The organism is Acidobacteriota bacterium (genome assembly GCA_020845575.1).
Taxonomy (GTDB): domain Bacteria; phylum Acidobacteriota; class Vicinamibacteria; order Vicinamibacterales; family Vicinamibacteraceae; genus Luteitalea.
Window position 1 is genome coordinate 56575 of record JADLFL010000040.1, and the last position, 57671, is coordinate 114245.

At 68.9% G+C, this 57671-nt stretch carries 49 protein-coding genes (2 of these 49 only partly in view); 25 read left to right on the forward strand and 24 right to left on the reverse strand.

Going from position 1 to position 57671, the window contains the following annotated elements; translation table 11 throughout:
* Positions 1–101: the 5' portion of an SDR family oxidoreductase gene (locus tag IT182_11395; protein MCC6163940.1), read on the reverse strand. Its footprint begins 652 nt before the window's first position; 101 of the gene's 753 nt are visible here — the first part of the coding sequence; it begins with the start codon at positions 99–101; its stop codon lies beyond the left edge, outside the window.
* A 106-nt stretch (positions 102–207) separates the two neighbouring features.
* Between IT182_11395 and IT182_11400 the strand changes: the two genes are divergently transcribed.
* From IT182_11400 to IT182_11420, 5 genes are read left to right on the forward strand one after another with little or no spacing between them, the layout of a single operon-like run.
* Positions 208–1005 carry an isoprenyl transferase gene (locus IT182_11400; GenBank protein MCC6163941.1) on the forward strand — a complete coding sequence of 266 codons (798 nt, stop codon included), beginning with the start codon at positions 208–210 and terminating at the stop codon, positions 1003–1005.
* Positions 1002–1802, forward strand: coding sequence for a phosphatidate cytidylyltransferase (locus IT182_11405; GenBank protein ID MCC6163942.1), 801 nt, complete (start codon positions 1002–1004; stop codon positions 1800–1802). The genes IT182_11400 and IT182_11405 overlap by 4 nt, the downstream gene beginning before the upstream one ends.
* The gene (locus IT182_11410) at positions 1799–2998 is read left to right on the forward strand and encodes a 1-deoxy-D-xylulose-5-phosphate reductoisomerase (GenBank protein MCC6163943.1); all 1200 of its coding nucleotides are present in this window, start codon (positions 1799–1801) and stop codon (positions 2996–2998) included. Before IT182_11405 ends, IT182_11410 begins: the two co-directional genes overlap by 4 nt.
* On the forward strand, positions 2995–4320 hold the full coding sequence (rseP, locus tag IT182_11415) for an RIP metalloprotease RseP (GenBank protein MCC6163944.1): 1326 nt from the start codon (positions 2995–2997) through the stop codon (positions 4318–4320). The genes IT182_11410 and rseP overlap by 4 nt, the downstream gene beginning before the upstream one ends.
* A gap of 20 nt (positions 4321–4340) precedes the next feature.
* A complete protein-coding gene (locus IT182_11420; protein MCC6163945.1) occupies positions 4341–5198 on the forward strand; it encodes a hypothetical protein in 858 nt (285 codons plus the stop codon).
* 21 nt (positions 5199–5219) lie between these two features.
* Here IT182_11420 and IT182_11425 read toward each other — a convergent pair whose 3' ends face one another.
* Positions 5220–6098: a VWA domain-containing protein gene (locus tag IT182_11425; GenBank protein ID MCC6163946.1), complete on the reverse strand. Its 879-nt coding sequence runs from the start codon at positions 6096–6098 to the stop codon at positions 5220–5222.
* 25 nt (positions 6099–6123) lie between these two features.
* Here IT182_11425 and IT182_11430 point away from each other — a divergent pair, with 25 nt between their 5' ends.
* Positions 6124–7062 (forward strand): hypothetical protein, encoded by a 939-nt coding sequence (locus IT182_11430; protein ID MCC6163947.1) that lies wholly within the window; start codon positions 6124–6126, stop codon positions 7060–7062.
* A gap of 13 nt (positions 7063–7075) precedes the next feature.
* Positions 7076–8587 (forward strand): amidohydrolase family protein, encoded by a 1512-nt coding sequence (locus IT182_11435; GenBank protein MCC6163948.1) that lies wholly within the window; start codon positions 7076–7078, stop codon positions 8585–8587.
* A gap of 15 nt (positions 8588–8602) precedes the next feature.
* Here the strand turns inward: IT182_11435 and IT182_11440 are convergent, their stop codons facing one another.
* The 4 genes from IT182_11440 to IT182_11455 all read right to left on the reverse strand — a co-directional run bounded on the left by IT182_11440 (position 8603) and on the right by IT182_11455 (position 13631).
* Positions 8603–10420, reverse strand: a complete 1818-nt coding sequence (locus IT182_11440; GenBank protein ID MCC6163949.1) for a TIGR03663 family protein — start codon at positions 10418–10420, stop codon at positions 8603–8605.
* Positions 10410–12491, reverse strand: coding sequence for a hypothetical protein (locus tag IT182_11445; protein ID MCC6163950.1), 2082 nt, complete (start codon positions 12489–12491; stop codon positions 10410–10412). The genes IT182_11440 and IT182_11445 overlap by 11 nt, the downstream gene beginning before the upstream one ends.
* A 4-nt stretch (positions 12492–12495) precedes the next feature.
* Positions 12496–12633 carry a hypothetical protein gene (locus IT182_11450; protein MCC6163951.1) on the reverse strand — a complete coding sequence of 46 codons (138 nt, stop codon included), beginning with the start codon at positions 12631–12633 and terminating at the stop codon, positions 12496–12498.
* Between the two features lie 98 nt (positions 12634–12731).
* Positions 12732–13631, reverse strand: coding sequence for a hypothetical protein (locus IT182_11455; GenBank protein MCC6163952.1), 900 nt, complete (start codon positions 13629–13631; stop codon positions 12732–12734).
* Between the two features lie 66 nt (positions 13632–13697).
* On the opposite strand from IT182_11455, the gene IT182_11460 reads away from it, so the two are divergent.
* The 3 genes from IT182_11460 to IT182_11470 are packed head-to-tail and all read left to right on the forward strand — an operon-like array spanning position 13698 to position 16920.
* Entirely contained in the window at positions 13698–15092 is a 1395-nt protein-coding gene (locus IT182_11460) for an FAD-dependent oxidoreductase (GenBank protein ID MCC6163953.1), read from the forward strand.
* Positions 15085–16569, forward strand: coding sequence for a glycosyltransferase family 2 protein (locus IT182_11465; protein ID MCC6163954.1), 1485 nt, complete (start codon positions 15085–15087; stop codon positions 16567–16569). Before IT182_11460 ends, IT182_11465 begins: the two co-directional genes overlap by 8 nt.
* Positions 16570–16602: 33 nt before the next feature.
* Positions 16603–16920 (forward strand): PqqD family protein, encoded by a 318-nt coding sequence (locus IT182_11470; GenBank protein MCC6163955.1) that lies wholly within the window; start codon positions 16603–16605, stop codon positions 16918–16920.
* A gap of 166 nt (positions 16921–17086) precedes the next feature.
* On the opposite strand, the gene IT182_11475 is transcribed toward IT182_11470, so the two are convergent.
* Complete coding sequence (locus tag IT182_11475; GenBank protein MCC6163956.1) at positions 17087–17503, reverse strand: SRPBCC domain-containing protein; 417 nt, start codon at positions 17501–17503, stop codon at positions 17087–17089.
* Between the two features lie 76 nt (positions 17504–17579).
* Between IT182_11475 and IT182_11480 the strand changes: the two genes are divergently transcribed.
* Complete coding sequence (locus IT182_11480) at positions 17580–18932, forward strand: dihydroorotase (protein ID MCC6163957.1); 1353 nt, start codon at positions 17580–17582, stop codon at positions 18930–18932.
* Here IT182_11480 and IT182_11485 read toward each other — a convergent pair.
* Entirely contained in the window at positions 18925–19113 is a 189-nt protein-coding gene (locus tag IT182_11485) for a hypothetical protein (GenBank protein MCC6163958.1), read from the reverse strand. The genes IT182_11480 and IT182_11485 overlap by 8 nt on opposite strands.
* Positions 19110–20603: a sodium/solute symporter gene (locus IT182_11490; GenBank protein MCC6163959.1), complete on the reverse strand. Its 1494-nt coding sequence runs from the start codon at positions 20601–20603 to the stop codon at positions 19110–19112. The genes IT182_11485 and IT182_11490 overlap by 4 nt, the downstream gene beginning before the upstream one ends.
* 144 nt (positions 20604–20747) lie before the next feature.
* Between IT182_11490 and IT182_11495 the strand changes: the two genes are divergently transcribed.
* On the forward strand, positions 20748–21014 hold the full coding sequence (locus IT182_11495; protein MCC6163960.1) for a type II toxin-antitoxin system prevent-host-death family antitoxin: 267 nt from the start codon (positions 20748–20750) through the stop codon (positions 21012–21014).
* A complete protein-coding gene (locus IT182_11500; GenBank protein MCC6163961.1) occupies positions 21008–21460 on the forward strand; it encodes a type II toxin-antitoxin system VapC family toxin in 453 nt (150 codons plus the stop codon). The genes IT182_11495 and IT182_11500 overlap by 7 nt, the downstream gene beginning before the upstream one ends.
* Positions 21461–21469: 9 nt before the next feature.
* Here IT182_11500 and IT182_11505 read toward each other — a convergent pair whose 3' ends face one another.
* Positions 21470–21715, reverse strand: coding sequence for a type II toxin-antitoxin system death-on-curing family toxin (locus IT182_11505; GenBank protein ID MCC6163962.1), 246 nt, complete (start codon positions 21713–21715; stop codon positions 21470–21472).
* A 43-nt stretch (positions 21716–21758) separates the two neighbouring features.
* Entirely contained in the window at positions 21759–23204 is a 1446-nt protein-coding gene (locus tag IT182_11510; protein ID MCC6163963.1) for an aldehyde dehydrogenase family protein, read from the reverse strand.
* On the opposite strand from IT182_11510, the gene IT182_11515 reads away from it, so the two are divergent.
* Complete coding sequence (locus IT182_11515; protein ID MCC6163964.1) at positions 23193–24068, forward strand: HAD-IIB family hydrolase; 876 nt, start codon at positions 23193–23195, stop codon at positions 24066–24068. The two genes, IT182_11510 and IT182_11515, sit on opposite strands and share 12 nt — an antisense overlap.
* A gap of 1 nt (position 24069) precedes the next feature.
* Here IT182_11515 and IT182_11520 read toward each other — a convergent pair whose 3' ends face one another.
* Positions 24070–25284, reverse strand: a complete 1215-nt coding sequence (locus tag IT182_11520) for a glycosyl transferase (protein MCC6163965.1) — start codon at positions 25282–25284, stop codon at positions 24070–24072.
* A gap of 94 nt (positions 25285–25378) precedes the next feature.
* Between IT182_11520 and IT182_11525 the strand changes: the two genes are divergently transcribed.
* Together IT182_11525 and IT182_11530 are read left to right on the forward strand one after the other, a co-directional pair.
* On the forward strand, positions 25379–26251 hold the full coding sequence (locus IT182_11525) for an SCO family protein (GenBank protein ID MCC6163966.1): 873 nt from the start codon (positions 25379–25381) through the stop codon (positions 26249–26251).
* A 139-nt stretch (positions 26252–26390) separates the two neighbouring features.
* Positions 26391–28367, forward strand: coding sequence for a von Willebrand factor type A domain-containing protein (locus IT182_11530; GenBank protein MCC6163967.1), 1977 nt, complete (start codon positions 26391–26393; stop codon positions 28365–28367).
* A gap of 163 nt (positions 28368–28530) precedes the next feature.
* On the opposite strand, the gene IT182_11535 is transcribed toward IT182_11530, so the two are convergent.
* Entirely contained in the window at positions 28531–30285 is a 1755-nt protein-coding gene (locus tag IT182_11535; protein ID MCC6163968.1) for a protein kinase, read from the reverse strand.
* A gap of 167 nt (positions 30286–30452) precedes the next feature.
* Here IT182_11535 and IT182_11540 point away from each other — a divergent pair, with 167 nt between their 5' ends.
* Positions 30453–31361: a TIM barrel protein gene (locus tag IT182_11540; protein ID MCC6163969.1), complete on the forward strand. Its 909-nt coding sequence runs from the start codon at positions 30453–30455 to the stop codon at positions 31359–31361.
* Complete coding sequence (locus IT182_11545; protein MCC6163970.1) at positions 31358–34078, forward strand: peptidase M14; 2721 nt, start codon at positions 31358–31360, stop codon at positions 34076–34078. The genes IT182_11540 and IT182_11545 overlap by 4 nt, the downstream gene beginning before the upstream one ends.
* A 186-nt stretch (positions 34079–34264) precedes the next feature.
* Here the strand turns inward: IT182_11545 and IT182_11550 are convergent, their stop codons facing one another.
* Entirely contained in the window at positions 34265–34786 is a 522-nt protein-coding gene (locus tag IT182_11550) for a GNAT family N-acetyltransferase (GenBank protein ID MCC6163971.1), read from the reverse strand.
* 46 nt (positions 34787–34832) lie between these two features.
* On the opposite strand from IT182_11550, the gene IT182_11555 reads away from it, so the two are divergent.
* Positions 34833–37616, forward strand: coding sequence for a peptidase (locus IT182_11555; GenBank protein ID MCC6163972.1), 2784 nt, complete (start codon positions 34833–34835; stop codon positions 37614–37616).
* Between the two features lie 165 nt (positions 37617–37781).
* Here the strand turns inward: IT182_11555 and IT182_11560 are convergent, their stop codons facing one another.
* Entirely contained in the window at positions 37782–39632 is a 1851-nt protein-coding gene (locus IT182_11560) for a diguanylate cyclase (GenBank protein ID MCC6163973.1), read from the reverse strand.
* A gap of 91 nt (positions 39633–39723) precedes the next feature.
* Here IT182_11560 and IT182_11565 point away from each other — a divergent pair, with 91 nt between their 5' ends.
* Positions 39724–40086, forward strand: coding sequence for a hypothetical protein (locus tag IT182_11565; protein MCC6163974.1), 363 nt, complete (start codon positions 39724–39726; stop codon positions 40084–40086).
* Between the two features lie 170 nt (positions 40087–40256).
* Entirely contained in the window at positions 40257–42506 is a 2250-nt protein-coding gene (locus IT182_11570) for a TonB-dependent receptor (GenBank protein ID MCC6163975.1), read from the forward strand.
* 119 nt (positions 42507–42625) lie between these two features.
* Here IT182_11570 and IT182_11575 read toward each other — a convergent pair whose 3' ends face one another.
* A complete protein-coding gene (locus IT182_11575; GenBank protein ID MCC6163976.1) occupies positions 42626–43189 on the reverse strand; it encodes a cob(I)yrinic acid a,c-diamide adenosyltransferase in 564 nt (187 codons plus the stop codon).
* Between the two features lie 109 nt (positions 43190–43298).
* On the opposite strand from IT182_11575, the gene IT182_11580 reads away from it, so the two are divergent.
* Entirely contained in the window at positions 43299–44153 is an 855-nt protein-coding gene (locus IT182_11580) for a tRNA glutamyl-Q(34) synthetase GluQRS (protein MCC6163977.1), read from the forward strand.
* A 41-nt stretch (positions 44154–44194) separates the two neighbouring features.
* Here IT182_11580 and IT182_11585 read toward each other — a convergent pair whose 3' ends face one another.
* Complete coding sequence (locus tag IT182_11585; protein MCC6163978.1) at positions 44195–45478, reverse strand: dipeptidase; 1284 nt, start codon at positions 45476–45478, stop codon at positions 44195–44197.
* A gap of 88 nt (positions 45479–45566) precedes the next feature.
* Entirely contained in the window at positions 45567–46853 is a 1287-nt protein-coding gene (locus IT182_11590) for an acetyl-CoA hydrolase/transferase family protein (protein ID MCC6163979.1), read from the reverse strand.
* 71 nt (positions 46854–46924) lie between these two features.
* Here IT182_11590 and IT182_11595 point away from each other — a divergent pair, with 71 nt between their 5' ends.
* A complete protein-coding gene (locus IT182_11595) occupies positions 46925–48214 on the forward strand; it encodes an amidohydrolase (GenBank protein ID MCC6163980.1) in 1290 nt (429 codons plus the stop codon).
* A gap of 154 nt (positions 48215–48368) precedes the next feature.
* Here IT182_11595 and IT182_11600 read toward each other — a convergent pair whose 3' ends face one another.
* From IT182_11600 to IT182_11610, 3 genes are all read right to left on the reverse strand, one after another.
* Positions 48369–48707 (reverse strand): cupredoxin family copper-binding protein, encoded by a 339-nt coding sequence (locus tag IT182_11600; GenBank protein MCC6163981.1) that lies wholly within the window; start codon positions 48705–48707, stop codon positions 48369–48371.
* Positions 48704–49222, reverse strand: coding sequence for a DUF4142 domain-containing protein (locus tag IT182_11605; GenBank protein ID MCC6163982.1), 519 nt, complete (start codon positions 49220–49222; stop codon positions 48704–48706). Before IT182_11605 ends, IT182_11600 begins: the two co-directional genes overlap by 4 nt.
* A 120-nt stretch (positions 49223–49342) precedes the next feature.
* Positions 49343–50086 (reverse strand): RNA polymerase sigma factor, encoded by a 744-nt coding sequence (locus tag IT182_11610; GenBank protein MCC6163983.1) that lies wholly within the window; start codon positions 50084–50086, stop codon positions 49343–49345.
* A gap of 217 nt (positions 50087–50303) precedes the next feature.
* On the opposite strand from IT182_11610, the gene IT182_11615 reads away from it, so the two are divergent.
* Positions 50304–53423, forward strand: coding sequence for a DUF115 domain-containing protein (locus tag IT182_11615; protein ID MCC6163984.1), 3120 nt, complete (start codon positions 50304–50306; stop codon positions 53421–53423).
* Here IT182_11615 and IT182_11620 read toward each other — a convergent pair.
* Positions 53365–55179, reverse strand: coding sequence for a hypothetical protein (locus IT182_11620; protein MCC6163985.1), 1815 nt, complete (start codon positions 55177–55179; stop codon positions 53365–53367). The genes IT182_11615 and IT182_11620 overlap by 59 nt on opposite strands.
* Positions 55180–55407: 228 nt before the next feature.
* On the opposite strand from IT182_11620, the gene IT182_11625 reads away from it, so the two are divergent.
* Positions 55408–55983 carry a class I SAM-dependent methyltransferase gene (locus tag IT182_11625; GenBank protein MCC6163986.1) on the forward strand — a complete coding sequence of 192 codons (576 nt, stop codon included), beginning with the start codon at positions 55408–55410 and terminating at the stop codon, positions 55981–55983.
* 96 nt (positions 55984–56079) lie between these two features.
* Here IT182_11625 and IT182_11630 read toward each other — a convergent pair whose 3' ends face one another.
* Both IT182_11630 and feoB read right to left on the reverse strand, forming a co-directional pair.
* Complete coding sequence (locus IT182_11630; GenBank protein MCC6163987.1) at positions 56080–56229, reverse strand: hypothetical protein; 150 nt, start codon at positions 56227–56229, stop codon at positions 56080–56082.
* Positions 56226–57671, reverse strand: the 3' portion of a protein-coding gene (feoB, locus tag IT182_11635) for a ferrous iron transport protein B (GenBank protein MCC6163988.1). Its footprint extends 597 nt past the window's final position; 1446 of the gene's 2043 nt are visible here — the last part of the coding sequence; the start codon falls outside the window, past its right edge; the stop codon is at positions 56226–56228. The genes IT182_11630 and feoB overlap by 4 nt, the downstream gene beginning before the upstream one ends.

Below are 57671 nucleotides of genomic sequence, written 5' to 3' on the forward strand. Positions count from 1 at the left end.
GCGGCCCCGGACCGCAGCAGGCGCTCCGCGATCGCGCGTCCGATGCCCTGAGCGCCGCCCGTGACCACGGCATGACGGGACGTGAGGTCGTACTGGTGCATGTGGGGATTATCTGTCGCACCGGTGGCCTGCCGCGCCGAAGCGCCGCAGGCGCGAAGGCGTGCCCGGTGCCCGGTGCCCGGCCGGAGTTAGAATGTCCCCCGGCCCATGGCGCTCGACCAACTGCTGAGCTGGCTGCCTCCAGACTCTCCGGATGCCGAACTGGCGCGGAGACTGGATGCCGACCGCCTGCCGAGGCACGTGGCCGTCATCATGGACGGCAACGGTCGCTGGGCCGGACAACGCCATCTCCCTCGCGTGGAAGGACACCGGGCCGGCACACGTGCCGTCAGGGAAGTGGTCGAGACATCGGCGCGCCTCGGCATCGGGTATGTCACGCTGTACGCGTTCTCCGTCGAGAACTGGAAGCGGCCCGCCTCCGAGGTCGCCACGCTGATGGCCCTGCTGAAGCGCTACCTCAGGGCCGAACTCGAGACGCTGCTTGCCAACAACATCCGCCTCAACATCATCGGCCGCACGCAGGAGCTCGCGCCCGACGTCCAGCACGAGCTGCACGTGGCGATGGAGCGCACCAGCCGTAACACGGGGACGGTGCTGACCATCGCCCTGAACTACGGCGGGCGCGCCGAGATCGTCGATGCCGTGCGCCGGGCGATCGCGGATGGCCTCGCGCCCGACGACATCGACGAGGCCCGCTTCGGCCGCCTGCTGTCCACGCACGACATCCCGGATCCCGACCTGCTGATCCGGACCTCCGGCGAGATGCGCGTGAGCAACTTCCTCCTCTGGCAGATCGCCTACAGCGAGATCTACGTCACCGAGACCTTCTGGCCCGACTTCCGGCGGACGCACCTGTTCGAAGCTCTGCTCGACTATCAGCGTCGCGAGCGACGCTACGGGGGGATCGCCGCCGCGCCGGTGGATCCCGTGGCTGCAGGCCGGTGACGCGCATCATCAGCGGGCTCGTCCTGCTGTCCCTCGTGGTCGGCGTGTTCTGGTTCCTCCCACCGTGGGGGACTGCCGCATTCGCCTTCGTCGCGCTCCTGCTGAGCCTGCGTGAGTACGCGACGCTCGTCGAACGCACTGGCCTCGACGTTGTCCCCGGCGTGTCGGCGGTCCTCAGCGTCGGCATGTTCCTGGTCCTCGTCTGTCACCTGCCGGCGTCCCACTGGATGCTCGGGAGTGCCGTCGCGACGGGTGGCGCGCTCGTGGCACGCGGCCGGGTCCCCGCGCAGGCGACGGCCGTTGCGGCGGCCATGCTGTTCCCCGTGGCCTATCTCGGGATGGGCATCGCCACGGTGCCGCTCGTGAGGGAGGCCTACGGCGCTCCGGCCCTGATGACGCTGTTCCTGACGCAGATCGGCAGCGATACGGCGCAGTACTACACCGGTCGCGCGTTCGGTCGCGTGCCCCTCGCTGCCGCGCTCAGTCCGAAGAAGACGCGCGAGGGCGCGCTCGGGGGACTCGTGGCCGGCGCTGTGGTCATGTTGGCGTTCGGGCGACTGTGGCTGCCGGGCATCGCGCCGTGGCACCTCGCGATCCTCGGCGTTGCCGTGGCGATCGTGGGCATTGCGGGCGATCTCTTCGAATCCATGCTCAAGCGCAGCGCCGACGTGAAAGACGCGTCGGACCTGATTCCGGGCCATGGCGGCATGCTGGATCGCATCGACTCGCTGCTGTTCACGATGCCGCTCTACTACATCGCCCTCCAGTGGCTCTGGCCCGCCGGGCCGGGCGCATGATCCGGCTCGCCATTCTCGGCAGCACGGGGTCCATCGGCGTCAGCGCCCTTGACGTGGTGGCCGCGCATCCCGGCCGGTTCGACGTTGTGGGTCTTGCCGCCGGCGGCAACATCGGCGCCATGCAGGCGCAGGTGGCCGCCGTTCGCCCGCGCGCCGTGGCGATGGCCACCGACCAGGCGCTCCGCGCCGTTGAGGACGCGCTGCCGGCAGACGTGCGGCAGGGCGTGGCGACGTGGGCGTCCGGCCGCGAAAGCCTGTCGGCGGTGGCCACGCACCCGGACGTCGACGTGGTGCTCTGCGCCTGTTCCGGCACCGAAGCGCTCGAAGCCGTGCTCGCCGCGATCGACGCGGGCAAGCGCATCGCGCTCGCCAACAAGGAAGTGCTCGTGATGGCGGGTGCCCTGGTGATGGCCCGGGCGCGGGCGCGCGGCGTGGACATCCTTCCGGTGGACAGCGAGCACAACGCCATCCACCAGTGCCTGGCCGGGCACTCGCAGTCGCACGTGCGCCGCCTGGTCCTGACGGCCTCCGGTGGCCCCTTCCGCACGCTGCCCGTCGAAGCGCTGTCGACCGTCACCGCCGCCGACGCGCTCAGCCACCCCACGTGGAAGATGGGCCGGAAGATCACCGTGGATTCGGCGACGATGATGAACAAGGGGTTGGAGGTGATCGAGGCGCGCTGGCTCTTCGACGTCCCGCCTGACCGCATCGACGTCGTGATCCACCCGCAGTCGGTGGTGCACTCGATGGTGGAGTTCGAGGACGGCTCGCTGCTCGCGCAGCTAGGCGTCACCGACATGAAGCTGCCGATCCAGTACGCCTTCACGTGGCCCGACAGGTGGGAGAGCCCCGTTCCGCGTCTCGACTGGCGGCAAGGGCTCGACCTGCGGTTCGAGGCACCAGATGCGGGCCGATTCCCGTGTCTGGACCTGGCTTACGCGGCCCTGCGTGCCGGCGGCGCCGCCCCCGTGGTATTGAACGCGGCCAACGAAATCGCCGTAGCGTCTTTTCTGGAGGGCTTCACACCCTTCACGGGCATCGCGTCGACGGTTGCCGAGGTGCTGGAGGAGGCGGCCGGTCGGGTGCTCGACAGTACGTCGCTCCCGGCCATCCGCGACGTGGACACATGGGCCCGGCGCGCGGCGGCGGCCAGGCTGGGCACTGTAGAATCGACAGGACGAGGCAAGACGGCGTGACAAATCTGTGGGCCTTTCTCTTCGTGCTCGGCGTGCTCGTGTTCGTGCACGAACTGGGACATTTCCTGCTCGCGCGCTGGAACGGCGTGCGCGTGCTCACGTTCTCGCTCGGGTTCGGCCCGAAGCTGCTGAAGTTCACCCGCGGCGGCACGGAGTACTGCATCAGCGCGATTCCGCTCGGCGGCTACGTGAAGATGGCCGGCGAGACGGTGGAGGACGAGCGCTCCGGCGCTTCCGACGAGTTCCTCTCGAAGACCAAGTGGCAGCGCTTCCAGGTCCTCATCGCCGGTCCGGCGATGAACCTGCTCCTGGCCGTGGGCCTGATGACGTTCGTCAACTGGAGCGGTGCCACCGAACCGGCGTTCGAGCAGCGCACGCCCGTTGTCGGTCGCGTGCTCCCCGGATCGGCCGCCGAGAAGGCCGGCATCCAGTCGGGCGACGTCATCGTGTCGTTTGCCGACAAGGCGGTGGAGACGTGGCAGGGCCTGCAGATGCGTGTGGTGCCGCGCGCCAACCGCGAGGTGCCCATTGTCGTGCGCCGCGGTGGGGAGTCGCACCAGTTCACCATCGTCCCAGAGGCGCAGACCAAGTACGAGATCGGGGATCTGGGGATCGGACCGGTCCTTCACCCGGAAGTCGCAGACGTCATCAAGGGCAGCGCTGCCGAGGCCGCCGGGTTGCTCGCCGGGGACGTGATCGTGTCGTTCAACGGCACCGACACGCAGGGGTACACGCTCGACCAGATGATCGGCGAGATCGGCAAGCTCGCCGGGCAGCAGGTACCGGTCCGGATTCTGCGCGGCGGATCCGCCCAGGAGTTGCTGGTGACTCCACGGGAGACGGACGGCGTCGGGCGCATCGGTGCGCATCTCCGTGCGTTCGAGACCGTGAGTATCCAGCCGGGGTTCGTGCAGGCCTTCGGCATGAGCCTGAAGCAGAACTGGGAGTGGACGGCGATGATCGGCGAGACGCTGGTCGGCCTGTTCACTGCCGAGACGTCGCCGCGCCAGCTGGTGGGGCCGCTCGGGATCGCCGAGGTCGCGGGCGGTGCCGCCTCCGTGGGCTGGGCCGCGTTGTTCGGTACGATGGCGATGATCAGTCTGAACCTCGGGCTGCTCAACCTGATGCCGATCCCGATCCTCGACGGCGGGCACATCACCATCCTGGCCATCGAGGGCCTCGCACGCCGTGACTTCAGCGTGCGCGTGAAGGAACGCATGCTGATGGCCGGCTTTGCCGCCCTCATGCTGCTGATGGTCACTGTCCTCTACAACGACCTGCGCCGCGTGGAGTGGCTCAGCCGTCTGTTGAGCGGCAGCTGATGGCCACGAAGGGAGACACCATGACGAAGATCGGACGCGCCGCGCGAGCGGCGATGCTGGGAGTGCTGTTGCCCGTGACCGCCTGGGCGCAGGCGACGCAAGCGGACATCGACGCCCTGCAGACGCAGGTTGGTACGGTTGCGCAGCGGATCGAGCAACTGCAGCAAACGGATCCCGCGAAGGCCGCCACGCTGGCGCGTGACCTCGACCTCGTGAAGGACGATGTGGCGTACCTGCGGGTGCGGCTGCGCCGCGAGAACAGCGTGCCGGGCGCCGAAGTGAGCGCCGTGCGCCAGCGCCTGGCGTCGCTCGAGCAGGAAGCGTCCGGGACGGCGCTGCGCGAAGCGGCTCCAGCGACGCGGTCGGGCGAGATCGCCGTCGGTCAGGAACTCGATGCACGACTGCAGATGCCGCTCAGCTCGCAGACGGCGGAAGTCGAGGACCGCTTCGAGGCCACCACGATGGTGGACCTGTATCAGGGCGACGCGCTGCTCGTGCCTGCCGGGTCGGTGCTGCGTGGCGTGGTGAGCGCGGTGGAGCGCGCCTCGCGCGTGGATCGCCGCGGCAGCCTGACCCTCACCTTCGATCAGATGACGGTCGGCGGACAGACCTACAGGATCCGCGCGTCGGTGACGCAGGCGATCGAGGGCAAGGGCATCAAGGGCGAGGTGGGCAAGATGACCGCCGGTGCGGCGGCCGGTGCGATCATCGGCGGCATCCTGGGTGGATTCCAGGGGGCCGCGCTCGGCATCGCGATTGGCGGTGGCGGCTCGCTCATCGCCCTTCCCGGCACGAACGTGAAGGTCGAGGCCGGCACGGTGCTGCGCGTCAGGTTCGACGCGCCCGTCGTGCTCGCCGGTTCGCCCGCGGTCCAGTAAGCCGGGCCCGACCCCTCACGCTCAGCTGCGCGGGGCCTGATAGGAGCGCCTGCCCCGGGCCGTCAGGCCCGGGCGGGTGAGCCGCACCTCTATCTTGTGGACCTTCCCGTCGGTCCGCGGCTCGAACCCGAGCAGGTACTGGCTGTGGAGTTCCTGCGCCACGCGCGTGAACGTGGGACCGAGGTCGTCGGTGTCGCGCAGTTCGAAGTAGCCCCCGCCCGTCTCGTCGGCCATCTTGCGCAGCGCACCGTCGGGCCGCGTCCTGATGCCCTGCATCATCGACTGCAGCCCGATTCCGTAAATCATCACTTCCTCGTCGCGCGCGCGGCGCAGCACCTCGCCCTGGCCGCCGCGGCTCGCCGTGTCGGCGCCGTCGGTGAACGCGAGGATCACCTTGCGTCCTTCGATGTCCTTCAGTTCGTCGAGGCTGAAGAGAATCGCGTCGAACAGGCGCGTCGGGTTGCCGAACTGCATGTCGCGGATCGACGCGATCAGCATGTCGCGGTCGTTGCTGAAGTCGCTGAGGAAGGCGATCTTGTCGTTGAAATAGCCGATGCGGGCCTTGTCTTCGGGCAGCAGCCGGATCACGAACTGTTCGGCCGCCTGCTTCAGCAACTCCAGCGTCATCGTCATGCTGCCGCTGGAGTCGAGCATGACGGCGACGGTCACCGGCTGGATCTGGTTGTCGAAGATGCCGATCGGCACCTTGACCTTCTCGTCGTAGATTTCGAAGTCCGACTGCTCGAGGCCCGGCACGAGGCGCTTGTTCGCGTCGGTGACGGTGACGTACACAGGCACGTTCTGCGCACCGATGCGGAACGTCGGCTGCTGCGCACCGAGCCGGCTGGCGACGCCGAGAGACAATGGGACCGAGAACAGCACATCGCGCCGGGTGAGCATGCGTACAAGCGTAGCAAAAGGATGCATGGCCGTTGTCACGGGAGTGTGGTTCGCGCTGGCCGCTCCGGCGGCAGGCCAGAGCGGTGGCGGCCCGTCGCCGCGCGCGTCCCTCCGGGTCGAACCGTTGCTGGGTCAGGCAGACCTCGCGCTCTGGCGTGTGCAGCCGGCGCAGGCTGAGGGGCTCGTGGACAGCCGCCTGCGCGTCGAGCAGGCTGGCCGTACGACCGAGATCCCGCTCGATGGGTCGATCACCGCGCGGAGAGCACGCGCGATCGGTGCGGTCCGTCTCCTGCCCTCGACAGGCCGGGTGCTCCTGCACCTCGATCCCCATCACGATGCGTCGGGGCTCCTCGTCGTGGACCTCGTCGCTGGCGCGGTGGTGGATGCCGTCACGGCGCGCGACCTGGTGCCGTCGCCGGACGGACGGTACTGGGCGTTCGAGGAGCACGCCGTGCGCAGCCAGGAGCAGTGGCCGCACACGGAAACGGTCTACGCCGTGTACGATGCCGCTGCGTCACCCGAAGCCAACGCCAGGCCCTGTCCGACAGCCGACGACAGGTGTCGTGGCGAAGTGCTCTTCCTGCCGGACAGGCTCGCATTGTGTCGGCAGGTGGCGGTGGCGCGAGGCGGATCGTGCCTCACGGCGGATCGGCCGCCGCGACACGCGCGCCGTTCGCCGTTCGTCTGGCTGTCGAGCAGGGAACTGGCGTGGGTGGACGTGGATCTGGTGGCGCAGGAGGCAACGCTCGTCCTCGCCACGATGCACCCGGGCGCGCCGGCCACGATACGCGCGGTGAGGCTGGAGCGCTCGCGCGTGATCGAGGACGTGGATGTGCCACCCGTACGTGAGGCGTGGACGATCGAAACCATCACGCGCGACGACGATGCGTCGCGCGTGTGGCTGCAGTTCAGGAATCCCCTGCCGCAGGCGCCAGGACGGCGTCTCGGCGTTCGCATCTTCTGAGAGGTTCGTCGCGATGGTTCGAGGATGGCTCACCCGGCACGCGTGGCTGCTCGTGGCAGTCACGGTGGTGTTCGGTTCGTCGGTGCTGGCGTTGTCGGCGCAGGTCAGGTCGGGCGGCAAGGATACGGCGGTTCACGCGCGCAAGCCGTCGCGGCTGCTGATTCGGAAGGCGATGGTGATCTACGGCAACGGCAAGCCGCCGTATGGGCCGATGGACATCCTCGTGCAGGACGGCGTGATCGCGCGCGTCGCGCCGAACCTCCCCGTGGAGGCCGACGCCGTGATCGATGCGACGGGCAAGTACGTGATGCCCGGTCTCGTCGACACGCACATGCACTGGCACGACGAGCGCGCCGGCATCCCGATGTCGATCCAGTACGAGCGCAACCTGTATCTCGCCAATGGCGTGACGCTCACGCGCGAGAACGGCGGCAACTTCGCCAAGAGCAAGCAGTGGCAGGCCGAGTCGGCCGCCGATCGGATCATCGCGCCGCGCATGCAGGTGTACTGGGTGGTGGCGCGTGGCGACGGCACGACCGAGTCCATCCGCGCCAACGTGCGCGAGGCGAAGGCGCGCGGCGCCGATGGTCTGAAGATCTTCGGCATGGATCGCGATCAGGTCGAAGCGACCATGTCGGAGGCCAAGGCGCAGGGACTCAAGACGACCACGCACATCGCCGTCGAAGAAGTCACGGCCGTCGATTTCGCGGAACTCGGCGTCGATTCGATCGAGCACTTCTACGGCGTCGCCGACGCCGCGATCGACGGCGTGCAGCACTTCCCGCCGGAGATGAACTACAGCGACGAGCTGTTGCGGTTCTCGAAGGCCGGCGAACTGTACGCGCAGGCCGACCCGAAGAAGCTCGAACAGGTGATCGACCTGATGGTGGCCAGGAAGGTGGCGTGGAGTCCGACGCTCTCGATCTACGAAGCGAGCCGCGACGTCATCAAGGCGCAGAACCTGCCCTGGTACAAGGAGTATCTCCACCCGGCGCTGCACGCGTTCTTCGAGCCGAATCTTGCCAACCACGGGTCGTACTTCACCGGCTGGACCAACACCATGGAGGTCCGCTGGAAGCAGCAGTACCGCATCTGGATGGACGCACTGCGCTCGTTCGGCACCAAGGGCGGCGTCATCACGACCGGAGACGATGCGGGGTTCATTCATTCGCTGTATGGCTTCGGTCTGGTGCGCGAGCTGGAACTGCACGAGGAGGCCGGCTTCCATCCGCTCGACGTCATCAAGCACGGCACCGTCAACGGCGCGACGCTGCTCGGCATGGGCGACAAGGTGGGACGGATTCGTCAGGGATTCCTTGCCGATCTCCTCGTCGTGAACGGCAATCCGCTCGAGAACCTGCGCGTGCTGAACCCTTACGGGATCGACGTGATGAAGGACGGACGCATGACGCGCGGCGGCGGGATCGAGTGGACGATCAAGAACGGCATCCCGTATCACGTCCCCACCCTCATGCAGGAAGTGAAGACCATCGTCGAGACTGACAAGAAGAAGCTGGGGAAGTGAACCGGCTGAACTCGGTCAGTCGAGGTGCCACTGGCGGGCGATGTCGCGTCTGACCCACAGCTCGTACGGCTGGCCGTATCGTCGTCCGAGGCTCTCGCGTCGCCACAGGAAGCGCCAGAGCGCGCCGGGATCGGGGCGCGACAGCCACGGCAGCCATGTGCCCCACGTGGTGAAGCGCACTTCGGTGGGCAGGTGCGTATCGGCGAGTGACGCATGCGTCCCCGCGGGCGACGTTCGCCGCGCCGGCACGAACACGAATGGCAATGTCTTGCGATCGCCGGCATCGACTGCCTGCACCGCCCCGTCGAGCGCCCGCAGGTACCACCGCGCGGGCCATGCTGCCGATTTCATCACGCCGATGCACGGCTGCCCCCGCGAGACCAGCGTCGGACAGTCGCGCGCGAGGCGCGCCATCAGCGCATGTGTCTCCGCGGCGTACTCCATCTGCACGAGTGGTTCGGCGGGATCGCTGCGCGTCCAGGTCGTTGCGCACACGGCACCCCAGACGGTGACGCTGCCAAGGGCCACGAGGCAGAGACGCCATCCGATGCGCAGACGTGGCCATGCCCCGGCAAGCGCCGGTGCGGCCAGCATCATCCACGGCAGTGCGACGTGGACCGACAGCCACGGGACCTTCTCACCGGCATAGGCATAGAGCAGCGTCTGGGTGAGAGCCAGCCATGTCCACCACGCCCCGGCCTCGTCATCGACGCGCACGCGTGCCCGCGCGGCCCACCAGAGCAGGACGACCAACAGCGGCAGCAGCGCGAGGTGCGCAGGATGTGCGTGGGTGATGCGGTACACGGTGTCGCGGACGGGCCATGCCGCGATGCCGATCGCCACGCCGGCGATCGAGGCGAGCGTCGCGTCACGCGCCACCGTCCGAGGTGCGGTCCACACCGATCGGCCGACGGCCAGCGCCGCGCCGGCCACGAGCAGTGGTTCGTAGAGCAGGAGCAGGGCGGCGTAGTAGTGGAAGGGACCACGCAGTCTCGGCTGCCTGTCGATCCCGATCCAGTGCGTCAGTCCGTCCACCGTCGCGGCGCGGATGGTCAGCCACGTGGCGTCCCAGCCCGACGCCGACGTCCTGTGTGCCCACCACGTCGTCACGAAGAGCGCCACGACGATCGCCACCATCGCTGCCGCGACCGTGACAATCGTGGCCCGGGCGGGTGTGGAGAGGGTAGGGCCGGCTCTCCGAGCCAGGCCGAGGTCAGGGGCCGATCGACCTTCCGTGCGATACACCGCTGCACGAACGACCGGCCATGCGGCAAGTGCGCCCACCAGGAACAGCGCGTTCAGCTTGGTGCACCAGGCTGCGGCCAACGCGATGCCGATGATCCACAGCGCGCGATCGACCTTCGCCGTCGACCAGTACCACCGGCCCCACGCCATGCTGGCCGTGGCCAGGAGGATGAGCGTGTCGTGTCCGTCGAAGCGCGAGTAGTACAGCCACGACGGCGATGCCACGACGAGGCCGCCGAGGACCATTGCCGAAGCGCGCCCGTGTTCGCGAGCGGTCAGTGCCACCAGGGCCAGTGCCGCGCCGATACCCGCCATCGCGGGAACGAGTCGCGCCACCCACAGGTCGCTCCCGAGCAGGCGCATGACACCCGCCTGGAGATGGTAGAGCAGCGGGCCGTGATAGACCGGCGAGGCGCGATACCAGCCTTCGAACGCCAGCATCTCGGAGAGCCACTGGTGGGTCATCTCGTCCTGATGCGGCAGGCGGACGCCGAGACCGGCGAGTCGCGTCACGGCGAGCGCGGCCAGCACCGCGAGCAGCAGGGGCCACGTGCGCGTCGCCGTCGCGCGTGTCGACTCAACGCACACGCCAGACCTCGGTGCCGTGACTGTCCACCACGCGATCGGCGACAGGCGCGAAGCGCGACGAATCGAGCCCGGGATGGTGCCGTCGCTCCGGGGCGCCGACGATGACGAGGGTGACGCCGGCCTCTCGCACCAGACGACCCACGTCTGCCGGATCGCCTGCGTAGAGACCCGCCAGCACACGACGTCGATGCTCGAGGACCGCCCTCCAGGCCGGTCCTCGGCGCCACAAGGCCTCGTGGCCGCCCCACCCGAGCAGCGACTGACGGCCCGTCAGCGACGCGATGCGCCCGGCGTAGCTGTATGCGTCAGCAGATGCTTCCGCAATGACGGCGTCGGCCGGTTCGGTCATCCAGACATGGCGGATGGCATCGGCGTCGCCGGGATGGTGCAGCGCGATGCCGGCAAGGCCGTCGAACGTGCGCACCGGCTCTCGCCGGCTCCAGAGGATCCCGATGGTCGACAGCGCTGACAGTACGGCCACGCACGCCAGTCCACCGAGGACACACCGTGTCACCAGCCGCGTCCGGTGCGCACCTGCCGTCCAGAGTGCCGCGACGACGGCCGGCAACGCGAGGGCCGCCAGCACCATGGCGTGCAGGTGCCATTTGAAGACCGTGTTGACGCGACGCAACTGCCAGCCGTACACGTCGTCCACCCAGACACACTCGGCGATGAGCACGAGCGACAGTGCCGACAGCGCGAACGCCGTCGGCACGCGCCCGACATGGTCGCGCGCCAGGTACACCTGTCCCATGACCAGCACGATGATCCCCCGCACGCCCCACGGTGGCCAGCACAGCGCGCAGACGATGGCGGCGACCCACGCAAGCGCGAGGACGCGGCGCCAGTCGCCGGTCAGCAGCAGGAGCATCACCAGTGGCGCGCACCACGTGGCGAGCACCAGCGCGAGCGCGCCGGGCGGACTGCCGTCCGGTTCGACGCCCCATCGCATCGCCGGCGGATCGACCGTCATCATCACCGGCCACGCCAGCATCGTCACGACTGCCGCCGCGCACACCGTGGCTGCCACGACGTCGGCCATGGGCCAGCGCCGCATCAGCAGGGCGGTCCAGAGCACGGCAACCAGCATCGGCAGGACGTCCCACGTCGACGTGAGCGCTGACGCCGTGGCGAGCATCGCAAGCGTCACCACGACCGGTACGCGGACCATTCGATCGCGCCTGTCGTGACCGATCTCGTAGAGCCGGATCAGCAATCCGGCGATGGTCACCAGCAGCGGCAGGGCGAGGACGTGGCCGTGCAGGTCACCCCACGTCAGGCTGAACAGCGGAAACTCGTTGATGGTGCCGGGGATGACTCGTGTGGCCTCCGCCACCGACGGTGGCCGCCCCGTGGTCACCAGGGACGCCACCGGTGCCCATGAACCGGCGGCGACGATGGCCGTGACGGCAATCCATGCGTACCTGGGGCGTACACGCGACCCGACGGACCAGGCCGCACACGCGACCTGGGCTGGCAGCGAGACCACGATCAGGTTGTAGGCGATCCATGGTGGATGGCCGGCGAGCGCAGCGACCGCGGCCCACCAGGCGTGACCGGCATGGTGGTAGTTGACGAAGTATCCCGCGAGCCATGGATCGCCGGGGGGAATGCGTGCCTGACCGAGCACGGCCGCCAGCAGCGCGTGATCCATCGGGCGTTCGGCCCCGATGATGGTGGGCGACCACGCGCGGACGCACGCGGCGATCCCGAGTGTGAGGAGAAACAGCGCGTCGACGCGCAGACATGTCCGCATCGACGGCCACGCGGCGTCACGTGTCTGCCATGTCGTCAGCGTGGCCGCGAGTGCCAGCAGGCCCGACACGATGACCGCGGTGCGGCCATCGACTCGCGCACCCATGCCGGCGGCGACCCAGATCCCGGCACCGAGCAGGAACGGACCGAGGACTTTGGCGAGGCCATAGCCCTGGTCGACCCACGCGCGTAGCAATGGGCGAACCAGCAGGAACCCGGCGAGGCCGAGCAGCCACAGGATGACCGCCCATGACGCGAGTGCCACCAGGGTCGCGTCGTGCGCCGGGAGAACGTTGACGGCCGCCATGGCGGCCATCACGCTAGAACTCGTCGAACTCGGTGAGTTGCGACCCGGGCACTGTCGTCGGGCCCTGACGTGTCATGGGCGCGACTTTGCCCTGCTCGACGAGACGGGGTGCGACATAGGGCTTACGGACGGTGGCAGTCTGATTCGACATCACGAATGTCCTTCTGCGGAAGCGGGCGATTCGCCCGTAAGCATAGACAAGCTCTGCCGGGCTGTCACCTGTTTCTGCGATTCGCGAGTCCCGAAAAATCACCGTACATTCCGAGCGTAGTCGGCCAGGATGCTTACGGCGGACACCAGACTGTCAGACCCCGATGGGCGAGCCAGGCGGGCCACCGGGTGGCGCTCCGCAAGTGTGGCGCACTGGCGCAGCGCCGCGGCGGCGTGTGCCGGCCCGAACGCCGTGCGACAGAACGCGTGCTCGACGAGCAGCAGGGCAGCCTCGACGGGTGCAACGCGATCGAGGGACAGCGACTCGCCCCAGGTCAGCGCGACGCACCCGCCAAGAGGCCGTCGATCGTGCGACGAGCAATTGACAGCGGTCGCGTGGACGGACTTGTCGGAGGATGTCCATCGTGGTGCCGTGCCGAGCGAGACGAGGGGCGCCGTTGCGAGACGAACGAGGGCCGCGACCGGTCGTACGAGCACCTCGCCGTCATCGGTGCAGTCGACCACTGCGAGATCGTCGGACAGCACGGCATGACCTGCTACCGCGCAGGCGGCCGCCGTCGTCGACTTGCCCATGCCGGAATCACCGAGCAGCACCACCGCTCGATCGTCGACCGCGATGACAGCGCCGTGCAGCACGAGGTGTCCCTGCTGCATGAGTGCGAGCGCCAGTGCCGGGCCGAGCACCTGCTGCGACACATCGCCGTCGCTGACCCCGGCCTCGGGCCAGGCGATCACGCGGCATCCGTGTTCGACGATGAACCGGCCGACACCTGGCGCGGCGAATCGTACGCGACTGGAGTCGGCGGTGCGGCCTGCACCGTCGGCCGGACATGGCAGTCCCAGACGCCAGCCGTCTTCGACGACGAGCGTCGCGGCGGCGGTGGTTGGTGACGCGAGCGCGGCTTCCGGCAGGACGAAGTCGGAGATGATGTTCAGCCCGGCCAGATGGTACCGGTGGGGAGACGCGTGCGCGGTCACGAGAGGACAGTCTGTCGCGTCCGCCGCTGCCGTTCAACCCTCGCTGTCCGGTAGACTCTGCCGGCGGTGCGTACCTCTCCACCAGCGCGTGAACGCCACTCCGTCGTAGGACGCCTTGTCGTCATCGGCGCCGGACCGACGGGACTCGGCGCGGCGCTCGCCTGCATCGAGCACGGCCACCCGGATGTCGTGGTGTTCGAGGCCGAGGATGGTCCCGGTGGGCTGGCCGGCAGCGTGATCGATGACGAGGGCTTCACGTGGGACCTCGGCGGTCACGTGCAGTTCAGTCATTACGAGCGCTACGACCGACTGCTCGATCGCGCGCTGGGCGACGCCTGGCTGCACCACACGCGAACCGCCGCCATCCGTGTGCTCGGCCACGACGTGCCGTATCCGTTCCAGCATCATCTCGAGGCGCTGCCTCCGCGCGAGCGTCAGTGGGCCGCCGAGACGCTGGCCGCTGCGACAGGCAGACCCGTCGACGACAGCTTCGCCGCGTGGATGGACGCGACCTTCGGTGAAGGGATCTGCGCCCTGTTCCTCAGACCGTACAACCGGAAGGTCTGGCAGCATCCCCTCGAGGACATGAGTGCGGCCTGGCTCGGGGAACGCGTGGCGCGACCCCGCGCGGAGGATGACGCGCCGCGTTCGGACTGGGGACCCAACGCCACGTTCCGCTATCCCGTACGCGGCGGGACCGGTGCCATCTGGAAGGGAGTAGCCCGGCTGTTGCCGGACACCATCGTGCGCACCGGATGTCGCGTCGTGGGTATCGATCCCGAGGGCCGGCGGATCACGCTTGCCGATGGGGAAGTCGTACCTTACGACACGCTGCTCGGCACGATGCCGCTCGATGCGCTCGTCGCCTGCCTGCCAGACTCGTCGCCAGCGGTGAAGGCCGCAGCGGCGCGACTCGTGGCCAACACCGTGGAACTGGTCGGCGTGGGCGTGGGTCTGCCCGCCGACGAGGCGATGCGCCGCCGTACCTGGATGTATTTCCCGGAGGCCGACAGTCCCTACTATCGCGTGACGGTGTTGTCCAACTACGCCGCGTCCAACGCGCCCGACGCCGCTTCGTACTCCCTGCTGACCGAGAGCGCACATCCTCGTGCCGAGCGTGTGGATCGCGATGCGTTGGTCGAGGCGACATGCCGCGCGCTCGAGCGAGACGGGTTGCTGCCGCGCGGTGCGCCGATCCGATCCCTGTGGCACCGCACGCTGGCGCACGGGTATCCCGTGCCGACGCGCGGGCGTGACGATGCACTCGCCACGCTCCACGCGGCCCTCGCGCCGTTCGGGATCCATACTCGCGGGCGCTTCGGCGGATGGAAGTACGAAGTCTCGAACCAGGACCACAGTCTCATGCAGGGGATGGAGTTCGTCGAACACTGGCTGCACGGTGTGCCGGAGATGACGTACCACAGCCCCGCCGACGCGAATCGCACCTACCATCGTGGCTGACCCGATCGCGATCAGCGTCGTCATTCCGGCACGCAACGAAGCCGCGGCGATCTCCGGCGTGATCGAGGACTGCCGCGCGTTCGCGCGGGCGGCGGGAATACGGCACGAGATCGTGGTCGTCGACGATGCGAGTGACGACGAGACGGCGCGCCTGGTGGAAGAGGCTGCGCGGCATGGTGACGTTCGCCTGATACGCCAAGCCACGCGTCGCGGCATCGCCGAGACGTCGCACGCCGGGCTGCTCGCGGCCCGGCACGACGTGATCTGCTACCTGGATGGTGACGGGCAGTTCACGGCCGCGGCATTCCGACCGTTGCTCGATCGCCTGGCCGACGCCGATCTCGTGGTCGGGTGGCGGCAGGCGCGTGTCGAACGCGGGCCGCGCACATGGGGCAGCCGTGTGTACAACGCCGCGACCCGCCTGGCGGGTGTGTCGGTTCACGACGTCAACTGCGGTTTCCGTGTGTTGCGGCGTTCCGCGTTCGCGAACGTGGCCGAGGCCGTCCAGTCGCGATCGTCGTTCTATTTCGCCGAGCTCACGCTGCTCATCCAGGCCACCGGAGGACGTGTCGTTGAAGTGACCGTCCCTCATCGGGCCCGCGTCGGTGGCCGGCCGTCGGGTGCGAGTCCATCGGTTGTCGTGAGGCAGTTCGTCGATCTCGTGCGCTACATGTGGCGGAGAGAGCGAACTGGTGAGACGCTGCGCGAGCCGCAGCCAGAGAGCACCGCCGTCGCAGGGGACGCGGCATCTCCGAGTACCGGCGCCGAGGTCGATGTGTCGCTGGTCGTGCCGGTCTACAACGAGGGCGGCACGATCGAGACATCGCTTGCAGAGTGGCTGGTTGTCCTGGCCGACAAGGGACTGCGTGCGGAATGCGTCGTCGTCGACGACGGCTCGACGGACGGGACGACTGATGTCCTGCGCGCGCTCGCCGCACGCGATCCGCGAATTCACGTACATCGTCAGGCCAACACCGGACACGGGGCCGCGCTGCTGACGGCCTATCGGCGCGCGCGTGGCCCATGGGTCGTGCAGATCGATGGCGATGACGAGATCGGCGCGTCGTCGTTCGAGGCGCTCTGGGTGGCACGCACGCCTGGTGGAATGGTGCTTGGTTGTCGTGCTGCTCGCGAACGTGCACGCGCGCGTCGCGTTGTCTCCCGTGCAGCGGCCACGTGGTTCCGGTGGGCGACGGGCGCCACGGCGCACGACGTGAACGTGCCTTTTCGTGTGCTGCCCCGCGAACGACTGGACGAGTTCCTCTCTGTCGTGCCAGACGGGCTCGTGGCTCCGAACCTCGCCCTGAGCATCCTTGCCGGCGTTCGTGGCTGGGATCTTCGCGAGGTACCCGTCGTCGAGCGCGCGCGCCTGACGACACGTCAGGGACTCGGTGGTCGACGGCTGTGGATGACTGTGTGTCGCGCGGCGTGCGAGAGCCTGGCCTTCCGCGTGCGCCTCGGGCGTCACTCGCCATGACGTATCCTCGTCACGTCATCCACGCCGGACGCCATGTCAGATCTGCTGCCTTCCACCCGCTTTGCCACGCGAACCGACGTCCTCAGCTCGCGCGTCGGCGACACCGGTGTGATGCTGCTCGATCCCGCCGCGTCGATGTACCTGGGCACTCATGGGGTGGGCGCGTTGATCTGGCAACGTCTCGCGGCGGGGCCGCAGACGATGGCGCAGTTGTGCGAGGCCGTCGAGGCCGAGTACGACGTCGATGCCGAGACCTGCCGCGGCGACGTGAAGACGTTCCTCGCCGACCTGCTCGATAGGAACCTGATCGCGCGTGTGGACGATGGCGCAGTCGCATCGCGTGACGCCTGAACGCGGCGTATGCCCGCTGACATCAGCCCGGGACCTTCGACTCTCCGGCGTGCCGCGACCCATCGCGTCCATCATCGCTCTGGCGACATGCCGCCCGCCCGCAACACCGACGCGTGATGTCCGTGCGTGTACGTGACCATGCTCGTCTCCAGAGGCGTGCAGGGCCTCACCTGTCGGTCGAGCGCGGAGGGCCGACCCTACCGCCGGCGCCAGGGGTAGGGCCGGCTCTCCGAGCCGGCCTCTGGCCGAGTTCCTGCTTGATGGGGTCCCAGTAGTCGCGGCGCCAGCGCTCTTCGGTGCGCGGGATGAGGGCCTTGGGTACGCCGCGGTGGGTGAGCGTCAGTTCGGTGCCGGTGTTCACGGGACGCAGGGTGAACGCGGCCATGGAGAAGACACCCTCGGGATAGTCGCCTTCGCGCCATGCGCGCACCACGCGCGTGTCCGGCGCCATGTCCACGACGATGCCCGAACCCTCGCCCATTCGGAAGCGCTGGCCGACGGCGTCGGAGTCGCTGACGAGGTGCTTGTAGACCTCAGCCGGCTCGGCGCGGAATGTCACCGTCTGTTTGATCGTCTTGCACATGGGAGCATCCTTGCAGATATCGGGGTGAACGGGGAGAACCCGCCTCGCGCATGGTAGCGTCTCCGGCAGACCAGCGATGCACGAGACCTACGACCTGCTCATCACCGGCGGCACCGTGGCCAACCATGACGGCGTGTTCGGCCGCGACATCGGCGTATGCGCGGGCCGCATCGCCGCCATCGGCAATCTCGGCGGCGCTCATGCCGGCGAGCGGATCGACGCCACGGGGCTGACGATCCTGCCGGGCGTCATCGACACGCAGGTGCACTTCCGCGAGCCGGGCCTCGACCACAAGGAGGATCTCGAATCGGGCTCGCGCGCCGCCGTCATGGGTGGCGTCACCGCCGTCTTCGAGATGCCCAACACCAACCCGCCCACCGTCTCACCCGAGGCGCTGGCAGACAAGGTCGGGCGTGCCACCAATCGCATGCACTGCGACTTCGCCTTCTGGGTCGGCGGTACGCACGAGAATGCGAAAGACGTCGCCGAGCTGGAGCGACTGCCCGGAGCGGCAGGCATCAAGGTGTTCATGGGGTCGTCAACGGGCTCGCTCCTCGTCGAGGACGATGCGGGCGTCACCGAGATCCTGAGGCGCACGCGCCGCCGCGCGGCCTTCCACTCCGAAGACGAGGCCATGCTGCGTGAGCGCATGGGGCTGAGAGTGCCCGGTGATCCCTCGTCGCACCCCGTGTGGCGATCGGCAGACGTGGCACTTGCCTGCACCAGACGGCTCATCGGCATCGCCCGTGCTACCGGCGCGCGCGTCCACGTGCTGCACGTGTCGACGGCCGACGAAATGGCCTGGCTCCGCGATCACAAGGACTACGCGTCGATCGAGGTGACGCCGCACCATCTCACGCTCGTCGCGCCCGAGTGCTACGCGAGCCTCGGTACCTTCGCGCAGATGAACCCGCCGGTGCGCGACGCGTCGCATCGCGATGGCGTCTGGCGGGGGATCGCCGACGGCACCGCCGACATCCTCGGCTCGGACCACGCGCCGCACACAGTGGAGGAGAAGCATCACGCCTATCCGGCGAGCCATTCGGGCATGACAGGCGTGCAGACGCTGGTGCCGATCATGCTCGACCACGTTGCGGCAGGGCGCCTGACGCTGGCCCGCCTGGTCGACATGACGAGCGCCGGGCCGGCACGCCTTTTCGGCATCGCCGGCAAGGGGCGGATCGCCGTTGGCTACGACGCCGATTTCACCATCGTCGACATGAAGCGGCGCGAGGTCATCACCAACCGCTGGATTGCATCGAAGAGCCAGTGGACGCCGTACGACGGCATGGCAGTCACGGGATGGCCCGTCGGAACCATCGTGCGGGGCAGGCGCGTGATGTGGGACGGCGAGTTGGCGGGCCCGTCCGGCGGCGCGGCCGTGCGCTTCGCGGAGACGCTGGCGCACGCCCCCGCGGCGATCAGCTGAACAGCGCGTAGACGATCATCTGCGTGACCGCGACAAACGATGCCCAGAAGCGGACGTTGCTGTACCACGGCGTCGGCTCGCGCAGGCTTGGCGTGAGCCGTGGCGCGACGACGAGGATCACGTACAGCGCGAGCGCGTAGAACGCGATGACGAGGAGTGCACCCGGTTCGATTGGCATCATCGCACCCAGCAGACGAGGCCTCGCAGCTCGTCCTCGGACTTGGCCGGCGTCATGAGGCTGACCACCAGCAGCGCCACCGACGCGGCAACGAACGACCAGAACGCCGTCCAGAGGTAGAGATATCCGAGCGTACTCATCGCCGCCGCGGTGCCGACACCGGCGAGCATGCCGGCCACGCCGCCGGCCGCCGTGGCGCGACGGGTGATCATGCCGAAGAGCACTAGCGAGAACAGCGCGCCCTGGAAGAACGAGAGGAACGTCTGGAACGCCTCGAACACCGAGCCGAAGTGCGTCTTGACCTGATAGCTGACGAGGGCCCCGACGGCGAGCATGAGGATGACGAGCAAGCGCCCGGCCCGCAGGCACTCAGTGTCTGAGGCGTGCGGCCTGATGAACGGCCTGTAGATGTCGGTCACGATGAGCGTCGACGCCGAGTTCACGTACGCCTCGAGGTTGGCCATCACCCCGGCGATGAACGCACCCGTCAGCAGGCCGAGCGCGCCCGGCGGCACGAGGCGTTCGATCATCAGCGGGAGCACGCGATTGGCATCGTAGCCGGGCCCTGGTGCGCCGAGTTCGTCACCGTACAGCGCGATGGCGAGCAGTCCCGGCAGCACGAGCAGGACCGGGAAGACCAGCTTGATCACGGCCGCGAAGACGTAGGAGGCGCGCGCGTGGGCCTCGTCCTTCACGCCGAGCGAGCGCTGCACGATCGCCTGGTTGCCCACCCAGTACGCCGGCCCCAGCACGAGACCGAGGCCGAGGATGAGCGCCGGCCACGGGTAGGTATCGTGTGAGGCGGACGGCAGGAGCTTGAAGTGCTCCGCCGTCCAGGTGTGCGCCGACACCTTCTCGAACATCATGCCGACGCCGCCCACTTCGCGGAGCCCGATGTAGCACAGCAGGCTCGCGCCGGCGATGAGCACGATGCACGACAGCACGTCGGTGAACGCCACGGCCTTGAGGCCGCCCGACGTCGTGAAGATCCCGACGAACACCGTCGTGAGTCCGACGGAGAACCAGAACGACCAGCCCAGCAGCCCTTCGAACATCGCCGCGGCGCTCACGAGGATCGTGGCCACCGTGCCGATCATGAACAGCGACCAGATGACGGCGAAGAACGTACGGACCGAGAGGTTGTAGCGGCGGCCCAGGTACTCGGGAATCGTCGACACGCCCGAGCCCCAGAACAGCGGCATGAAGAGGAACGCCGCGATGAGGACCGGGAAGGTACACGCGACGAAGTCGAAGTTCATCATCACGACGCCGTACCGATAGGCGTCGCCGGCCAGGCCGATCATGTCCTTCGCGCCGATGTCGGACACGACGAGCGACATCCCCGCCGCCCACCACGGCAGCGATCGCCCCGCCAGGAAGTAGTCGCCGCTCGTACGGATGCCGCGACTGGCCCACAGGCCGATCGCGGTCACCGCGAGCAGGTAGAGCACGATCAGGGCGATGTCGATGGTCGAGAGCTGAATCGCACGCACGGCGACAGATGATACTGCGTGCGGTGAAACCTGGACGACTGGCGCGACGGCCCCGCCCGAGTCCGGCGAGACGAGCATCCCTGCCGACAACCGCAGTCGCCGTCAGTTTTGACTAGTCTGACCAGATCATCTAGCCTGAGCTACATGAGCGAAGAACCGGTGTGGCAGCTGCACGAGGCGAAGGCACGCTTCAGCGAAGTGTTCCGGCGCGTTCGGACCGAGGGTCCGCAGCGTGTCGTCCGGCACCGTGGCGAGGCCGTGATCATCGTCGCGGCCGAGGCGTACGAGCGGGACATGGCCCGGGCGGATCAGCCGGCATCGCTCGTCGACTTCTTCAGGGACGCGCCGACAGGCGGGCGTTCGCTGGACATCTCGCGCAAGCGTGACGCGACCAGAACCATCCGATGGTAGGCGGCCAGGCGGGTTTCCTGCTCGACACCAACGTGGTGTCGGAACTCATGAAGCCCCGGCCGAGCGCGAGGGTCGTGGCGTGGGTCGCGGCGACACCGGAACCCTTGCTGTACCTGAGCGCCATCACCATCGGAGAGGTGCGTCGCGGTATCGATCTGCTCGACGAAGCAGACCCGAGGCGGGGTGCTCTCCAGAGCTGGCTGAATCACGACGTGCGGTTGCGGTTCGCTGGCCGCATCCTGTCGTTCGATGAGGGTGTCGCCGAACGATGGGGACAGGTCGAAGCCCTTGCAAGGAAGCGGCGTGTAACCCTGCCGACCATCGACGCGCAACTGGCGGCAACGGCCCTGCATCATGGCTTGACCTTCGTGACCCGGAACGTCACGGACGTCGTGGCCACGGGCGTGCCCGTGTTCAACCCTTGGCCGAAGCGCGACGACGCGTGACGCGATCGCTCAGATCGCCCTCTGACCATCCGGCACCGTGTGGTCGGCGAAGAACGCTGCCGCGCCGTCCTCGCCGATCTCGCCGGCGGCAACGCCCATGGTGAACGCGTAGAGCGTGCCGTCATCGGCCGTCGACTCGTGGCCGTTCAGCAGCAGGAAGGTGACGGCGGCGACGATGGCGGTGCGCTTGTTGCCATCCACGAACGCGTGATTCCGCGCGAGGCCGAACATGTACGCGGCGGCCAGTTCATGCACGGTTGGCGTGCCGTAGTGAGCCTTCTGCTCCGGGCGAGCGAGTTCAGTACTTCACGTACACCGTCTTCAGCGTCGTGTAGAAGTCGATCGCCTCGGGGCCCTGTTCGCGGGGGCCGAGCGAGCTGGCCTTGGAGCCGCCGAAGGCGACCTGGTACTCCACGCCGGCTGACGGCAGGTTGACCATCACCATCCCGGCGTCGACGCGCTGCGCGAACTGCAGCGCGTGCGACAGGGAGTGCGTGCAGATGGCGGCCGACAGCCCGAAGCGCACGTCGTTGGCCAGCGCCAGCGCGTGTTCGAAGTCGTCGGCGGGCAGGATCGCCACCACAGGCCCGAACACCTCGTCCTGCGCGATCCCCATCGCCGGCGTCACATCGTCGAGCACGGTCGGCGCGACGAAGTGGCCGCGCGCGAGCATGCCGTCGGTGAGTCGTGTTCCGCCGGTGCGCACGCGTGCCCCGGCTTCCGCGGCCGCGGCGACCTCGCGCACGACGCGGTCGGCGTGCCGTGCGTCGATGCTCGGGCCGACGTCCACGCCAGCCGCGTTTCCAGGTCCGACGGTCATCGCGCGCGCCTTCGCCACGAGCGCGTCCGCGAAGGCACCGGCCACCGACCGCTCGACAATCGCGCGCGACGTCGCGGTACACCGCTGGCCCGTTGCGCCGAACGCCGCGTTGAGGACGATGGCGGCCGCCTCGTCGAGGTCGGCATCGGCAAGCACGATCGTCGGGTTCTTCCCGCCCATCTCGAGTTGCACGCGCGCGCGCCGCCGGCCGCATGTTTCGGCGACGGCCGATCCCGTCGTCTCGGACCCCGTGAACGAGATCGCGCGCACCTGCTCGTGTGCCACGAGCGCCTTGCCCGCTTCGCCGGCTCCGTTGACGACGTTGAGGACGCCTGCCGGGAGACCGGCCTCGACGAGGATCTCGGCGAGGCGCGTGGCGCACAGCGGCGCGAGCTCCGACGGCTTGAGCACGACGGCGTTGCCGCTCACGAGCGCCGGGCACGCCTTCCACGCGGGAATGGCGATGGGGAAGTTCCACGGCGTGATCGCACCCACGACGCCGAGCGGCGCGCGCAGCGTGTGCACGAACACGCGATCGCGCTCCGACGGAATCACGCGACCGAACAGACGCGCGCCTTCACCGCCGTAGTAGCGCAGGATGTTGATGGTCCTGCCGACCTCGCCGCGCGCCTCGGGCAGCGTCTTGCCCTCCTCGCGCGTCATCGTGCGCGTGATGTCGTCCGCACGCGACTCCAGGATCGTGGCCGCGCGATACAACACGTCGCCGCGCTTTGGCGCCGGTATCGCCGCCCATCCCGGCTGCGCGGCTCGCGCCGCGTCGACGGCGAGGGCGACATCCGCCGCCGACGATTCGGGAAACGTCCCGACGAGGTCCTCGGTGTCGGCGGGATTGCGATTCTCGAAGGTCCGTCCGGAGACGGACGCACGCCACTCGCCGGCGATCAGGTTCAGATGGGCGGACACGCGAACAGCTTACCCGACGTCCTCTCGTCCACCGGTCCGCGATACGCTCGTCGCGTGCGCCTGATCGTCACCGACCTCGACGGGACGTTGATCGACCATCACACGTACTCGGCTGATGCCGCCCTCCCGGCTCTCGCCGCCGCACGGGCCCGGCGCGCGCCGGTGGTGCCGTGCAGCAGCAAGACGCTCGCCGAGATGCGTGTGCTCGCGACGCAGCTCGCCCTGCAGCCGGCGCCCCTCATCGTCGAGAACGGTAGTGCGATCTGGTTCCCGGACACCTGGACGTGCGTTCCCGAAGCGGCCGAGCCGTGGGAGTCGGGTGGCCGTGTGCTCGTGCTGGGCGTGCGCGCCGGCGCGCTGCGCCCGTTGCTGACTGCAGTGGCCACCTCGGTGGGCGCCGATCTTCGTGGCTTCTCCGCGATGACCGATGTGGAGGTCGCAGATCGCACGGGTCTGTCACTCGACACGGCGGCGCTGGCTCGCGCGCGCGACTTCTCGGAGCCCTTCGTGTGCGTCGAAGGTGATGTCGAACTCGCGCGACTGAACGACGCGGCTCGCACACGCGGTGCGCGCGTGACACGCGGCGGACGGTTCTTCCATCTCACGGGGCTGTCGGACAAGGGCGAGGCCGTGAACGTCCTGCGAACGACGTGCGGGCCCGGCGCCCGTCTCCTGGGCCTCGGCGACGCACCGAACGACATCTCGCTGTTGCTCGCAACCGACGACGCGGCGATCGTGCCGCGGCCGTCACATGGTCCGCACCCTGACCTGGTGGCGGCGCTGCCGGCCGCGATCATCGCTCCCGCGCCCGGGCCTGCCGGCTGGAACGACGTGGTCCTCGCGTGGCTGTCGCGTGACGTGTGACTTACGCGTTGTCTGCGCGCACCGCGTCGCGCAGATCCTCGAAGATGGTCGACTGCGCGGCCACCACGCGGTTCCAGCTCGGGATGAGCGGGATGCCGAGCGGATCGTCGAGGAACTGCCGGCTCGCGATCTGCACGGCCTGAACGAACGCCCCGACCGCCGTTTCCTCGGCGTGCCTGTCGAAATCGAGGCCGTTGAGCATGGCGTCGTGATGGAACCGCGTGAGCGTATCCTCGGCGGTTCGGACGTACGCCGCCTGCAGCGTCCGGAACGTGCCGCTCGACAGCTCGATGCCCTCCGCGGCCAATTGACGGAACAGCGACTTGCAGATGTCGATCGTCATCTTCATGAGGCCCGCGGAGGGGTCGCCGCTCGACACCTGCTGGTGCTTGTGGTCGTACCGGTCCGCGATCCCCACCTGGCAGATCCGGTTGAGCGACGTGTTGCGATAGACCTCGCCCAGCATGCCCACTTCGAGACCCCAGTCACCGGGGATGCGCACGGCGCGCACCAGGTCGACGTCCATCGCGAACTCGCCGGCCAGGACGTACCTGAAGCTGTCCATGTACGCGAGCAGCGGCTGCGCACCCAGGATCTTCGTGAGGCTCCTGATGAGCGGCGTCATCAACAACCTGGTGACGCGCCCGTGCATGCGGTTGGCGCCGATCCTCGGATAGAACCCCTTGGCGAACATGTATCCCATCGTGGGGTTGGTCACCGGGTAGCAGAGACGCGCCAGCATCGACCTGTCGTAGGTGACGATGTCGCTGTCGTGCAGGGCGATCACCTGGCAGTCGGCTTCGCCGATGATCGACCCGTACGTCATCCAGCACGATCGCCCCTTGCCCTGTTCGCCGATCGGCAGGTCGTTCGCGAGGATTTCGCGATAGAGTGCCTGAAGGCGCGGGCCGTCGTGCCACACGACGGTGACGGGCGTGGAGACCTTGTCGAACGCGCGCCTGGCGGTGTCGAACTGGGCGCGATCGGCGCGATCGAGGGACACGACGATGCGCTTGAGGTACGGGACCTGCGCGAGCTCCGCGATGATGCCGGGCATCGCCGGGCCTTCGAACTCGGAGAACAGGGCCGGCAGGAGCAGGGCCGTCGGCCGCTGGCGTCCGTGCGTCACGAGCTCCGCCTCGAGCCGTTCGAGGGCCTCCGGCATCCCGAGGTTGTGCATCGTCGTGAAGACGCCGACCTGATAGAAGTCGCTCATCCTTCATCTTTACGTGCCGGCACCGCACCGGCGCAAGCAGAAACTGTTCTGGAGTCCCTTCGTGATTTGTAAGTGTGTTCTAACCCTATGCCTCGTGACCGGCGCGATCGGCACGCTCGGCTGCGGCGGATCGTCGGCCCCGTCGTTCGACGCCGGGCCGTCGGCGGCGCGTCATCCCCTCGCTGGCGTGGTTCGTGGCGTGAATCGCGCGGAGCGCCGCGTCACCGTCGCGCACGAGGCCATCCCGGGCTTCATGGACGCCATGACGATGGAGTTCGTGGTGAAGGAGGCGTGGGCGCTCGACGCGGCGGGGGCAGGGGACCGGCTCACCGCCACGCTCGTCGTCGACGGCGCCCGGTCGTGGATCGAGGGCGTGTCGTTGAGCAAGGCGACGTCTGGAGACTCGACAGCAGGCGATGCGGTCGGGCCTGCGCCGGGGACGCCGCTGCCCGATGCCCCGCTGCGCGACCAACACGGTCGCCGCGTGGTCGCATCGGACTTCTCGGGCCGTGCCCTCGTCCTCACGTTCATCTATACACACTGTCCGCTGCCCGACTTCTGCCCGTTGATGATGCGTCGCCTCGACGAGGTCGCGTCGCGCCTGCGGAAGGATGGACGCCGCGACGACGTGCAGATGGTGGCGATCTCCATCGACCCGGCGCGAGACACGCCGGAGGTGCTCGATGCGTACGGTCGGGCGCATATCACCGGCGAGGGCGCCGATCCGTTCCACAGGTGGTCGCTGCTGACCGGCACGCCTGACGACGTCGCCGTGTGGGCGCGCTTCTTCGCGCTCCATTTCGAGCCAGACGGCACCGAGATCACCCACGGCCTCAGGACGGCTGTCGTCGACAGCGAGGGCAAGGTGGTCGCCGTCTTCCGCGGGAACGACTGGACGGTGGAGCAGGTGGTGACACTTCTCACGCCGGCAACCGGCAACGGGCAACCGGCAACCGGTCAGCGCTGATGTCGGCAGGTAGCTCCGGCTCTCCGCCCTTCGGCAGGCTCAGGGCGACCTGAGCGGAGTCGAAGGTCGAGCCCGGCCCCCTGCCGACCATCCGCGCGCGTTCGGTGTCTAAGCCTCCAGACAGTTCACAGGAGGCTCCATGCTTCGTCCTCTCCTGGCTGCGGGCGCGATCACGGGATGCGTGGTCGCGGGATACGCAGCCGTGCCGCCCGGCGTGTCTTCACCTGTTGCGAAAGCGACATCTTTCTCATCGACGGATGTGCAGGGGCCGTCTCAGCGGCTCACGGTCGCCGGCGCCCGTCTCACCGGCGAAGTCCGCGACGTCCAGGGCCGACCGCTCGCTGGCGCCGTCGTCGACGCCGCCGAGAGGAACGGCGCCTGGCGTGCGTTGGCGCTTACCGATTCGTCCGGCCGCTTCGTGCTCGACGGCGTGCCGCGCGGCGAGATCACGCTGACGGTCAGGTTCGGCGACATCGAATCGGTGCAGGCCGTCGATACGGCGAAGACGACTTCCGTCGTCGTGCGGATCACGTCGGACGAGAGGGCGGACTACGGCGCCATCGGGAAGGTCGTGGGCGGGCTCCCACCACCAGCGGTGGCGCCGTTCCCCACACAGCGTACCGCCGCAGAAGCCGTCGCCATGGGCCGGATCCGTCATGTGCCGCCCATGGATCCGCAGCCCCCGTCGATGGACGCGTACGCCCGCGTCGACGCGTCGGGCTTCCGCCGCACCGCCGATCATCCGCTGTCCACGTTCAGCGTGGACGTCGACACCGCGTCCTACAGCAACAGCCGACGCTTCCTGATGGAAGGCCGGCTGCCTCCGCCGGACGCGGTCCGTGTCGAGGAGTGGATCAACTACTTCACGTATGCCTATCCCGCTCCGAAGAGCGGCGATGCGTTTGCCGTGAGTACCGCGCTCGCGGCATGCCCGTGGAACCGCGAGCACCAGTTGCTGCGCGTGACCGTCCACGGACGCGAAGTACCGCTCGACGAGCACGCGCCGAAGAACCTCGTGTTCCTCGTCGACGTGTCGGGTTCGATGATGTCGCGCGACAAGCTGCCTCTCGTGCGCACGTCCTTACGGATGCTTGCCGACCAGATGACCGACGGCGACCGCCTCGCGCTCGTGGTCTACGCGGGCGACACGCGCGTCGTGCTGCCGTCGACGCGCGGCAGCGAGAAGGCGCGCATCCACGCGGCGATCGAGGCGCTGCAGGCCGGCGGCTCGACAAATGGTGCGAGCGGCATCCAGCTCGCCTACGAAGAGGCGCGAAAGGGCTTCGTCAAGGGCGGCGTGAACCGGGTGGTGCTCGCCACCGACGGCGACTTCAACGTCGGGACGACCAGCATGGGCGACCTGACGCGGCTCATCGAGAAGCAGCGCGACAGCGGCGTGTTCCTGTCAGTGCTGGGCGTGGGGCGCGGAAACCTCAAGGACAGCACCCTCGAAGCGCTCGCCGATCGCGGCAACGGTAACTACGCGTACATCGACTCGTTGCAGGAAGCGCGCCGCGTGCTCGTGGAGCAGGTGGGCGCAACGCTCGTGACGATCGCCAAGGACGTGAAGCTGCAGGTGGAGTTCAACCCGACGCACGTCGGCGCGTATCGGCTGATCGGCTACGAGAACCGCGCGCTGAATACCGAGGACTTCGCAGACGACGCGAAGGATGCGGGGGAAATCGGTGCGGGGCACACGGTCACGGCGCTCTACGAGATCGTTCCGCGCGGACGCGAGAACGGCGTCGTCAGCGCGACACCGCTGCGCTATCAGACGACGACACCGGCGCCGGGCAAGGGCGGCGACGAACTGGCCACCGTCAGCGTGCGGCACAAGAAGCCCGACGGCGCGACGAGCGCGCTGCAGTCGCACGCGGTGAAGGCGAAGGTCGGAGAGGCAGACGCCGACACGGCGTTCGCGTCGGCCGTCGCGGAAGTGGCGCTGGTGCTGCGAAACGATTCGCTGGCGACGGGAGCATCCCTGGCCGCCGCCATCGAACGCGCAACGGCCGCTCGCGGCACCGACCCCGGCGGCTGGCGCGCCGAATTCATCCGCCTCGCCGGCCTTGCCCGGAGCCTGAAAGATCTGCAGAAACCCTCGCCGTCCGACCAGTAGCGGGCGCAGACGAAGGGGCTTCCGCCTCGCTCCATCAACGCTGTCCGCCGGATGAAATCCGGCGGCTACACCAGCGTGGTAGCGCCTGCCGTCCGCTATCCGGTGCCCGGCGCCCGCTGCCCGGTTGCCGGCGCCCGGTGTCCGGTTGCCGGTTGCCCGTCTGTTACTGATGCCGCTCGACGTGGACGCCGCGGGCGGCGAGCGTGGTGAGGAGTTGCTCGTACGTCTTCGAGTTCATGCGCAGGACGACGGGCGTGATGCCGATTTCGAGGGTGAGCCAGTGGCTCGGGCCGCGACGGAACGAGAAGCGGCCCGGCTTCTTCGTGGTGTAGGACGCGCGTGCGATCGAGTCGTAGGCAATCGAGCGCTTGGCGTTGTTGTCCTCGTCGACCACCACCACGCGGCGTGAGTCGAGGCGCACCTTCACGTCGATCTCCTCGTCCTCATCGTCGATGCGATCGATGAGGATCATGCCCTTGAACTCCACGGTGGGTCCGCGCGCGGGTGCTGGTGTCGCGGGCGCTGGCGCCGGCGGCGGTGTTGCCTCCGCAACCGTGTCCTCCGGCTCGGACGCCTGTCGCTCCGCTGGAGCGACGGGCCGCGTGTCGCGCGGGCGCGATGCCTCAGGAGGAGGCGTGCCATGCGCCACGGCGGCGGGTGGGGGCGGACCACCACTCACTGGTCGTGACGAAGCCGCGGGCGCTTCCATCGCCGGCGCGCGGGCGGCAGGTACTGCTGCTGTCGTGTCCGTGAGCGGTGCGCCTGGTGCCGTCCCGGCATCCGCTGTGGACACAGGAGCAGACGTCTCGACGCCGGTCTGCGGCGTCGCAACGCGCGATCGCCCGAACGCGAACCACCCCAGCGTGACGCCCGCGACAAGCAGCACCGGCACCGCCAGCGCGAGCACGCCGGGGCCGCGCCGCCGGATGGGCGGCGGCACGGGGATCGTCGCACCCGCCTGCGTTGTCGATGTCTGGCCCGTCGTGGAGACCTGTCCCGTGGACGAGGGCACGGCGACCGACCCCGACCACGCGGCGGCTGCCGGGTCGACGGCAGCCAGTCCTTCTGCTGGTGGCGCCTCGGGCAACGGCGGTGGCGACACAGCTTCGGCGACGGCCTGGTGCAGTTCCAGGCGCATCTGCGCGGCGCTGGGCGTGCGCTCGTCGCGATGGCGCGCGAGCGCCCGCACGAGCAGCGGTGCGAACGGGGCAGCCTGCGGGGGCAGCATCGCGGCCACGTCGGGAGTCGGGCCCTCGATGATTTCCCTGAGCAGGCCCGCCGTTGTCGTGGCGCGATGCGGCCGGCGTCCGGCGAGCATCTGGCACAGCACCACCCCGAACGCGTAGACGTCGACCCGGCCGTCGATGGGCTCGTCGAGCACCTGCTCCGGCGCCATGTACGTGAGCGTGCCGACGGCCTGTCCGGTCCTGGTCAGGCCGTCCATGCCGGCGATGCGCGCGATGCCGAAATCGAGCAACCGCGCGCGATTGCGCTCGTCGATGAGGATGTTGGCGGGCTTGATGTCGCGGTGCACCACGCCGAGCTGGTGCGCGTAGTCGAGCGCGTCGAGCACCTGCGACGCCCATTCGACGGCTTGCGGCACGTCCACCGCCGCATGCCGTTCGAGCCACCGCAGCAGGGCCTCCCCTTTCACGTACTCGGTGACCATGTAGAGCACGCCATCGTGCTCGGAGAAGCCGTACAGCCTGAGAATGTGCGGGTGATCGAGGCGCGAGAGGATCTGGGCTTCGCTGCGGAACCGCTCCGTGGCGGTGCCCTCGGAGTGGACGTCGCCGCGCAGGACCTTGATCGCCACCTGACGGCCGAGCATCTCGTCGGTCGCCAGATAGACCGCACCCATCCCGCCCTGGCCGAGGAGTGCGTCGATGCGGTATTGCCCGAGCCGTGTGCCGATCATCTCTCGTGCATGCGTGCTGGCCAGACCGTCCCCGCCTGCGGCAGGTCCGGCTCGCGGGTGGAACCGTCGTTTCCGGGTGGCGGGCCCGGCGCTCCAAGCCCGGCCGCAGTATAGCTTTGACAGGCCGCCACAGCCGTGGCGAAATAGCGCCCATTCCGGAGTCATCCATGCTCAAGAGACGCGATTTCCTCAGAACCGCCACGGCGGCCGGCGCCGCGCTGGCCATCACCGACCTCGCCCTGGCCCGCGTGGCCCCCGAAAAGGGCCGCTTCGCCATCTCGCTCGCCGAGTGGTCGCTGCATCGTGCGCTGCGCAAGCAGGAGTTCACGAACCTGGATTTCCCGCGCCTCGCCAAGGAGCAGTACGGCGTCACGGGGCTCGAGTACGTCAACCAGTTCTTCAAGGACAAGGCCAGGGACGCGGCCTACCTCGCGGACCTGAAGTCGCGTGCCGAGGGGTTCGGCCTGAAGAACGTGCTCATCATGATCGACGGCGAGGGCATGCTCGGCGCGCCCGACGCCGCCGTGCGCACCACTGCGGTCGAGAACCACAAGCCGTGGATCGATGCGGCAAGAACACTCGGCTGTCATGCGATCCGCGTCAATGCCGCGAGCCAGGGCGAATTCGCCGAGCAGCAGAAGCTCGCCGCAGACGGCCTCCGCCGCGTGGGCGAGTACGGGGCGACGCAGGGCATCAGCGTCATCGTGGAGAACCACGGCGGGCTGTCGAGCAACGGCGAGTGGCTGGCCGGCGTGATGAAGCTGGTGGGCATGCCGGGCGTGGGCACGCTGCCGGACTTCGGCAACTTCCGCGTCAGCCGCGACATCGAGTACGACCGCTACAAGGGCGTTGCCGAACTGATGCCGTACGCCAAGGGCGTGAGCGCGAAGACGCACGACTTCGACGCGCAGGGCAACGAGACGCAGATCGACTATCGGCGGATGCTCGACATCGTCATCGCGTCGCCGTATCGCGGCTTCATCGGCATCGAATACGAAGGCAACACCCTTGGCGAGCCCGAGGGCATCAAGGCCACCAGGGCGCTCCTGGAACGCCACCTGCAGGGATATCTGTGATCGCACGCTTCTCCGCCGCCATCCTGGCCGTCGCCCTCTCGGGGGCGATGGCCTCGCCCTCCTTTGCGCAGACGCCGGCGCAGCAGCCGGCCCCGATGCCGTTCGCGCCCGGCGTGCGGTACGACGCCTCGATTCCGACGCTGCAGCAGGTGCTCGGCTACGCACCAGGCGAGGCGATCACGCCGCCGGATCGCGTGGTGGCCTACCTGGAGGCACTGGCGAAGGCGGCCCCGACGCGGACCCGCCTGATCGAGTACGGCCGCACATGGGAGGGGCGTCCGCTCGTGGTGCTGATCGTGGCGTCTGCAGAGCGCATGGCGCAGCTCGACGCGGTGCAGCGCGGGCTGCAGCGCCTCGCCGACCCGCGCGTGCTCGCCGCGGGCGAGGGAGAAGCCCTCGTCGATTCACTGCCGGTGGCGGTGTGGCTGATGCACGCCGTGCACGGCAACGAGATCTCCTCGGTGGACGCGGCACTGCTCGAGGCGTACCACCTGCTCGCCGCGCAGGACGACCCGCAGGTCACGCAGATCCTGCGCGAGACGCTGGTCCTGATCGATCCGCTCGAGAACCCCGACGGTCGTGCGCGGTTTGTGGCTTCCAACACGCAGGCATCCGGACCGTGGCCGGACCCGGAGCCATTCTCTGCCGAGCACAATGAACCGTGGCCGGGTGGTCGCGCGAATCACTACCTGTTCGACATGAACCGCGACTGGTTCGCGCAGTCTCAGTCGGAAACGCGTGGGCGCACGAAGTTCTTCCTGCAGTGGTATCCGCAGGTGGTGGTGGACCTGCACGAGATGGGCGGCGATTCGAGCTACTACTTCGCGCCGCCGGCCGACCCGCTCAACCCGCACATCACGCCGCGGCAGGTTCACTGGTTCAACGCCATCGGGAAGGCCAACGCCGCGCGGTTCGACGAGCGCGGGTTTGCCTACTTCAATCGCGAGGTGTTCGACTCGTTCTTCCCGGGATACGGCGAGTCGTGGCCGATCTTCCACGGGTCGATCGGCATGACCTACGAGATGGCGTCCTCGCGCGGTCTCGTGTGGCGGCGCACCGACGGCGACGAGCTGACCTATCGCGACGGCGTGCTGCGCCACTTCACGTCGGCCATCACCACGCTGCACACGTCAGCGGTCAACCGGCAGGCACTGCTGCGCGACTTCCTCGAGTATCGCCGCAGCGCGATCGCGGAAGGGGAGAAGGGACGGACCCGCGCATGGCTCGTGCCCGTGGGGCCCGACCCGGCGCGCGCGCACCGGTTCGCGACGCTGCTGCGCGATCAGGGCTTCGATGTCCTCCAGTCGGCCGATGCGATCACCGTCGGCAGGCGCACGCTCGCCGCCGGCACGTACGTGGTGCCTGCCGCGCAGCCTGGCGGGCGCCTGCTCCAGAACCTGCTCGATCCCGCGATCGCGCAGCCTGAGGCCTTCGTGAAGGAGCAGGATCGCCGTCGGCGCAAGCGGCTGCCGGATCAGATGTACGACGTCACGGGCTGGCACCTGCCGTCGGCGTACGCGGTCGACGTGGTCTCCTTCGACAGGCCCGTCTCCACGCTGCGGACCACGGCCGTCGTGGCGCCGCAGGCGGTCTCGCTTCCTGCCGCGAAGGTGGGCTACGTGCTGCCGTGGGGGCTCGGCACCGCGCGTCTCATGGTGGCCGCGCAGGCGGCCGGCCTGCGCGCGCGGTTCGCGGACGAGAGCTTCACGCTCGGCGGACGCACGTATCCGCCGGGGACGGCGCTGTTCCGCACGGCCGAGAATCCGGGCGACCTGCCCGCCACGTTGTCGCGACTCGTGACCGAGCACCACGCGGACGTCGTCGCGCTCGACTCGGCATTCACGGAAACAGGCATCTCGCTCGGCAGCAACCTCGTGGTGCCCCTGAAGACGCCGCGCGTGCTGATGGCCTGGGACTCGCCCGTGTCGTCGCAGAGCGCCGGCTGGGCGCGTTACGTCCTCGAGCGCCGCTTCGGCCAGCGGGTCACGGTCGTGCGCATGAGCGCGATGGGGATGGCGGACCTGACGCGCTTCGACGTTCTCGTGCTCCCGTCGGGCAACTACACGCAGGCGCTCACCGGGCCGAACCTGCAGCGCGTCAAGGACTGGGTGAGTGCGGGCGGCACGCTCGTGACGATCGCCGAGGCGACCCGGTGGGCCACGCGCGACGGCGTGAGCCTGCTCGACACCACGCCGGAACGGCGCGACGGCCGCCCCGAGTCGTCGGGCAGTGCGCCGGCTGCCGGCGGGCAGGGCAACAGCGGAAACGCACGCCCGTCCGGCGGGAGCGCTCCCGCGACGGCGAGCGCAGAACCCGGCAAGCCGATAGACATCGAGAAGGCCACGCAGCCGCGCGACGAGGCGCCGGTGTCGACATCGGGCGCGCTGATGCGCACCAACGTCGATACCGAGCACTGGCTGGCCGCAGGTACGGGCTCCAGCCTGCACGTGATGGTCGAAGGCACCCGCGTGTTCTCTCCGATCACGCTCGACAAGGGGCGCAACGTGGCCACCTACGCGACGGGAGACGATGCGGTGATTGCGGGCCTGATGTGGCCCGAGGCGCGCACCCAACTCGGGAACAAGGCCGCCGTGATCGTGCAGCCGCGCGGCCGCGGACACGTGGTGGCGTTTGCCGAGGACCCCAACTTCCGCGCGTTCACGGAGGGTACGGAACTCCTCTTCATCAACGCGATCCTGCTCGGCCCGGCACACTGAATGCCGAATGCCGGGCTACAGAGGTTGTGAAGCCATCGCGTCTCGGCGCGGGTGGCGCCGGACGGGGTCGCCCCGCCCGCGCGCAGGCGCGTCAGTCGTACAAGGGCCGTTCGCGCCGAGGACGGGTGGGGCTGTCCGGCGACAGGACCCGCGCCTTCCCGAATGCGCGCGATGGCTTCACAGCCTCTACAGCCGTCGCATGAAGACCAGCGCGACGGCGGGGCCGCCTTCCTCGCCGTGCGGGGCGTAGATGGGACGGTCGCCCGCGGCGACGAATCCGCACGCCTGGTAGAACCGGATCGCCCCCATGTTGCCCGGCATCACGGCCACATCGAGATGTCGGGCGCCGGCCACTCGCGCCTGCGCCACGCTGTGGGCCACGAGCGCGCGGCCCACGCCCTCCCGCTGGTGCGGCGGATCGACGTGCAGCGTGTACAGCTCGCAGGCCGACGCGTCGTGCGCGCTCCGTCCGGTGCCTGCCGCGCCGACCACCTGTTGATCGCATTCGGCCACCGCGAACCCGAACCAGCCCTCCGCGGGGGCGACCTCGCGGCGCACGCGCGCGGGCGCATGGAAATGCGCGACCACCCGGGCGACGTACTCATCGGTGACCAGTCCCGCGTAGGCGCGGCTGGCCGCGCGAGTACACACCGCAGCAATCGCCTCGGCATCGTCCTCGACGGCCTGTCTGATCATCACGCCCCGCATGCCACTGGTATGATGCGCCTGCTTTCCGACCGTCACGCCCATGCCCATGCCATCGTCCCTGCCTTTCGGCTGTAGCTCGCGCGCGGTGCGCGCGTCGTTCCTGACCGGTCTCGCCCTGGGGACCCTCGTCATCGGCACTGCCGCGTACGCGCGTGCAGCCGATCCGGGTCAGCCGGCGGGCATCGTCGTCCCCGCCGCGCAGAAGGTCACGTCACCGAAGGAGCAGTTCGGCTTCGCGATCGGCGATGACTACCAGCTTGCGACGTACGAGCAGCTCAGCGCCTACTGGCGCAAGCTCGACGCCGAGTCCGACCGCCTGACCGTCGTCGACATCGGCAGGACGGCCGAGGGCCGTACGCAGCTGATGGGCATCGTGACGTCACCGGAGAACCACCGCAGGCTGGATCGGCTCAAGACGATCGCGCGGCGGCTGGCGCTGGCCGAGGACGTCGTCACGGAGGCCGATGCGCGTGCCCTCGCGACGGAAGGCAAGGCGGTCGTGTGGATCGACGGCGGCCTGCACGCCAACGAGACGCTCGGCGCGCAGCAGCTCATCGAGACGATGTACCAGTTCGTGAGCGGCAACGACGCCGAGACGCTGCGCATCCTCGACCAGGTCGTCATCCTCTTCGTGCACGCCAATCCCGATGGGCACGACCTCGTGGCCAACTGGTACCTGCGCGAGCGCGATCCCCTGAAGCGGTCGCTCGACGACCTGCCGCGCCTGTACCAGAAGTACGCCGGACACGACAACAACCGCGATTCGTACATGACCGCGCTCGCCGAGACGTCCAACATGAGCCGTCAGCTCTTCCGCGAGTGGTTCCCGCAGATCATGTACAACCACCACCAGACGGGCCCGATCGGCACGGTGATGTTCGCGCCGCCGTTCCGCGATCCGTTCAACTACGTCTTCGATCCGCTGATCCCCACGAGCATCGATCTCGTCGGCGCGGCGATGCACACGCGGTTCGCGGCGGAGGCCAAGCCCGGGGTCACGACGCGTCGCGGCGCCAACTATTCCACGTGGTGGAACGGCGGCCTGCGCACCACCGTGTACTTCCACAACATGGTGGGCCTGCTCACCGAGACCATCGGCAACCCGACGCCGATGGAGATCCCGTTCCGGCCCGAGCGTCAACTGGCGAGCACCGATCTCCCGTATCCGATCGAGCCGCAGACGTGGCACATGCGCCAGAGCGTCGACTACTCGGTGACCGCCAATCGCGCCGTGCTCGACGTGGCCGCGCGCTATCGCGAACAGTTCCTCTTCAACATCTGGCGCATGGGCCGCAACTCGATCGAGCGCGGCCAGCGCGACACGTGGACGACGTATCCGAGGCGCGTGCAGAAGGTGCGTGAAGCGGTTGGTGCGAACGCCGCGCCCGCGCGTGGCGCGCGCGGCATGGCGAGTCCGCCGCGCGTGTTGTTCGACTCCGTGCTGCGCGACCCCGCGCTGCGTGACGCGCGCGCCTACGTCCTGCCGTCGGATCAGCCCGACTTCCAGACGGCGATCGCGTTCGTCAATACGCTGATCCGCGCGGGCATCACCGTACATCGCGCGGGCAGCCCGTTCTCCGCGCAGGGGAAGACGTATCCGGCGGGTTCGCTCATCGTGAAGACGGCGCAGGCATTCAGGCCGCACGTGCTCGACATGTTCGAGCCGCAGGATCACCCCGACGACTTCCAGTATCCCGGCGGTCCGCCCATCCCGCCCTACGACAGCGCGGGCTGGACGCTCGCCTTCCAGATGGGCGTGCAGTTCGATCGCCTGCTCGACGGACTCGACGGATCGTTCGAGCGCGTGGCCGACGAGCTCACGATTCCCGCGGGCACCGTGACAGGGCCCCCCAACGCGACGACGTACGTGTTCTCGCACGCGAGCAACCAGGCGTTCCGTGCCGTCAATCGGCTGCTGGCTGCGGGCGACAGGGTCGAACGCCTGCCCGACGGCCAGTTCCGCGTGTCGGCGACCCGCCAGACGCGCGCGCGGCTGTCGGACATCGCCACGGCGACGGGCGTCTCGTTCGAAGGCCGCACCGGCGCGGCCACGCCAGCGGGGCACGTGTTGAAGCGCGTGCGGCTGGCGCTCTGGGATCGCTACGGCGGATCGATGCCGTCCGGCTGGCTGCGCCTCGTGCTCGAACAGTTCGAGTTCCCGTACGAGGTCGTGTACGTCCCGCAGATTGACGCCGGCGAGCTGAAGACAAAGTTCGACGTACTGATCCTGCCCGACGGCGCGATCCCCGATCCGGCGCGCGGTGGCTTCGTGCCTCGTGCGCCGCGCGTCGAGGCCATCCCCGAGGAGTTCCGATCGCGCATCGGATCGTTCTCGACGACCACCACGCTGCCACAACTGCGCGCGTTCCTCGAGGGTGGCGGGCAGGTGCTGTCGATCGGCGGCTCGACGTCGCTTGCGACACACCTCGGCCTGCCGGTAGGCAACAAGCTCGTCGACGGCGCCGGTGCGCCGCTCGCCGACGAGCAGTACTACGTGCCGGGATCGGTGCTCCGCGTGAAGGTGGACACGGCGCACGCGCTGTCGCAGGGTCTGCGCGCAGACACCGACGTGTACTTCGACAACAGCCCGGTGTTCACGCTGCCGGCCGACGCGCAGGCCAGGGGACTCACGCCGATCGCGTGGTTCGATTCGGCCACGCCGCTTCGCAGTGGATGGGCGTGGGGCCAGCAGCACCTGCAAGGTGGCGTCGCGATCGCCGAAGCCAGGGTCGGCGCGGGCCGCCTCGTGCTCTTCGGCCCGGAGATCACGTTCCGCTCCCAGCCGCACGGCACGTTCAAATTCCTCTTCAACGGGATTTTGCGACAGTAGAATCCTGTCGGGCACCGGGCACCGGGCACCGGGCACCGGGCACCGGGCACCGGTCTGACGGTCGTAGGGGCACCCCTTGTGGGTGGCAGCACCACGGGCTGAAGCCCGTGGCATCCATTCCGGTTGCCGGTTGTCGGGTTGCCGACTGGCCCGTCCACCCCCGTGCTACATCGTGTGATGTGGGGGTGGCGGCAGGACCGGGAACGGGCCCGGCCCATCGGTGTCGCGCCTGACGCGCGGGCGCTGCTTGTCCTGATACATGTGCACGTCGGCCGTGGCGAGGAGCGCCTCTGCCGACTCGCCGTCTGCGGGGAAGACGGCGGCGCCGATGCTGACGGTCACAGAGAAGGTGCGACCGTCCGGCAGACGCATGGTGTGGGCGGCGATCCGTGCCTGGAGATCGCGAAGGCGCTCTTCCGCTTCCTTGCGCCGGCAGTCGGCGAGAACCACGACGAACTCGTCTCCGCCGTAGCGCGCGCAGACGTCGTACGGACGCACGGCCTGGCGCAGCACCGTCGCGAGTTCTCGGAGCGCGGCATCGCCGACCTGGTGCCCGTCCCTGTCGTTGAGCGACTTGAAGTCGTCCACGTCGAGGAGCAACAGTGCGAGCCGCGACGCCTGTCGTCCGGCGCGCGCGAGCTCCTGCGTGAGGTGCATCCACAGGAAGCGCGTGTTCGGCAGGTCCGTCAGCGGATCGGTGAGCGCTTCGGCCTGCGCGCGCGACAACTGCAGCGCGTGACTCAGTGCGGGCCCGGCCTGCCGCGCCACCATCTCGAGCAGCCGGCACTCGTCGGCCGTGTAGCACTCCGGCGTCACGTGGTAGACGGCCAGTGCACCCACCAGATCGTTCCGCTCACCGAGGAGCGGGCACACGATCGACGATCGGAGTCGCGTGGTCTCGTGCGTCGTCCCGGCGATGTACGCCTGCGGATCCACGTTGGCCACCGCGCGCTTGTCGCGCACCGCCTGACCGAATACTCCCGCGTCGACGCCGACGCGCACCGCGGAGAGCAGCTCGGCGTCGAAGCCCTCGGCAAAGACCGCCGTGAAGGCGCGCGACGCGCTGTCATAGAGATACAGCGCCACGCTCGAGTACGGGATCACGCGACGGAGTTCGCGCGCGAGCAGTCGCGCCGTGCCGTCCACGCCGAGACCAGCCGAGATGCCCTGCGAGATCTCGAAGAGCGCGGCGTCTTCGCGGTGGGCGGAGACGATCGACACGAGCGACGACCCGGTGGGCACCTCGCGCGCGGCGCCATCGAGCGTGGGCAGGAGCGCGATGAACCGATCCACGAGTTGCGGGTCCAGCGACCTGCCGGCTTCCTCGCGCAGGACGGCCATGGCGGCCTCACCGGTCAGCCGTTCGCGATACGGCCTGTCGCTCACGAGCGCGTCGTAGTGATCGACAACGGCCAGCACGCGCGCGCCGACTGGAATCGCATCCTGCTGCAGCCCCTCCGGATAGCCCTTGCCGTCCCATCGTTCGTGGTGCGCGCGGACGAACGCGGCGACAGCATCCGGCAGCGGCAGGCCCGCGATCAGGTCGGCACTCACTTGCGGATGGATGCGGATCTTGTGGAACTCCTCGACCGAGAGGGGTCCTGGCTTGGACAGGATGTGCGCCGGAACCGCGAGCTGGCCCACGTCGATCAAGAGGGCGGCTGTCCGCAGGGCTTCGACGTCGGCCGACGGCAGGCGGCTCGCTTCCGCCAGCGCCACGGCCCACGATCGACGTCGGTGCAGGCGTCGTCCGGAGGGATCGTGCTTGGTGTCGATGGCGCCAGCGAGCGTCTCCACGAGTGCCGCCGATGCCGTGTCGTGCGCGTCGCTCCGACCCGTGTCGCGCCGCCCCGTGGCGGTGGCGCCGGACCCGAGGCTCGCCAGGCCCGCGCCCAGGGCCACACCAAGGACGAACGCCCCTGTGACGGTCCATCCGGCGGCGACCAGCAGCACGCCACCGAGGACGCACGCGGCCGTCACGGGCCGAAACAGGGCGGGATCGAGGACGCGAGACACGGAATCGTCAAGTATGGCGCGCTTCGATCGCGCCCGCAATGCACGGGTCTTGACGCGCCGGGGGGCCGGTGGCAGTGTTGAATGGATGGTCGTGACGCTGGCGACCCGGCTTCGGGCGTTGTGGCTGCTGTGTCTGCTGGTCGTTGGACCCGCCGGCCCGCTGGGCCTGATCCTCTCCGGTCATGCCGCCGGCGAGAACACGCACGTCCTCAGCATCGTCCACGATCCTGCCGACCATGGCATCGCACCCGGTGCGCTGCCCGAGGGTAAGCAGGAAGAGCCGTGCCTGTTCTGTCAGGCGGCCTCGTCACTGAGCATCGGGTGCCTCGAATCGGCCGCGACATTCGTCGCGCCAGACAGGTCCGCAGTCAGCTGGATCGACTCGCAGGCCGCCGCGCCGCGCGCGGCCGTGCGATCCGGCCTTCCCGCCCGCGCACCACCCGCACACGCCTGACCGGCATCGCGCCGACCGTTCGCGTCCTTCATCTCGAATACCGGGTTCTGGTGCCGCGTCGCAGTCGCCGGCACCGGCGGGTCGCCATGGCGTACCCGCTTGCGGTGATCGTTCATCGCCCTGCGTGGAGTGTGCTCCTCATGATGTGCTCTGGCATTGCTTCGGCTGCCGTGCGACGTCCGTGGACCGGTCGTGTCCTCGCGCTGTTGCTGGTCGTCTTCCTGTTTCCACGTCTCGCGTCAGCGCAGCCGTCACCACGCGAGGTGCGCGGCACCGTCGTTGCCGGCGAGACGAGGACGCCGCTGCCCGGCGTCACCATCACTCTCGAAGAGCGCGGGACGGTCGTCGTCACGGACGAGAATGGCGCCTTCGTCCTGCCGGTTTCCGCGTCGGGCGTCATCCACGTCAGGGCGAGCGTGCAGGGGTTCCTGCCCGTGCGGCACGAGGTTGCGCTGACGGGCCCGGTGGCGCCACTGGAGTTCGTGCTGCAGGACGATCTCCACTACGCCGAGGCCATCACCGTGGGTCCGGCGCCACGCGACCCCTTCGAGTCCTACCAGCCGACAACGGTGCTGTCGGGGCAGGAGCTGGATCTGAAGACCGACGGGTCGCTCGGTGCGCTGCTGAAGAACGAGCCCGGCGTGGCCGAGCGGTCGCTCGGCCCGGGGCCCTCGCGTCCTGTCATCCGAGGGCAGGACGGTGACCGCGTGCTGATCCTGCAGAACAGTCAGCGCACCGCGGACCTCTCCAGCCAGTCCGGCGATCATGGCGTGCCGATCAATCCGGCCGCGGCGACGCAGGTCGAAGTGGTGCGCGGTCCCGCGACGCTGCTCTATGGGCCCAACGCCATCGGCGGTCTCGTCAACGTCATCTCGAATCAGATTCCGACAGCACCAGTGACGCGCGTGACGGGCGCCACGCAGGTGGATGTGGCGAGCAACGCCAGCCAGGCGAGCGTGGCCGGTGACCTCACGGTCGGCAACGGCGCGTGGGCGATGAACATCGGCGCGTCTGGCCGTCGCGCAGGCGAGTACGACACGCCCGAGGGCAAGGTCGACAACACGCAGTCGCGCGCGGCGTTTGCCAACATCGGCGTGTCGCGCACTTCGGAGCACGCCTACCTCGGGGCCGGTGTGCAGATCGACGACACGAAGTACGGCGTGCCCGTGATCGAAGGCGGCGAGATCTCGCTCACGCCGCGGCGGCAGGTGTACGGCGTGCGCGGCGAAGCGCGCAATCTCGACGGGCTGTTCTCGTCTGTGCGCGGCTCCGTGTCGTATCACCGCTATCGCCACGACGAGCTCGAAGGTTCCGAAGTGGGCACGAGCTTCGAGAACGACATGGTCGACGTCGACGTGCGCGCCATGCATCGTCCCGTGGGTCGATTGACGGGCACCGTGGGTGTGTCGGGCTACGCGCGGCAGTTCTCGGCCGATGGCGCGGAAGCGCTGTCGCCGCCCGTCGACCAGAAGGTGCTCTCGGCCTTCAGCTATCAGGAGCTGTCGTGGTCGCACGCCACGGTGCAGTTCGGCGCACGGTTCGATCGCGCAGACTACCAGCCCGAGGGTGGCCTCCGGCCGCGCACGTTCAACAACGTGTCGTTCTCACTGGGGTCGCTGGTGCGCCCCACCGAGCAGAGCACGCTGGCGGTGAGCTTCGCGCGCGCGGCGCGCAATCCGGCACTGGAAGAGCTCTACTTCCACGGACTGCACGCCGGCAACTTCTCGTTCGAGGTCGGCAACGACGACCTGCGCTCGGAGATCGCGTACGGGCTCGACGTCTCCTATCGCGTGCGTCTGAAGCGCGTGTCGGCCGAGGTCACGTACTTCAACAACACGGTGAACGACTACATCTTCCGCAGCCCGCTCGGCGAAGAGGCGTACGAGGCGCGGTTCGGCGGTGGTGACGATCACGACCATGACCACGATCATGACGATGATCACGGCGGGCATGGACATGACGAGGAGCTTCCGATCGTCGAGTTCGTGGGTCGCGACGCGCGACTGCAGGGCGTGGAAGCGCACGCCGACATCGACCTCGGCGCGGGGCTGCACCTCGAACTCGGTCTCGACTCGGTGCGCGGGACGCTGCGCGATTCAGGCGACCCGCTGCCGCGCGTCCCGCCGGTGCGCATCATCGGTGGCCTGCAGTACCACCGCAACGCGTGGCAGGTCGGCGGCCAGGTGCTGACCGCACGCGCGCAGCGCCGCACGTTCGACATCGAGACACCCACGGACGGCTACACCACGCTCCGCCTGTTCGGCGCGTACTCGGTGCAGGCAGGCAGGCTGCTGCACACCGTCTCGGCGCGCTTCGACAACGCCACCGACGTGCTGTACCGGAACCACCTCAGTCTCGTGAAGGACATCGTCCCCGAGATGGGCCGAAACGCGAGGGTGGTGTGGAGCGTGAAGTTCTGAACGTCATCGGCAACCGGCAACCGGCAACCGGCAACCGGACACGGCACGCCGGGTAGCGGGGACCGAAGACGCATGTCCCCGACTGACCGGTTGCCCGTTGCCGATTACCGGTTGCCGGATTACAACCGGCTGTCCCAGAGTGGTTCGGCGACGCCGCAGGTGTGGTTCTCGTAGCGAGCCATGACGAACAGCGCATCCGACAGGCGATTCAGGTAAGCCACGACGTACGCACCAATCGTCTCCTGGCGTCCGAGCGCGATGACCTCGCGCTCGGCGCGCCGGCAGATCGTGCGCGCCACGTGCAGGTGCGCCGCGCCGCGCGCACCGCCGGGCAGCACGAAGTTCTCGAGCGGGCCGACCACCTCATTGAGCTCGTCCATCAGGCCTTCGAGCGCATCGACGTGCCGTTGCGCGATTTGCGGGAGCGCGAAGCGCGTCTTGTCCTCTTCGAGGAAGCACAGGTCGGAGCCGAGGTGGAACAGCTCGTTCTGGATCATGGGCAGCACCGCGGCCAGTCGTGGTACGAGCCCCCCGGCCAGCGCGACGCCAAGCACCGAGTTCAACTCGTCGACGGCGCCATACGCCGCCACGCGCAACGAGTCCTTCGCCACCCGCTGCCCACCTCCGAGTCCCGTCGTCCCATCGTCTCCCTTGCGCGTGTAGATGCGTGTCAGTCGGGGCATGAGGACGATCGTACGACGCGAGGGTTCCTTCCGCGCCCGGCCGGTCGCCTCCCACCGCTCGATGGTGTGTGATCGGTTGCCGGTCTGTCTTGCGCTGTATCGTGTCCTGATGATCGTCGGTCGACTGGCGCCCACTCCGTCGGGGTTGCTGCACCTGGGGAACGTGTGTGCGTTCGGCGGCGCGTGGCTGTCGGCGCGCGCGGCCGGTGGACGGCTGTTGTTGCGAATCGAGGACGTGGACCGCGAGCGCGCGCGACCCGATGTGGAGCAGGCGCTGCGCGACGACATGACATGGCTCGGGCTCACGTGGGACGACGAGACCATGCGGCAGTCGCGGCGCGACTACGGGCAGGGGCTTGCGCGACTTGCGCCGCGGACGTATCGCTGCCGGTGTACGCGGGCGATGCGCGCAGCGCCGTTGCCGCTGGGCGCAGGATGTCAGGGCCACTGCGCGGATCGCGACCACACCGACGGCGCGATCCGGTTTCGCCTGGAGCCTGGCGAGATGACGTTCGTCGACCGACGATGGGGGACGCAACGAGCAGATCCGAGGGCGTTCGGCGATCCGGTCCTCGTGCGGAGCGACGGTCTCGTGTCGTACAACCTGGCCGTGGTGGCCGACGATGTCGCCGATGGTGTGAACGACGTGGTGCGAGGCAGCGACCTGCTGGCGTACACGGCCGTGCAGGTGCAGCTGTGGGAAGCCCTTGGCGCGCCGCCGCCGCGTTGGCTGCACACGCCGCTCGTCCTCGGTGCCGATGGAAGGAAGCTCTCCAAATCGCACGGGTCTGCCCACGTGGGTGCGCTGCGCGACGCCGGCGCCACGCCGGCCGACGTGTGGGGTCTCGTCCTGCCCTGGCTTGGCGTATCGGACGCCACGTCGCTCGATGCGGCTCTCGACCGATGGAAGCCAACGGCGGGCCCACTCGGACCTGTGGAATGCCGAATGACGAATGCCGAATGACGGCCGCGACGTCTCGGCGTACAGGCCCGACCGTGTGTGGGTCAACGCGCGGCGACGGGCACGCCGCGTTTGGTCACGCCGTCGACGCCTTCGATGGTCTTGATCGACGGCGCGGGCATGCTCTGCTGCAGACGCGCCGCGGCAGCTTCGGCGCCGCGCATCACGCGCAGGATGTTGCCGCTCGCGATCTTCGCGAGGTCCTCGTCGGAGTACCCTCGCCGCGCGAGTTCGGCAAACAGCGCCGGATACGTGCTCACGTTCTCGAGCCCCTGCACGACCGACGTGATGCCGTCGAAGTCGCCGCCGACGCCGATGTGGTCGATGCCCGCCACCTTGCGGATGTGATCGATGTGGTCGGCCACCTGCACGAGCGTCGCGCGCGGCGCGGGATTGGCCTGCTTCCACGCGTCGATCCCGGCCTGCGCGGCGGCTGCGTTGCCGCCGTGCTGCGCCTGCAGCAACTGCGTCTGCGTCTGGAGGCGTGCGCCGTAGTCGGCGACGTCCTGCGAGACGAATCCCGGCACGAACGTCGCCATCACGATACCGCCGTTGCCGGTCAGCGACTGCAGGACCGCATCGGGCACGTTGCGCGGCACGTCGCAGAGTGCGCGCGCGTTGGAGTGCGAGAAGATGACCGGCGCCTGCGACACCCGGATCGCGGCAGCCATCGTGTCCGGCGACGTGTGGCTCAGGTCCACCAGCATGCCGAGACGATTCATCTCGCGGACGACCTCTGCACCGAACGCAGACAGCCCGCCGATCTTCGGGTTCGCGGCCGTCGACTCCGCCCACGGCGTGTTGCGCGAGTGCGTCAGCGTCATGTACCCGGCGCCGATGCGGTGCAGCATGCGGAGCGTCGCGAGCGAGCTGTCGATCGAGTGGCCGCCTTCGACGCCCATCAGCGACGCAAGCCGACCGTCGCGCATCGCCCGCTCCGCTTCGTCTGCCGTGCGCACCAGCGTGAACACCGCGGGGTAGCGCCGCGCCATCTCGACAACGGCGTCCATCTGCTCGAGCGTCGCGCTCACGGCGGCGTCGCCCTGCAGATCGGCAGGCACGTACACCGACCAGAACTGCGCGCCGACGTGTCCCGTGCGCAGGCGCGGGATGTCGGTCATGAGTTGCGGCTGCGACTGCGCGACGTCGATGCGATCGAAGTCGTACGCCACGCGCTGCCGCATCTCCCACGGCAGGTCGTTGTGCCCGTCGAACACGGGCGACGCCTTCAGCACACGGTCCACGCGCGCGACCACGTCTCCGCCCTGTTCCGTGGCGGCATGCTCGGCCGACGGCGACGCCCCGCATCCGGCGGCGAGCGTGACCATGCACGCACACGCGCTTGCGGCGATCGCGTACGTGATTGACGACGGGACGGAGCGGGGCGAGGAGGTGTGTGCCATGGGAGTTCGCGGGTCAGACGCGACGGATGTCGGCGAGCGTGCGCCGCAGTTCGGCGCGGAAGTCGGGGTGCGCGATGCTGACGAGCATCTCGCCCCGTTCGCGGATCGATGCGCCGTGCAGGTTGACGGCGCCGTACTCGGTGACCACCCAGTGGACGTGCCCGCGCGTGGTCACCACGCCGGCGCCAGGCTTCAGCGAACCGACGATGCGGGAGAGCGTGCCCCTGGCGGCGGTGGACGGCAGCGCGATGATCGGTTTGCCGCCCGGTGAGAGCGCGGCGCCGCGGATGAAATCCATCTGTCCGCCGATGCCCGAGAATATCCGGTAGCCGATCGAGTCGGCGCAGACCTGGCCCGTGAGGTCGATCTCGATCGCCGAGTTGATCGCCACCACGCGCGGGTTGCGCCGGATCTGCGCCGTGTCGTTCGTGCGGTCGCACGGGTGGAACTCCACCTGCGGGTTGTCGTCCACGAAATCGAACAGGCGCCGCGTGCCGTTGACAAACGACGTCACGGTGCGGTTGGGATGGACCACCTTGTGCCGGTTGGTGATGACGCCGTTCAGCTGAAGATCGACGAGACCATCCGAGAACATCTCGGTGTGGACGCCGAGGTCCACCTTGTTGCCCAGGCGGCGCAGGACGGCGTCGGGGATGCCGCCGATGCCCATCTGCAGCGTCGAGCCGTCTTCCACGAGATCCGCGACGAGCGCCCCGATCGCGGCCTCGACGTCCGTTTCGGCGGCCGTCGCGTGTTCGTGCAGCGGCCGATCGTTGGCGATGAACGCGTCGAGCCGGCTCACCGGCACGACCACGTTGCCTCGCGTGCGCGGCATCTGCGTGTTCACTTCCGCGATGACGAGCGCGGCCGTGTCGGCAGCGGCGCGCGCGGCATCGACGGACGTGCCGAGCGTACACAGGCCGTGGCGATCCGGCCGCGACAGCGTGAGCAGCGCGGCATCGAGCTTCACGCGCCCGTGCTGGAACAGCCCCGGGATGTCCGAGAGGAAGATCGGCACGTAGTCCGCGCGGCCGTCGGCGATCGGCCCCCGCAGGGGCGCGCCCGTGAACAGCGAGACGGACCGGAAGCGGCCTTCCTGTCCGGCGTCGGCGAACGGGGCGGGCCCTGCCGTGTGCAGGTGGTAGACGGTGACACCTTCGAGATCGGTGCGCCGCGCGAGCGCTTCGAGGAGCGTGGTCGGCGTGGCCGCCGCGCCGTGAACGAACAGCTTCATCCCGCTGCGAATGCCGGCCACGGCATCGTCTGCAGCCACGGCACGCGAGGACCAGTCCGAAGTCATGACACGTATTCTGGATCACCGGCGCGGGGAGCGCTGCCGCATCGGGGAATCGACGCGATAGGATTGGCGGCATGACAGTGCGTTCCCTCATGGCGGTGGCATGCTGCGCGGTCCTTCCGGCCGTTGCGTCGGCACAGGACATCAGCGTGCCCGCGGCGGTGCGGCAGAAGGTGGCGGCGCAGGCCGCGGCACTCACGCCACGACTCGTCGAGACGCGGCGCGACATCCATCGGCATCCGGAACTCGGCTTCCGCGAGACGCGCACGGCGGCGCTCGTCGTGGAGCGCCTGCGCGCACTGGGGTTCGACCAGGTGCGCGAGCGCGTGGGCGTCACGGGCGTGGTGGGCGTGCTGAAGGGCGGCAAGCCCGGCAAGGTCGTCGGTATCCGCGCCGACATGGACGCGCTGCCGATTCCCGAGCTGATCGACGTCCCGTACAAGTCGACGGTCCCCAACGTGAAGCACGCGTGCGGGCACGACGCGCACGTGTCGATCGGGCTCGGCGTGGCCGAAGTGCTGGCCGGGATGCGTGCGGAACTCCCGGGCACGGTCGTGTTCCTCTTCCAGCCGGCGGAGGAAGGCGACCCGGACGGCGGCAAGTCGGGCGCCGAACGCATGCTCGACGATGGCGTCTTCGCAGGCCCGTCTCCGGCGGCAGTGTTCGGGCTCCACGTGATGCCCACGCTGCAGGTGGGCACGCTCGGCGTCAACGTTGGTGCCGCGATGGCGAGCAGCAATCGCTTCACGCTGACGATCACGGGCAAGAAGACGCACGCCGCCTATCCGCACACCGGCATCGATCCGATCCCGATTGCCGCGCAGGTCGTCAACGCGCTGCAGACCATCCCGAGCCGGATGAACAACGCCGTCGAGCCGATCGTGATCTCGGTCGGGACCATCGATGGCGGCAATCGCTTCAACATCATCGCCGACAGCGTCACGCTCACGGGCACGGTCCGCACGCTCAGCAAGGGCGGCCCTGAGCGCGTGAAGGCGCTGATGGAGCGCACGATCAAGGGCGTGACCGATGCGTCAGGCGCCACGTACACGTTCGAATTCCCGAACGGCAACCCCGTGACGTTCAACGAGGAGACGCTGGCCAGCGCGAGCCTGCCAGTCCTCGCCGATGCGGTCGGCGGCCGCGATCGCATCATCGCCCCGCCGCCCCAGATGGGTGCCGAGGACTTCGCCCTCTACCAGCAGCGCATCCCCGGCCTGTTCTTCTTCCTCGGCGTCGCCAACCCGCAGAAGAACATCACCGCGATGATCCACACCGAGTACTTCGACATCGACGAAGACGCGCTCCCGATCGGCGTCCGCGCCCTCGCCGGCGCCGCGCTGGATTTTCTCTACAGGAAGTAGGCGGCCGACAGCGGCCGCTGTTCCGGATGGAGCGAACGGGCTTCAGGCCGTTCGGGGCGAGCCAGGGTGGCGGTCGGCCTGCTGGCCGCCTGGCTCCCCGCACGCCGCGCCACGCGCATCAATCCGTCGGTCGCGCTGAGAGCGGAGTAGCTCCCTATGGCCGCTCGGTTGCGCCGTCGACTCGAAGCGTGCCGCGCATGGTGGGGTGGTACGTGCAGACGTAGTCGACCGTGCCGCGCGTCTCGAGCGTGAGCGTCCACGATGCGTCCGGCGCGAGCAGGCCCGAGTCGAACGTATCGCCCCGACCCGTGGCCGTGTGCGGCATGAAGTCCTTGTTCACCCACACCACGCGGTCGCCGACGTGTGCGGTGACGACCGCGGGTGTGAAGGTCGACCCCTCGATCGTCACCGTGTGTACGACGGGTTCCGGCATCGCGCGGCACGATCCTGCAGACAGGAGCAGGGCCGACACCACGATGATTCGCACGGCTATCGCTCCAGTGCCGCCTGCACCTGCTTCGCGCGTTCGAGGTGCGCCACGAACGCCGGTCTGACCTTGACGAGCAGCGCCGCGAGATCCGCGTTCTTCGCGTTGGGCACGAGCGTCTTGTCCACCGCGTCGAGCACGGCCTGGTGATAGGCCACTTCCTGCGCGATGTACGCGCGATCGAACGCCGCGCCGCTGAGTGCGCGCAGACGGGCCAGGTTCTTGTCGCCCCCGTCCTTCAGGCTGCGGCTCGTCGGGTTGTCTTCAGGCGTGACCTTCAGGCGCGTCACCAGTTCGACCGCGGCCTTGTTGACGCCCGCATGATCGGTTTCCATCATCCTGCCGAACGCCTTCACGTCGGCGTGCGTGCCACGCGCGGCGGCCAGCGCGCCCGCATCGATGTCCACCTGGTTGGCCGTGACGACGATGGAGGCGATCTGTGCGTCAGTGGGGGCCTGCGCCAAAGCCACGGCCGGGACGAGCGCGAGGGCGCTCGCCAGTACGAATGTCGACGATCTCATCTGCAGTCTCCGGAATGAACGGCAGAGCACCGCAGCGCGGGAGTGCGCCGTGCGTGTGCCCTGCCTTCCGATCGATTGGATGCGCGCAACGGTGCCGCGTTCCCGTGTCGCGTCCGGCGCTCAGCGTGCGTTGTCTGGCGCGGATGATTCACTGCCCTGCGCCGCATCGGATGCAAGCCGAGCGAGGACGGTGACGACAATGCGGTCGCATCGCGCGCCGGCGAATCCGAAAATGCCGGCGGAGGCCACGTCCATGTCGCGCTCGAGCGCGGCGCGGAGCAACGCGCGCGCGCGGAACAGCCGCGTGCGCACGGTGCCGACGGGCAGCGACAGCGCGTCGGCGACCTCCTGGCTCGTCATCTCCTCGACGTCGCGCATGACGAAGACCGCGCGGAACGTCGCCGGCAGTTCGTCGATCCGCCGTTCGAGCAGCCGCCGAATCTCCGTCCGAAGAACGTAGCCGTCGGACGCCTCCGCAGCACTGGTCATCGCGCTTGTGTCTCCTGCGCGACCCTCGGGCGTGGCTGGCGTGAACGGCACGAGCACGGGGTGGGTGCGCTGCTTTCGCAGGCGCATCAAGGCCGTGTTCACGACGATACGGGTCAGCCACGTGGAGACCCGGGCGTCGCCACGAAAGCCGTCGGCATGCCTGTACGCCTCGATGTAGGCATCCTGCAGCACCTCCTCCGCGTCCGCATCGTCCTTGACGATCGCGCGGGCCGTACGGAAGAGACGCTGATTGTGCCGGCGCATGAGCGTCTCGAACGCCCCGTGATCGCCACCGGCAAGGCGCGCCAGCAGCGCCGCGTCCGGTTCGGTCGACTGGCTCGATGTCGCGTCGTTCTGGTGAATGGCCGGATTCATCGGCGAGGCTCCCCTACAGAGTAGATGCCGATGCCCTGTCCGGCGTTCCCGGGACCGTCGAACAGGCTGATACGCCCGGACCCTGCGCCTGTCGCCGATTCGTCAATTGGTCGGCCGACCGACAGCGCATCGGGCGACGCACGCCTGATTTTCCGCACAAATTCGCGTGGGCGGACGGCGCGGGGCCGGTATCAACGTTGCGTCACCGTAGACGCGCATGCCGGCCACGCCCGCCTCGTCCGCCCACCGCGAAAATGTCGAGCGACTCGGCAGGTGGCTCGATATCGAGCTCGCGGGGCGAGGCCTCCCGCCGCTCCTCGTCTTGGTCGGGCTCGGCGATGGTGCGGTCCTCGACGCGATCGGCCAGCGCGCGCCAGACACGCGCGTGCTCGCGCTCGAGCCCGACCCGCGCCGCGCGCGTGCGTTCCTGGACGACACCGAATGGCAGGACTGGCGAACGAGCGGACGTCTTGTCTACCTTGCCGACCCCGACTACGCCGGCGCCGACCAGGCGTGGCGGATCTTCCCGCCGGGCATGACGGTTCCTGTGGTGCTGCTGCACCCGGACGCGACGCCCACCGAGGGTCTGGCTCGCGCAGCGCAGCGCCTCAAGCAGATCGTCTTCGGTGTCACGGCCAACGCCGACGCCCGCCGTCGTTTCGCGCCCCGATATCTCGTCAACGCGATTCGCAACCTGCCGGCCATCGTCGCCGGCAGTGACGTCAGGCACCTGACCGACGCCTATCGCGGCATGCCGGCGATCGTCGCGGGCGCAGGCCCATCCCTCGACGCGGCGATTCGCACGCTGCGCACCATGCCGAACCGTGGTGTGCTCATCGCGTCCGACACGGCGCTGCGGCCGTTGCTCGCGGCCGGCATCGCGCCGACGCTCGCCGTCGCGCTCGACCCGAGTACGGAGAACGCGCGTCATCTGCTGACGCTGCCCGAGTGCCGGGACACCTGGCTCGTGAGCGAAGCAGCGCTCGACAGGGACGCCACATCCGTGTTCGACGGTCGGACGTTCTGGTTTCGCGCATCGAACCACCATCCCGGTCCGTGGTTGCGCGAGCTCGGCGTCGACATGGAACAGCTCGAAGTCTGGGGTTCCGTGCTCACGGGTGCTTTTCAGGTCGCCTGCCTCGCCGGGTGCGACCCCATCGTCTTCGTCGGCGCCGATCTGTCGTTCACCGACGATCGCCCGTACGCGCGTGGCACGACGCACGAACTCGCGTGGGCCGAGGCGACCGCGGCGGGTATCCCGCTGCGGAATGCATGGCGGACGATCGTCGAGGCAGGCCAACTCACGCCCGACCTGCGCGGCGACATGACGCGCGCGACGCCCGCGTTACTGTCGTTTCGCGATTGGATGGTGGCGCACGCGGCTCGGAGTGGCAGACGTATCGTCAATGCCTCCGGTGCCGGCATTTTCTTCGGAGACGGCATCGAACAGGCACCTCTCGGGGATGTGCTGTCGGACGTCGTATCGGTGCCGCCCGGGTCGGCGGTCGCGCGTCGATGGTCCGGCGTCAGGCCCACCGCGATCGCCGCGCAGGTGCGCAAGGTTCGCGCGACGCTGACCGCGGGCACTCCAGCGCCACTCCTGGCGGCGTGGCGCGAATTCAGCGGGGATGGCTTCGACGCCACGACCGTCGGCGTGGCGCTGGACGATGCGGCACAAGGACTCGAGAGACGTCGCCACGCACCTGTCAGATCGGTCCTCGACCCGTGGGCGCGACAGGACATGGCTGCGACACTGCTCGCGCTGGTGCAGAGACTGCCAGAGGCGATCGGCAGCAAACCGGCCGGCCTGCTGGGCCCGCTGGCCGTGGCACAGCCTGGCGAAGTGACGACGCGACTCACCGACGAGGAGCGCGCCGACGTCCTTCTGCGCGCGTGGGACCTGCTGGCGCGGATCTGTGACGTTACGCTTCACGAAGCCGACGATCTGGCGCTGCGCGACGTGAACGCCATCGGACTCGTGGGAGTCGGCGCGTCCTACGATTGGCCGTCCGACGTACGCTGGAACGTGGCCGTGTTCGAGGGACTGCTCGGCGACGTGTGGTCATCGGTGTCACGGCAGGCGACCCCGGCGCCCTCGATCCGCCTGTTGCCGGGCCTCGACGCCGCGGATCGCTCGCCGCGCCCGAACGCTGCGTGTGCGTGCGCGTTGCTGACGCTGGAGTGGCTGCGTTGTTCGGGGGTTGCGCCCGAGACGTGCGCGATGATCGCGGAATCGCTGCGTGCTGATGCCGCGTCGATCGCCTCTGACGGTCCGGCGTCCGTGAGACATGGTGCGGCCCTCGCGGTCGAGACGATCCGGCATCACGTCACTGGCGCACCGGATCTCCGCCTGTCGTTCGGCGGGCCAGTCGCATCGTTGTTGCACGCAGGCACGCTATCGGCCGACGTGCCGACGGACATGCCCGCGCGATTCACGTGTGACGCGTCTGGCGCGTTGCGATTGGCGGGACCTGACCTGTCCGCCATGGCCCGAACGGCGAGGCCGGGAGGTGCTGGCCCGCATCTCGAGTGTGGCGACGGACGCGTCGTGCGTCCGCGCCTCGTCACGCGCGACGGACGGACAGACGCCTGGTTCGTCGGGTATGGCGTTGCGGACGGCGTGGTCTGTGTCTCCCAGCACCAGCGCGAGAGCGTCCTGGTCGATGCCGACGGTCATGTGCGGCCGCACCGTGCATGGCCGCGGCCGATCAATCAGGAGTGCCGCTTCGGCGAGGATGGCGTGCTCGCGTGGGGCAGCGGATTCGCGTTGCCGACGGCATTGACGCCGCCCTACGTCATGTACCGCCGGCATGCTGCTGACCAGGTGACGATCGAGGAGTTGCCGTTCAGGCCCGCGTTCGGCACGTGGTGGCGAGGACGGATGTACTGGAGTGTCTTCTCGCGGCGCGATCCGTGGCGCGGTCTCGTGTCGTGGGCGCCGGACGAGGGCATGCGTGTGGAGCAGCCCGATCTGGTGGCGTGGGCCATCCTTCCGCGCGATGAGGTGCTCGAGATCCAGCCGTGCGACTTCTCGCCTCGCCTGGGATGGCGGCGCCGGCTTCAGACAACGGGCTGGAGACTTCGCCAGGACCGCACGCTCGAACCCCTCGCGCTCGGCCCTTACGGTTCAGCCGCATCGATCGCGACGGCAGGTCTGTGGACGGCGATCGCCCATCCCGACATCGACACCATCAGGCTCGAGTCGACGGACGGCCGTTCGCGCGCGCTCACCTGTCCCAGCCCGCTCGGCATCGCGTGGGCGGATTCGTCGTTGCTGGTCAGCACACTGTCATGTGATCTGCTGCTGTTCGACGGTCTGCTCGACTCGCTGGTGTGACGACGGGTGCTGCAGGTTGCGCGAGATCGCGTGATGTCTCGACCAGCACGTTGCAATCCAGGACGGTGAAGTCCTCGGCCGCCGCGCCGGCCGCCACGAGCATCGGCACGATCTCGTGGGCGGCCATGCTCGCCACCAGCACGAAGACGTCCTGCTGCGCACCGCACACGGTCGCTGCCGGGAGCAGTGGCAGCCCCGCGACGTGCGTGACATCCGGCATCGACGACACGAACGCGTCGACGGTGACGCCGATGCGTTCCAGCAGGCGATGCGCGATGCGCCCTGCGTCGCCGGCCCCCCAGATCATCAACCGCCGCCCTCGTCCGGCCTCGGCACGAGCGTGCAGCAACTGAAGCCGAAGAGCCTGCGCACGCCACCAGGCGCCCCACCGGGCGTCTCCCGGCTCGAGCCCGGCGCCGCGAGGCGCGAGCGCGGACAGGCGCTGGTGCATGGGCGCGCGCGTCTGGTTCCGATGCGGCGTGACCCTCGCGAACCGGGCGATGCGCTCGGCCAGCGTGCCGGCGCCCGGCATGCCGTGGCCCTCCATCTCCGGCTCGTACGTGTAGAGACACGTCGAGAGCAGGAACGCCAGGGCCTCGCGCCATATGTGCTGTCGCGCATCGTTGTCGCCGGCGACCAGCCACGCATCGACGACGCTCTGGCCCTTGGCCAGGTCCGTCACTTCGTGCGCCGCACCGCGACCACCGAGCAGCCAGCCGCCCATCGAGAGCACCGGGCGCTCGCGTGCCAGCGCTTCGTACAGCACCGTGGAGTTCACGGCCGCCACGCGATCGGACACGGCGAGTGCGTCGTCGATGGACACGTCGGCGCGCCACTGCCCGCGGATGCCGCTGTGGGCGAGCGCGCGTGTGAACGCCGCGCTTCTCGGGCACTTCGGATGCTGCTTGCCGAGCACGTACACGTCGGCGTGACCGCCGAGCCGAGCCAGCAACCACCGGAATGCGGCCTCGTTGGTGGGGAAGTGCGGCGAGAACATGTACTGCTGCGTGTCGCCATCGATCTGGCTGGCGAACAGCACCACGCGCGCGTCGAGCGGGATGCCGAGTTCGCGCCTGAGCGCGCGCGCGTCACCGTCGCGCGAGTCGGGCTGCTCCCACCACGTGTGGCGACCGGCGGCGATCCGGGCGATCGCCGCGGTCGCGCACGACCGCCACCGGTCGTCGTCGACGGCCCACGAGCCGCGACGCACGACGGCGCTGTCTGTCGAGAGCCCACGCTCGTCGACAAAGAGCGCCTGCGCCATCGGGGCACGCTCGACGTACAGCACGGGCACGCGGGCCCTGTGGCACGCGGCGTCGAGGATGACGTCCACCACGTGATGGCCGTTCCAGTTCAGGACGACCGCCGGTTCGAACGCCGCGATCGTGCGGACCCAGTGGTCGGCGATGGCTTCGAGGGCCTGGCGGCGATGTCGTGCGACCGCGGGGAGGATCGCCGGGCTGGCGCAGACCTCCTCGCGCGCGAGCAGGGCATCAGGGTCGAGTGTCAGGTCGTCGAGCGTGGCGGCGGGCCCTGTCGACGGTTCGGGCCAATACGTGTCGACGGGCGGCGGCATCCGCACGAACGTCACGCCGAGATCCGGAGGTGGCGCGACGAACAGCATCAACACCAGGTGCAGATCGTCGCGTTGCAGGGCGTCTCGCAGCCGGCGGTAGAACGCCATCTCGCACGCGTCGAAGGTGGCAGCCGCCACGAAGAGCACCGTGCGCCCCGGCCCGAGCGCGTCGACAGTCATGTGATTGCGCGATGCACATCGCGATCCACCTGTCGCGCCCGCGTGTCGGCGATGATGTCCACGCGCACGACGGTCCTTGCGCGGCCACGGCTGCCGGCTGACCGGCCGTTCGGTCGCGTGGCCGACACTGCCGGACTGCTCGTCGAGCCGCCTTCACACGGGAATTCGCCGGATCGGCGATGAGCCGCCGGGCATCCGTCTTGCTCCGACTGAAGCTCCGTGGAGACCATGCCGCCCGTCCGCACGACGAACCCCACTCGCACCTGCGAGTACTACCAGCACATCCACGAGCAGAACGAGGCGTATCAGACCAACAACTGGCTGCTCGACGAGCTCGAACGGATCGACGCGTTCGGTGCCACGACGGTGCTCGAACTCGCGTGCGGGAACGGCAGGTTCCTCGATCGTGCGGCCGCACGCTTCACTCACGTGTACGGGTGCGACTGGGCCGTGTCGCCGCTCGTGGCCCCGGTGCTCGCGGCGCACGCCAACGTCACGTTCTTCAGGACCGACCTCTATCGCGAGTCACCGCCGTGCCACGCGGACCTGGTGGTCAGTGCGGACTTCCTCGAACACATCTCGCCGGATGCGATAGACGAGGTGCTCCGCCGCATCGATACGCTCGGCCCGAGTGCGTTCCACAAGATCGCCTGCTACGACGATGGCCACAGCCACCTGACCATCCTGTCGCCCGACGAATGGCTGGTCCGCCTGCACGCCATCGACGCGGACTACAGACTGGAACGCGTCGAAGACCGGCACGGCGATCCAACCCGCCAGATCGCCGTATTCAGCAGAGGATGACGAATGGGCTGAAGCCCCTTCGCTCCATCTGTCTCGACTGGAAGCCCGGTCACCTGGATTCAGATGGAGGCCAGGGGTTTCAACCCGTGGCGTGGGTCACCTGTCGCAGTGGTCGCACCCTGGCGCGGCCTTCGCCTTGCGCGCCGATGCCCGCGTCCCGACGACACCGAAGACGCGGCGGACGACGATGAAGGCGGCGGCCAGGGCGATGAGCGTGACGGCCACATCCTGCACGATGGGACTCACGCCGCACCTCCGAGACGCAGGCCCTGATACACGGCCAATGCGGCGGCATACGCCAGCGTGGACATGTACGCCAACTGGATGAGCGCGTACTTCCCGCTGCCCGACTCGCGTCGCGTCACGGCGAGCGTGGGCAGGCACTGCATCGCCAGCACGAAGAACACCAGCATGCTGGCCGACGTCGCCGTCGTGAACAGCGCCGTCCCATCGTCGCGTGTCGCGCCACGAATGCGTTCGATCACGCCGGCATCGACGTCAGCGTCACCCGATCCGCCCACGAGCACCGACATCGTCGAGACGAAGACCTCGCGCGCGAGGAAGCTCGTGAGTACGCCGACGGTGAGCTGGGCGTCGAATCCGAGTGGTGCGAAGACGGGTTCCGCAAGGCGCCCGAGCCGGCCCGCGAACGATCCGCGCTGCGCGGCACGCGCGTCCAGGCGATCGGCCTCGGTCACCCACGTCTCACGTCGCGGATCCGCGTCCGCCAGCGTCTCGGCTCGCGCGCGCAGTTGGTTGGCCTCAGGCGTCGGGTCCACGCGCGGATACGCGCTCAACCACCACATGACGATGCAGATCGCCATGATGACGGTACCGGCCGTCTGGAGAAACGCGAGGCCCTGATCCTTGGCCGTGTACAACGCGTTGCGCAGGGACGGCCACTTGTACGTCGGCAGCTCGAGCACCATCGGCCTGGCGTCGCCCTTCAGCCACGTGCGGCCGAACACGGCGGCCGTGACGAGTGCCGTCACGGCACCGAGCAGATAGCACGCGACGAAGACCGCGGCGGCGCGGAGAGGCTGCGACAGGAACAGCAGGCTCGTGAGCAGCACGTACACGGGCAGGCGCGCCGAGCAGCTCATGAGCGGCGCGACAAGGATCGTGGCAAGACGATCGCGGCGATCGGGAATCAGTCGCGTGGCCATGATTCCCGGCAGCGCGCACGCAGACGATGTGAGCAGCGGCACGAACGCATGGCCGGGCAGTCCGAACCGTCGCAGTACGCGATCCATCACGAACGCCGCGCGCGCAAGATAGCCCGTGTCTTCCAGCAGGCTGATGAGGAAGAACAGCAGGCAGATCTGCGGCAGGAACACCACGGTTCCTGCCACGCCGCCGATGATGCCCTGCGACACGAGATCGCGCACGGGGCCTTCGGGCAGCAAGCGCGTGCTCAGATCGCCGAGGTGCGTGAACGTCGCCTCGATCAGATCCATCGGGATCGTCGCGAGCGCGAAGAGCGTGTAGAACAGCCCGCCCATCACGGCGATGAAGACGAGCAGCCCGAGCGCGGGATGCGTGAACAGGCGGTCGAGACGCTCGGTGAACGGGTCGCGCACGTGAATCGCCGACGGCAGCCCCGCGCTGAACGCCATCACGTCGTCGGCCCAGTTCGTGAGCGTCTCGATGGATGCGCCAGGTTCTGGGATGGTCGATGGCCGGGCCGG

Bases quoted from the DNA above. Each gene is read 5' to 3' on its own strand.
- IT182_11400 (MCC6163941.1), top strand. From the start codon at position 208: ATGGCGCTCGACCAACTGCTGAGCTGGCTGCCTCCAGACTCTCCGGAT.
- IT182_11410 (MCC6163943.1), top strand. From the start codon at position 1,799: ATGATCCGGCTCGCCATTCTCGGCAGCACGGGGTCCATCGGCGTCAGC.
- IT182_11420 (MCC6163945.1), top strand. From the start codon at position 4,341: ATGACGAAGATCGGACGCGCCGCGCGAGCGGCGATGCTGGGAGTGCTG.
- IT182_11425 (MCC6163946.1), bottom strand. From the start codon at position 6,098: ATGCTCACCCGGCGCGATGTGCTGTTCTCGGTCCCATTGTCTCTCGGC.
- IT182_11430 (MCC6163947.1), top strand. From the start codon at position 6,124: ATGGCCGTTGTCACGGGAGTGTGGTTCGCGCTGGCCGCTCCGGCGGCA.
- IT182_11435 (MCC6163948.1), top strand. From the start codon at position 7,076: ATGGTTCGAGGATGGCTCACCCGGCACGCGTGGCTGCTCGTGGCAGTC.
- IT182_11445 (MCC6163950.1), bottom strand. From the start codon at position 12,491: ATGGCCGCCATGGCGGCCGTCAACGTTCTCCCGGCGCACGACGCGACC.
- IT182_11450 (MCC6163951.1), bottom strand. From the start codon at position 12,633: ATGTCGAATCAGACTGCCACCGTCCGTAAGCCCTATGTCGCACCCCGT.
- IT182_11470 (MCC6163955.1), top strand. From the start codon at position 16,603: ATGTCAGATCTGCTGCCTTCCACCCGCTTTGCCACGCGAACCGACGTC.
- IT182_11475 (MCC6163956.1), bottom strand. From the start codon at position 17,503: ATGTGCAAGACGATCAAACAGACGGTGACATTCCGCGCCGAGCCGGCT.
- IT182_11480 (MCC6163957.1), top strand. From the start codon at position 17,580: ATGCACGAGACCTACGACCTGCTCATCACCGGCGGCACCGTGGCCAAC.
- IT182_11485 (MCC6163958.1), bottom strand. From the start codon at position 19,113: ATGATGCCAATCGAACCGGGTGCACTCCTCGTCATCGCGTTCTACGCG.
- IT182_11495 (MCC6163960.1), top strand. From the start codon at position 20,748: ATGAGCGAAGAACCGGTGTGGCAGCTGCACGAGGCGAAGGCACGCTTC.
- IT182_11500 (MCC6163961.1), top strand. From the start codon at position 21,008: ATGGTAGGCGGCCAGGCGGGTTTCCTGCTCGACACCAACGTGGTGTCG.
- IT182_11515 (MCC6163964.1), top strand. From the start codon at position 23,193: ATGGGCGGACACGCGAACAGCTTACCCGACGTCCTCTCGTCCACCGGT.
- IT182_11520 (MCC6163965.1), bottom strand. From the start codon at position 25,284: ATGAGCGACTTCTATCAGGTCGGCGTCTTCACGACGATGCACAACCTC.
- IT182_11530 (MCC6163967.1), top strand. From the start codon at position 26,391: ATGCTTCGTCCTCTCCTGGCTGCGGGCGCGATCACGGGATGCGTGGTC.
- IT182_11535 (MCC6163968.1), bottom strand. From the start codon at position 30,285: ATGATCGGCACACGGCTCGGGCAATACCGCATCGACGCACTCCTCGGC.
- IT182_11540 (MCC6163969.1), top strand. From the start codon at position 30,453: ATGCTCAAGAGACGCGATTTCCTCAGAACCGCCACGGCGGCCGGCGCC.
- IT182_11550 (MCC6163971.1), bottom strand. From the start codon at position 34,786: ATGCGGGGCGTGATGATCAGACAGGCCGTCGAGGACGATGCCGAGGCG.
- IT182_11555 (MCC6163972.1), top strand. From the start codon at position 34,833: ATGCCATCGTCCCTGCCTTTCGGCTGTAGCTCGCGCGCGGTGCGCGCG.
- IT182_11575 (MCC6163976.1), bottom strand. From the start codon at position 43,189: ATGCCCCGACTGACACGCATCTACACGCGCAAGGGAGACGATGGGACG.
- IT182_11580 (MCC6163977.1), top strand. From the start codon at position 43,299: ATGATCGTCGGTCGACTGGCGCCCACTCCGTCGGGGTTGCTGCACCTG.
- IT182_11585 (MCC6163978.1), bottom strand. From the start codon at position 45,478: ATGGTCACGCTCGCCGCCGGATGCGGGGCGTCGCCGTCGGCCGAGCAT.
- IT182_11590 (MCC6163979.1), bottom strand. From the start codon at position 46,853: ATGACTTCGGACTGGTCCTCGCGTGCCGTGGCTGCAGACGATGCCGTG.
- IT182_11595 (MCC6163980.1), top strand. From the start codon at position 46,925: ATGACAGTGCGTTCCCTCATGGCGGTGGCATGCTGCGCGGTCCTTCCG.
- IT182_11605 (MCC6163982.1), bottom strand. From the start codon at position 49,222: ATGAGATCGTCGACATTCGTACTGGCGAGCGCCCTCGCGCTCGTCCCG.
- IT182_11610 (MCC6163983.1), bottom strand. From the start codon at position 50,086: ATGAATCCGGCCATTCACCAGAACGACGCGACATCGAGCCAGTCGACC.
- IT182_11615 (MCC6163984.1), top strand. From the start codon at position 50,304: ATGCCGGCCACGCCCGCCTCGTCCGCCCACCGCGAAAATGTCGAGCGA.
- IT182_11620 (MCC6163985.1), bottom strand. From the start codon at position 55,179: ATGACTGTCGACGCGCTCGGGCCGGGGCGCACGGTGCTCTTCGTGGCG.
- IT182_11625 (MCC6163986.1), top strand. From the start codon at position 55,408: ATGCCGCCCGTCCGCACGACGAACCCCACTCGCACCTGCGAGTACTAC.